The sequence below is a fragment of the Kitasatospora sp. NPDC002543 genome (assembly GCF_053594915.1).
In genome coordinates, this window is the sequence record NZ_JBSFWR010000007.1 from 57672 (window position 1) to 115342 (window position 57671).

The following is a 57671-nucleotide window of genomic DNA, read 5'->3' on the forward strand; positions in this document are numbered from 1 at the left end:
GCACTTCCTCTACCGCTACGGGCTGGTCTTCTCCCCGCACGGCGAGAACGCCATCGTGGTCTTCGACGCGTCCGACGCGCCGGTCCGGCTCGCGGTCAAGGACTTCGTGGACGACGTCAACCTCAGCGCCCAGAGCCTGCCCGAACTGCACGGCCTGCCCGCCGAGGTCGCCGAGGTGCTGCTGCGGGAGAGCCCGCAGGGGCTCTGCCAGTTCATCCACTCCGGGCTGTTCATCGGCGTCTTCCGCTTCCTCGCCCCGCTGCTGGAGGCACAGACCGGACTGCCCGAGACCGAGTTCTGGGCCCTGCTGCGCGCCGAGGTGCTGCGCTACCAGGAGCGCTTCCCCGAGCTGCGCGAGCGCTTCGAGCTGTTCGACCTGTTCCGCCCCCGGATCGACCGGCTCTGCCTCAACCGCAACCGGCTGCTGCTGGACGGCTACCAGGACCGCCCGCACCGCCCGCACGCCGCCCGGTACGGGACGGTGCCCAACGCGCTGGTCACCGTGGACGTGCGAATGCCCGGGCAACGGGACCGGATTGTCACCCCCGCCCCGTAGGGTGGGAGGGTCATGACGAACGACTCCGAATCCCACGACTCCGAATCCCAGCGGGCGGCGGTCCTCGGCGACGAGGCCGAGGACGCCGTCGCCGTCCCGCGCTCGCGGATCCCCGAACTGCTGCACGCCGCGGTGGCGGCCGTCGGCGGTGTGGAGCGCCCCGGTCAGGTCCGGATGGCCGAGGCCGTCGCCGACGCCGTCGACCACGCCGAGCACCTGCTCGTCCAGGCCGGCACCGGCACCGGGAAGTCCCTGGCCTACCTGGTGCCCGCGCTCGCCCACGGCGACCGCGTGGTGGTCGCCACCGCCACCCTGGCGCTGCAACGCCAGCTGGTGGAGCGGGACTTGCCGCGCACCGTCGAGGCGATGCACCCGGTGCTGCGCCGCCGCCCGCTGTTCGCGATGCTCAAGGGCCGCTCCAACTACCTGTGCCTGCACCGGGCCAACGAGGGCACCCCGAGCGACGAGGGCGAGGGCCTGTTCGACCCGGTGGACGCGCTCGGCGGGCCCACCGGGAAGCTCGGGCAGGACGTGCTGCGCCTGCGGGAGTGGGCCGACGAGACCGACACCGGGGACCGCGACGACCTCAGCCCCGGCGTCTCCGACAAGGCCTGGGCCCAGCTGTCGGTCACCTCCAAGGAGTGCCTGGGCGCCACCCGCTGCCCGTACGGGCAGGAGTGCTTCGCGGAGAAGGCGCGGGAGCGGGCCAAGCTGGCCGACGTCGTGGTCACCAACCACGCGATGCTCGCGATCGACGCGATCGAGGGCGCGCCGGTGCTGCCCGAGCACGGGTTGCTGATCGTGGACGAGGCGCACGAGCTGGTCAACCGGGTCACCGGCGCGGCCACCGCCGAGCTGACCGTCGGTGCGGTCAACCGGGCGGTGAAGCGGGCCGCGCGGCTGGCCAACGAGAAGGCGGTCGACGCGCTCCAGGCCGCCGCCGAGAACTACCACGGCCTGATGGAGACCGCCCAGCCCGGCCGGGTCGAGGAGCTGCCCGAGTACCTGGCGTACGCGGTCACCGCGATCCGGGACGCCTCCCGCCAGGTGATCACCTCGCTGGGGGAGACCAGGGACAAGGGCCTCAGCGACGAGGACGCCGTCCGCAAGCAGGCGATGGCCTCGGCCGAGGCGCTGCACGAGACGGCCGAGCGGCTGCTGGAGGACTCCGAGTACGACGTGGTCTGGATCGAGCGCAGCGACCGCTACGGGCTGGGCACCGCCTCGCTGCGGGTCGCCCCGCTGAGCGTCTCCGGGCTGCTGCGCGAGGGCCTGTACAAGGAGCGCTCGGTCGTCCTCACCTCGGCGACGCTCAAGCTCGGCGGGGACTTCAACGGCGTCGCCGCCTCGGTGGGCCTGCCCTCCGAGACGCGGCTGCCGGACGTCCGCACCGCCGGGGACAACCCCGAGCCGGGGTTCGGCGAGGACGCCGTCCCGCACTGGCGCGGGATCGACGTCGGCTCGCCGTTCAAGTACCCCAAGCAGGGCATCCTGTACGTCGCCAAGCACCTGGCCGACCCCGGGCGGGACCCGGAACGCCCGGACATGCTGGACGAGTTGGCCGAGCTGATCGGCGCGGCCGGCGGGCGGACGCTGGGCCTGTTCTCCTCGATGCGCGGCGCCCAGACGGCCGCCGAGGCGATGCGCGAGCGGCTCGACCACCGCGTCCTGCTCCAGGGCGAGGACACCCTGGGCGAGCTGATCCGGGAGTTCGCCTCGGACGCGACCACCTGCCTGTTCGGCACGCTCTCGCTCTGGCAGGGCGTGGACGTGCCCGGCTCGGCCTGCCAGCTGGTCGTGATGGACCGGATCCCGTTCCCCCGGCCGGACGACCCGCTGATGAGCGCCCGGCAGAAGGACGTCGAACAGCGCGGCGGGAACGGCTTCATGGCCGTCGCGGCGACGCACGCGGCGCTGCTGATGGCGCAGGGCGCGGGCCGGCTGGTGCGCGCGGCCGACGACCGGGGGGTGGTCGCGGTGCTGGACCCACGGGTGGAGACCAAGCGGTACGGGAGCTTCTTCCGGTCCTCGATGCCGGAGTTCTGGTACACCACGGACCGCAACCAGGTGCGCCGCTCGCTGGCGGCGATCGACGCCTCGGCGGCGCCGGTGCGGCCGGTGGTGAAGCGGGGCTGAGCGCCCGCCGCGGCCATTCCGCGGCACCACACGCCGGAGGGGCTCCCCGCAGTCGCGGCGGAGCCCCTCTCCGACTGGTGGCGGTGGGCGTGGTCAGAGCCGGCGCAGGACCGCGACGACCTTGCCCAGGATGGTCGCGTTGTCGCCGTTGATCGGCTCGTACGCCGGGTTGTGCGGCATCAGCCAGATCCGGCCGTCCTCGCGCTTGAGCCGCTTGACGGTGGCCTCGCCGTCGATCATCGCGGCCACGATGTCGCCGTTCTCGGCGACCGGCTGGCGGCGCACGGTGACCCAGTCGCCGTCGCAGATGGCCGCCTCGATCATCGAGTCGCCGCGCACGGTGAGTGCGAACAGCTCGCCCTCGCCGACCAGCTGGCGGGGCAGCGGGAAGACGTCCTCGACCGTCTGCTCGGCCAGGATCGGCCCGCCGGCGGCGATCCGGCCGACCAGCGGGACGTAGGAGGTGGAGGGGCGGCCGGCCGTCTCGGCGGTGTTCGGACGGGCCACCTCGACGCCGCGGACCTCGTAGGCGCGCGGGCGGTGCGGATCCCGGCGCAGGAAGCCCTTGCGTTCCAGGGCCATCAGCTGGTGGGCGACCGAGGAGGTGCTGGACAGGCCGACGGCCTGGCCGATCTCGCGCATGGACGGCGGGTAGCCGCGGCGCTGGACGGAGTCCCGGATGACCTCGATCACCCGGCGCTGGCGCTCGGTGAGTCCGGCCTCGTCGGTGCGGATGCCGGGGGGGCGTCCGGGCATCGCGCGCGCGGGGGAGGGGTGGGAGTCGTCCATGGCGGCGGAGTGTTCGATCGGCTGGTCGGGCACGCGAGTGGCCCCGGAAAGGGCCGCGCCGGAGAGGCGGTGGTCTTCGCTACGGTCCATGCTGATGTCCACACCCTGCTGATTCGTGGTGCGCTGCCCCACCTTGAACTGGGAGTGTTCCTGCACCGGGATGGTGTTGCTTTCGATCGTGTTCACGGCGGCCCCTCTCGACGGCTGTCCTCTCCCTTTTCCAGCCCAACGCGCCTCCTATCGAAAGGTTGCGCCAAACACACGTTCGAGTGAATTATTCGGGAGTTGACTGACTCGATCAAGGCTTTGTTGTACATCGAGTAAATGTTCGAGCCGAACTCGACTCCGGCAGTCTAATCCGCGCCGTCGCGGCATCGACACGCCACGGCGCTCACCTCCCCCAGAGTCCCAGATGTAGTGGCTACAGTCCTCTCCGTGCCCAGTACTAGTGGTCGCCCCGCATGATCAGCTTGCCCAGGCCGGGGGCGCATCGCATAGACTCGACAAGTCCGAACGTTCTGCCAGGGAGGGATCCCGAGGTGCACTGCCCCTTCTGCCGGCACTCCGACAGCCGTGTTGTCGACAGCCGGACCACCGAGGACGGCAGCTGCATCCGCCGCCGTCGGCAGTGCCCGGACTGCGGCCGCCGCTTCACCACGGTGGAGACGGCAGCGCTGATGGTCATCAAGCGCAGCGGCGTCACCGAGCCGTTCTCCCGGCAGAAGGTCATCACCGGCGTCCGCAAGGCCTGCCAGGGCCGCCCGGTCACCGAGGACGCGCTGGCCCAGCTCGGCCAGCGGGTCGAGGAGTGCGTGCGCGCCAGCGGCAGCGCCGAGCTGACCACCCACGACGTGGGGCTGGCCATACTCGGCCCGCTCAAGGAACTCGACGTGGTCGCCTACCTGCGCTTCGCCTCGGTGTACCAGGCGTACGACGGACTGGAAGACTTCGAGGCCGCCATCGCGGAACTCCGCGTCGAGCGGCCCCGCACCGCCGAGACGGACGACACCTGCGCGTCCGTCCCCGCCGCCGCGCCCTAGGAGGCGCCGGGCCCCACCGGGCCCTGTTCCGCACCACCACGGCCCCGCGGGGCCCACGCGTGCCCGAAATCAGGGCACGAAACACTACAAACCGTGCGCAAGCAGGCGAGGTCTCCGCCTGCCCGCACACCGGAAGAACGAACCAGCAGTGCCCGGACTTTTCAGGGCGCTTCGGGCGTTTGCCCAGGAGGAGGAGCGAGAAGTGACAGACACCACGAGCGGTTCCGCACGCGGGTCGAAGTCCGAGAAGGCCGCGGCCAAGGGCGCCAAGGCCCCGAAGGGCGGTCTCCGGATGGAGCGCATCCACACCACTCCTGGCGTGCACCCGTACGACGAGGTCCGCTGGGAGCGGCGTGACGTCGTCATGACCAACTGGCGCGACGGCTCGATCAACTTCGAGCAGCGCGGCGTCGAGTTCCCCGACTTCTGGTCGGTCAACGCCGTCAACATCGTCACGTCCAAGTACTTCCGCGGCGCCGTCGGCACCCCGCAGCGCGAGTGGAGCCTCAAGCAGATCATCGACCGCGTGGTGCTCACCTACCGCGCCGCCGGCGAGAAGCACGGCTACTTCGCGTCCAAGGACGACGCCGAGATCTTCGAACACGAGCTGACCCACGCTCTCCTCCACCAGGTGTTCAGCTTCAACTCGCCGGTCTGGTTCAACGTCGGCACCAAGCAGCCCCAGCAGGTCAGCGCCTGCTTCATCCTGTCCGTCGACGACTCCATGGAGTCGATCCTCGACTGGTACAAGGAAGAGGGCATGATCTTCAAGGGCGGCTCCGGCGCCGGCCTCAACCTCTCCCGGATCCGCTCCTCCAAGGAACTGCTCTCCTCCGGCGGCAACGCCTCCGGCCCGGTCTCCTTCATGCGCGGCGCCGACGCCTCCGCCGGCACCATCAAGTCCGGCGGCGCCACCCGCCGCGCGGCCAAGATGGTCGTCCTCGACGTGGACCACCCCGACGTCGAGGCCTTCATCGAGACCAAGGTGAAGGAAGAGGAGAAGATCCGCGCCCTGCGCGACGCGGGCTTCGACATGGACCTCGGCGGGGACGACATCACCTCCGTCCAGTACCAGAACGCCAACAACTCCGTCCGCGTCAACGACGAATTCATGACCGCCGTCGAGAACGGCACCGAATTCGGCCTGCGCGCCCGGATGACCGGCGAGGTCATCGAGACCGTCGACGCGAAGAAGCTCTTCCGCAAGATGGCCGAGGCCGCCTGGGCCTGCGCCGACCCCGGGATCCAGTACGACACCACGATCAACCGCTGGCACACCTGCCCGGAGTCCGGCCGCATCAACGCGTCCAACCCCTGCTCCGAGTACATGCACCTGGACAACTCCAGCTGCAACCTCGCCTCGCTGAACCTGATGAAGTTCCTGCGCGACGACGACACCTTCGACGCCGCGTCCTTCGCCAAGGTCGTCGAGCTGGTCATCACCGCGATGGACATCTCCATCTGCTTCGCGGACTTCCCCACCGAGAAGATCGGCGAGACCACCCGCGCCTTCCGCCAGCTCGGCATCGGCTACGCCAACCTCGGCGCCCTGCTGATGGCCACCGGCCACGCCTACGACAGCGAGGGCGGCCGCGCCCTGGCCGGCGCCATCACCTCGCTGATGACCGGCACCGCCTACCGCCGCGGCGCCGAACTCGCCGGCGTGGTCGGCCCGTACGACGGCTACGCCCGCAACGCGACCGCCCACCAGCAGGTCATGAAGCAGCACGCGGACGCCTCGCTCGACGCCGAGTCGGTCGACGACCTGGACTCCCCGATCTGGCTGGCCGCCAACAAGACCTGGCAGGACGTGCTGCGCCTCGGCGCGCAGAACGGCTTCCGCAACGCCCAGGCCTCGGTGCTCGCCCCGACCGGCACCATCGGCCTGATGATGGACTGCGACACCACCGGCGTCGAGCCCGACCTGGCCCTCGTCAAGTTCAAGAAGCTCGTCGGCGGCGGCTCCATGCAGATCGTCAACGGCACCGTCCCGCGCGCCCTCAAGCGCCTCGGCTACCAGGACGAGCAGACCGAGGCGGTCGTCGCCCACATCGCCGAGCACGGCAACGTGGTGGACGCGCCCGGCCTGAAGCCCGAGCACTACGAGGTGTTCGACTGCGCGATGGGCGAGCGTGTCATCTCGGCCATGGGCCACGTCCGGATGATGGCGGCGATCCAGCCCTGGATCTCCGGCGCCATCTCCAAGACCGTGAACATGCCCGAGAGCGCCACGGTGGAAGAGGTCGAGGAGATCTACTTCGAGGCCTGGAAGCTCGGGGTGAAGGCACTCGCCATCTATCGCGACAACTGCAAGGTCGGGCAGCCGCTCTCGGCGAAGACCAAGTCCTCCGAGGCCGCCGAGACCAAGGCTGCCGAGGCCCCGGTCGCCGCGGTCGAGAAGGTCGTCGAGTACCGCCCGGTCCGCAAGCGCCTGCCCAAGGGCCGCCCGGGCATCACCACCTCCTTCACGGTCGGTGGCGCCGAGGGCTACATGACCGCCAACTCCTACCCGGACGACGGCCTGGGCGAGGTCTTCCTGAAGATGTCCAAGCAGGGCTCGACCCTCGCGGGCATGATGGACGCCTTCTCCATCGCCGTCTCGGTCGGCCTCCAGTACGGCGTGCCGCTGGAGACGTACGTCTCCAAGTTCACCAACATGCGCTTCGAGCCGGCCGGTCTGACCGACGACCCGGACGTGCGGATGGCGCAGTCGATCGTCGACTACATCTTCCGCCGCCTGGCGCTGGACTTCCTGCCGTTCGAGACCCGCTCGGCGCTCGGCATCCACTCCGTCGAGGAGCGCCAGCGCCACCTGGAGACCGGCTCGTACGAGCCGCTGGAGGCCGAGGAGATCGACACCGAGTCGCTCGCCCAGTCCGCCCCGGTGGCCCCCGTCGTCGCCAAGCCGGCCCCGGCCCCGGCCCCGGCCGTCGAGGCGCCCAAGGCGACCCCGAAGCAGGCCCACAACTCCACGGAGCTGATGGAGATCCAGCTCGGCCTCAACGCCGACGCCCCGCTCTGCTTCTCCTGCGGCACCAAGATGCGCCGCGCCGGCAGCTGCTACCTCTGCGAGGGCTGCGGCTCCACCAGCGGCTGCAGCTGATCGCGCCCGACCCCGGTGGTCGCCTCCTGAGGTGACCGCTTGAAGCGGGGCGAGGACCTTCCCGGTCCTCGCCCCGCTTTTTCGTATGCCCGGGCGCGCCGATGTCACGTCCGGGGGTGGTGTCCGGTCCGTAGGGGGTGAACGGGCTCTGCCGAGAAGGAGTGGTGCGGTGACGGGGACGGTGCTGGTGACCGGGGCGACGGGGACGCTCGGGCGGGAGGTGGTGCGGCTGCTGGTGGCGCGCGGGGTGGCGGTGCGGGGTTTGAGCCGGCGGGTGCGGGCCGGGGGCGACGGGGTCGAGTGGGTGGTCGGGGACCTGGTGAGCGGGGCCGGGATGGCGCGGGCGCTGGCCGGGGTCGAGGTCGTGGTGGACTGCGCGACCACGCAGAAGAAGGAGGACCTGGCCGGGGTCCGGACCCTGGTGGCGCAGGCCCGGGAGGCCGGGGTGGGGCACCTGGTGTACGTGTCGATCGTCGGGATCGACCGGGTGCCGCTCGCGTACTACCGGACGAAGCTCGCCTGTGAGCGGGTGGTGCGGGAGTCCGGGCTGGGCTGGACGGTGCTGCGGGCGACGCAGTTCCACGACCTGCTGCTGAGGTTCTTCGACGTCTCCGTGAAGCTGCCGGTCCTCCCGGTGCCGAGCGGTGTGGCGTTCCAGCCGGTGGACGTGCGGGAGGTGGCGGAGGCGGTCGCGGACCTGGTGTGGGAGGGGCCCGCCGGCTTCGCGCCGGAAGTGGGCGGCCCGCAGGTGCTGTCGTACCGGGAGCTGGCCGAGGCCTACCTGAGGGCGGCGGGCAGACGCCGACCACTGCTGCCGCTGCGCCTGCCGGGAGCGTTCGGCCGCGGCCTGCGGGCGGGCGGCAACCTGGCGCCGGAGCGGGCGGTGGGCCGGGGGACCTTCGAGGAGGCCCTGGATCGCCGGTTCGGCGGCCGTTGAGGCCCGTCCGGGTGTCAACCAGGGTTGACACCCGGACGGCTGTCAACCAGAGTTGACGGCATGAGTGAGAGCGGAGAACTCGCGGCTGCGGCGAGCAGCCGTGACCCCGCCGTGGGGCTCCGGGCGGTCCGCGCGTTGCGCGATCTGGCGGATCGTCTGGAGGGCCTGCAGGTGGGCAACGCCCGATCGCAGGGCTGGTCCTGGCAGGACATCGCGCTCTGCCTGGGCGTGACCAGGCAAGCGGTGCACAAGAAGTACGCGAAGCGCGGGCCGGGCAAGGGCGAGGACGGAGGCTGAGCGGTGTTCGAACGGTTCACGGAGGCGGCGAGGCAGGTCGTGGTCGCGGCGCAGCAGGAGGCGCGGGAGCTGCGGCACCGGCACGTCGGGACGGAGCACCTGCTGCTGGCGATCGTCGGCACACCCGGCGATCCGGCGGCCGCCGTTCTGGTCGAGGCGGGGCTGGACCAGGAGGAGGTGCGGCGGGCGGTCCGCCGGGCGCTCGGACCGGAGGAGGACGCGGCTGCTCTCGCCTCGATCGGGGTCGATCTGGGGGCAGTGCGCGAGGCCGTCGAGTCGGTGTTCGGCGAGGGTGCGCTGGACGTGCCCGTCGAGGGGGAGCCGAGGCGGCGCGGCTGGTTCCGGTCCGAGTCGAGGCCGGTGCGGAGCCCGTTCACGGCCGGGGCGAAGGCGGCACTGACGCTGTCGCTGCGAGAGTCCCTGCGGCTCAAGGCGAGGGAGATCGCGGTGGGCCACCTGCTGCTCGGAGTGTTGCGCGAGGGCGAGGGGCTCGGCGCCAGAGTGATCGTGGAGCACGGGCTGGATCCGGAGGCCGTGCGGCGGGCGATCGAGGACAGGCTCGGGTCGGTCCCCGGGGCGTGAGGAGTGGTCCCGGGTGGGTGTGGGCGGTGGTCGCAGAGGGTGTGGGCGGCGATGTGTCAGGGGATTGGTCGTCAACTGGCCGCTTGAGGCCTATGTCTGAATCGATATGATCGGCCGAAAGCGTGAACCGATCAGCCGCCCGGGGACGTTTCGTCGCGTCCCCGGGCGGTCTGGTATGCGCCCGACCAGCTGTCGGCGGCCGCAATCCGTCGCCGACCCGCCGCCCGCGCCGCCGCCCGCCGACGTTGCCGAGGACCGCACCGATGAGAGAAGCCACCAGCCCCGACGGCCGATCGCGCCGACGGCCCGCGCCGCGTACCGTCGCCCTGACCGCGGCGGCCGTCCTGCTGGCGCTGGTCGCCGCGCCGGTCGGGGTCGTCCGGGCGTTCGGCGCGCACCAGCCGCTCACCGCCCTCGCGGTGGCCGCCGTCACGGTGCTCTGGCTGATCGCCGTCGGCCTCGCGGCGACCGGCGTCGAGCGCACCCGCGCGCTGACCGAGGACCTGGCCGCGCAGCACGAGGAGACCCGGGCGGCGCTGGTCGCCGCGGGTACGGCCCGGCAGGCCGAGACGGCCGCCGCGGACCACGCCGCGGCCGCGCTCGCCGAACGGGACGCCGCCCGCGCCGACCGGGCCCGGGCGGAGGCGGACGTCACCGCCGCGCACGCCGAGCTGGCGCGGCTGCGGGCCGAGCTCGACGCCGAGCGGGCCGGGGCGGAGGCGGAGCGGGCCAGGGCCGACGCCGAACGCGCCGAGCTGGCCCGGATCGCCGACGGCGTGCTGCCGGAGGTGGTGACGAAGCTGCGGGCCGGCGCGGCCGTGGACAGCGCGCTGGCCGTCCACCGCAAGCATCCCCAGTACGCGCTGCTGCGCGCCGTGAGCGAGGAGATCGGCCGCGGCGAGCGGCTGCGGGCCGCCGCGCTCGCGGTGTGCGCGACGGCCGCCGGGCGGGTTCAGGCACTGGCCACGAGCATGCACGCCGAGCTGCGCGAGATGCAGCACCGGCACGACGAGGAGGTCCTGGGCGACCTGCTGAGCCTGGACCACTCGACCGCCCAGGCGGGCCGGATGGCCGACAGCATCGCGGTGCTCACCGGTGCCCGCTCGGGCCGCCGCTGGGCGAAGCCGATCGCGGTGGAGTCGGTGCTGCGCGGTGCGCTCGGCCGGATCGGCGCCTACCAGCGGGTGCGGCTGCACAACGCCAGCACCGCCGCGGTCGTCGGGTACGCGGCGGAGGGCGTGATGCACGCGCTGGCCGAACTGCTGGACAACGCCACCAACTTCTCGGCCCCGCCGGCCGAGGTGCACGTCTACGTCGAGGAGGTGCCGGCCGGGCTGGCCGTCACCGTCGAGGACAGCGGGCTGGGCCTGGGCGACAGCTGGCTGCGCCGGGCCGAGCGGGCCGTCTCCGCCGAGCCGCTCGACCTCACCACGCTCTCCGCCGGTACCCGGCTGGGCCTCGCGGTGGTCGGCGTGCTGGCGCGCAAGCACGGGCTGCAGATCTCCTTCCGGCCGTCGGCGCGCGGCGGCACCGGGGTGGTGGTGCTGATCCCGCAGCAGCTGGTCACCCACCCGGCGCCGGTCGCCGGGCCGGTGTCCGGCCAGGCGCCGGTCCGGGCTTCCGTTCCGGCGCAGGCGCCGCCCGGGGAGGCCGCGCGCCCCGCGCTCGCCTCGGCCCGCCCGGCCCCGGCCTCCCTGCCTCCGGCGGCCCCCGCGCAGCGGGTCCCGGTCGGGGCGCCGGCCGCGGGCGGCGCGCGGACCGCCTCCGCGCCGCCCGCCCTGCCGGCGGCGCCCGCCCGGATGACCGACAGCGGCCTGCCGCAGCGCCGCCGCGGGCAGACGCTGGCCACCACCGTCCCCGCGCCGGACCGGACCGCGAAGCCCGTCGCCCCTGACGCGGCGGGGGCGGCCGCCCGGTTCGGCGCGTTCCGTCGGGCCGCGGCCCGTCCCGCGGGGGCCGAGCAGCCCCCTGCCGGGGCGCCGACCGCGGATCCCGACACCATGCCCGACGCTTCCCCCGTCACCGAGAAGGACACCTGATGAGCAGTGCCACCGACCGTGACCTCGACTGGCTGTTGGAGAACCTGCTGGCGGCGACCCCCGGCACCCGGCACGCCCTGGTCCTCTCCGCCGACGGCCTCAAGCTCTGCCACACCGCCGGGCTGAGCACCGACCAGGCCGATCAGCTGGCGGCCATCGCCTCCGGGCTGCAGAGCCTGGCGCACGGCGCCTCGATCGAGTTCGGCGACGGCAGCGGCGGCGTGCGGCAGTCGATGACCGAGTTCCACGGCGGCATCCTGTGCATCGTGGCGGCCGGGGAGGGCGCCCACCTGGCGGTGGTCACGGACGACGACGCGGACGTCGGCGTGGTCGGCCACAACATGCACGGCCTGATCGAGCAGATCGGGGTGCGCCTCAGCGCGCCCGCCCGGCAGACGGAGGGCGAGGCCACCGCGCAAGAGAGCGCCGGCATATGAATGCCGGGCCGGTGCTGCCGGGCCGCGACGACGACCCGGACCGTCTCTACACCATCACCCGGGGCCGCAGCCGGGCTCCGGAGAACGCCTTCGACCTGGTCACCCTGATCGTCGCCGAGCGGCAGCCGGCGCCGGGGATGCAGTCGGAGCACGCCCGGATCCTGCGGATGTGCGAGGCCCCGACGGCCGTGGTGGAGGTGGCGGCGGAGCTGTCGTTGCCCGTCTCGGTGGTGAAGATCCTGCTCGGGGACCTGCTGGAGTCCGGGGCGGTCACCGCCCGCCACCCCAGGTTCGCGCCGAACAAGGCCCGGCTGCCCGACCTCGACACGCTGAAGCAGGTGCTGCATGGCCTCCAACAGCTCTGACGTCGGGCTCGTCGACGAGGCCCGGCCCACCGGTGCGCGCACCCCGCTGCGGGCGACGGCCGACAACGCGTTGAAGATCGTGGTGGTGGGCGGCTTCGGCGTGGGCAAGACCACCCTGGTCGGCTCGGTCAGCGAGATCCGCCCGTTGAACACCGAAGAGGTGATGACCAGGGCGGGCGAGGGCATCGACCCGGCCGGCGCCTGGGGCAAGCGCTCCACCACGGTGGCCTTCGACTTCGGCCGGATCACCCTGTCCGAGCGCCAGGTGCTGTACCTGTTCGGCGCGCCCGGGCAGGAACGTTTCTGGTTCCTCTGGGACCGGCTGTTCAGCGGCGCCCTGGGCGCGGTCGTCCTGGTGGACACCCGGCGGCTGGAGGACTCCTGGTACGCGATCGACCGGCTGGAGCACCACGGCACGCCGTTCATCGTGGCCCGCAACAACTTCGGTGAGGCGAGCCACACCCTGGAGCAGGTCCGCGAGGCGCTGGACCTGCCGGCCGAGGTGCCCCTGGTGGACTGCGACGCCCGCGACCGCGAGTCCGGCAAGCGGGTGCTGATCGCCCTGGTCCACCACCTGGCCGCCCTCGCCGGAGCATCCGACGCGATCTACGAGGAGAGCACCCCGTGACCGAGCCCGCCGCCACCCCGCCCCCGGGCTGCCCGGCGCACGCCGGCGCCACGCCGCTGTACGGGCCGCGTTTCCAGACCGACCCGTCCCAGCTCTACCGGGAGCTGCGGGCCGCGCACGGCCCGGTCGCCCCGGTCGAGCTGGCCGGCGGCGTGCCCGCCTGGCTGGTCATCGGCTACCGCGAGCTCCAGCAGGTGACCGGCCGGCCGCAGCTGTTCGGCCGCGACTCCAGCCGCTGGCACGCCTGGGCGACGCTGCCCGCCGACTGGCCGCTGAAGCCGATGATGGCGCCCGTCCCCTCGATCCTGTACGCCGAGGGCGAGGAGCACGTCCGGCGTTCGCGCGCGGTGACCGACGCGCTGGCCGGGGTCGACCCGTACGAGCTGCGCAAGCACGCCGAGGAGATCGCCGACGGGCTGATCGACGAGTTCGCCGGGCGCGGTGAGGCCGACCTGGTCGCCGAGTACGCGCACCGGATGCCGCTGCTGGTGCTCTGCCGGGTGCTCGGCCTGGACGAGGAGCAGGCGCCGCAGCTGATCGGGGCGCTGCTGTCCATGCTGGACGGCGGCCCGGACGCGCCGGCCGGCGCCCAGCGGCTGCTGGAGCTGATGTCCGCGCTGGTCGAGGAGAAGGCCGAGTACCCGGGGGCCGACGTCGCCTCGCGGATGCTGGCGCACCCGGCCGGGCTGACCCGCGACGAGGTGATGCGCGACCTGCGGGTGCTGCTGATCGCCGGCCACCAGCCGAGCTCGTACTGGATCTCCAACGCGCTGCGGCTGATGCTCACCGACGAGCGGTTCGCGGCCTCGCTGGCCGGCGGCCGGCGCAGCATCAGCCAGGCGCTGAACGAGGCGCTCTGGGAGGACACCCCGACGCAGATCTTCGCGGGCCGCTGGGCGGTCCGCGACACCCAGCTGGGCGGTCAGCGGATCGGCGAGGGGGACATGGTCCTGCTCGGCATCGCGGGGGCCAACGCCGACCCGGCCGTGCGCCAGGCGGACGGCCGCCCGGCGGAGGGGAACCGGGCGCACATGAGCTACTCGTACGGCGAGCACGGCTGCCCGTTCCCGGCGCAGGAGGCGGCCGAGGTGATCGCCACCACCGCGATCGAGGTGCTGCTCGACCGGCTGCCGGACCTCCGGCTGGCGGTGGCCGAGCACGCGCTGGTGTGGCGGCCGTCGGCCTGGGTGCGCGGGCTGGTGGCGCTGCCGGTCTCGTTCACCCCCGGCCACCCGGCCTGATCCACCAACCCCTGGCGCAAGAAAGAGAGTTGCCGATGACCGCTGCCCTGGCCCGAATCGCCCTCGACCCGCTGGCCCGCGACAACGCGGCGGAGGGCGCGCTGCTGCGGGCCGCCGGCCCGGCGGTGCCGGTCGAGCTGCCCGGCGGGGTCCTCGCCTGGGCGGTGACGCGGCACGGCGCCGCGCGCGACCTGCTGACGGACGCCCGGCTGGTGAAGGACGCCGCGCACTGGGCGGCCTACCAGCGCGGCGAGGTCCCGAGGACCTGGCCGCTGATCGGCCTGGCGGTGCCCGGCCCGAGCATGGTGACCACCGACGGCGCCGAGCACCGGCGGCTGCGGGCACTGGTCGCCCAGGCCTTCACCCCGCGCCGGGTGGAGCTGATGCGGCCGCGCGTGGAGGAGGTCACCCACGCGCTGTTGGACGCCCTGGCGGCGGGCGAGCCGGTGGTGGACCTCAAGACGGCCTTCGCCTTCCCGCTGCCGATGACGGTGATCTGCTCGCTGCTGGGCGTGCCGGAGTCGGACCACGGCCTGCTGCGCGACCTGTACGAGCGGTTCTTCGGCATCAAACCGAACCCGGAGGGCATCCAGGCGACCGTCGCCGGGCTGAACGCCTTCGTCAACGACCTCGTGGCGCAGCGCCGTTCGGCCCCGGGCGAGGACCTGGCGAGCGTCCTGCTGGCGGCCGACACCGAGGGCGGGGCGCTGACCGACGCGGAGGCGGCGGCCACCCTGCGGGTGATCATCGCGGCCGGCCACGAGACCACGGTGAACCTGATCGGCAACGCGGTGCGGGCCCTGCTGGCCCACCCGGACCAGTTGGAACTGGTGCGTTCGGGCCGGGTGTCCTGGGACGCGGTGGTCGAGGAATCGCTCCGCTGGACGCCGCCGACCAGCAACTTCCTGTTCCGCTTCGCGGCCGAGCCCATCCCGGTGGGCGACGTGGTGATCCCGGCCGGCGAGCCGGTGCTGGTCTCGTACAACGCGATCGGCCGCGACCCGTTGCAGCACGGGGTGACGGCCGAGGTCTTCGACATCACCCGGGACCCGAGCCGCCACCTGTCCTTCGGCCACGGCCCGCACGTCTGCCCCGGGTCCCCGCTGGCCCGGCTGGAGGCGGGGATCGCGCTGCCCGCGCTGTTCGAGCGCTTCCCGGGGCTGTCGCTCGCCGTGCCGGAGGCCGAGCTGCGGCCGAGCCCCTCGCTGGTGGTGAACAGCCTGCTGGAGCTGCCGATCCGGCTGTTCTGATGGCACGTCATCATCGCCGCCCCCGGCCGGGTTTACGGTCGGGGGCGGTCGTGCACCTTGGCGCGGGCCGACGGCTGCGTTAACGTCTTCGATCAGTCCGGCCGCCCGCCCCTCTGCTCCCTGCAGGCCCATCTCCGGTACAGCGCAATGTCGTTCAGTCCACCGTCGGCAGCATGCTCTGGCGAGGAGAACCGCATTGACCCTCAACCCGACCGCACCGCACGTGAGTCACCGCCGTCGCCTGGCCTCCGTTCCCGTCCTGGTGGCGGCGCTGGCACTGACCGCGGCCTGCTCCAACAGCTCCGGCGGTTCGGGTGGCGGCGGTGGCGGATCGGCCGCGTCGCTGTCCGGTGACTGCGCCAAGTACCAGCCGTACGCCGGACACTCGGGCACCACCGTGACGATGTTCGCCTCCATCCTGAGCCCGGAGTCGGACAACCTGGAGAAGTCCTGGGCCGAGTTCGCCAAGTGCACCGGGATCAGGATCAGCTACGAGGGATCGAACGACTTCGAGTCCCAGTTGCCGGTCCGGGTCTCCGGCGGCAACGCCCCGGACTTCGCGATCGTCCCGCAGCCCGGCCTGCTGGCCCAGATGGTGAAGAGCGGCAAGGTGGTGAAGCCGCCCGCCGAGACCGTCGCCAACCAGGGCAAGTGGAGCCCGATCTGGAAGACCTACGGCTCGGTCAACGGCACCTTCTACGCGGCCCCGATGAGCGCCAACATGAAGTCGCTGGTCTGGTACTCGCCGAAGGCCTTCAAGGCGGCCGGCTACGAGGTGCCCAAGACCTGGACCGACCTGATGGCGCTCAGCGACCGGATCGCCCAGGCGGGCGGCGCCAAGCCGTGGTGCGGCGGCATCGCCTCCGGGACGGCCACCGGCTGGCCGGCCACCGACTGGCTGGAGGAGGTGGTGCTCGGCTCGTACGGCGGCGAGGTGTACGACCAGTGGGTCGGCCACCAGGTGAAGTTCTCCGACCAGAAGATCACCACCGCGATGAAGACGGTCGCCGACTGGATGCAGAACCCGGCCTGGGTCAACGCGGGTTTCGGTGACGTGAAGTCGATCGCCACCACCACCTTCCAGGACGCGGGAACACCGATCCTGAGCGGCAACTGCCAGATGCTCCAGCAGGCGTCCTTCTACGAGGCGCAGTGGCCCAAGGGCACCAAGGTCGGCCCGGACGGGGACGTCTTCGCCTTCCAGCTGCCCGCGGTGAACCCGTCGGTCGCCAATCCGGTGGAGGGCGGCGGCGAGTTCCTGGCGGCCTTCTCCAGCCGGCCCGAGGTGCAGGCGGTGCAGAACTACCTGTCCAGCTCGGACTGGGCGAGCAGCCGGGTGAAGACCGCGAGCGGCTGGGTCTCGGCCAACCAGGGCGTGGACAAGAGCCTCTACACCGACCCGATCGACAAGCTGTCGGCCGCGGCGCTGACCGACCCGTCGGCGACGTTCCGCTTCGACGGCTCCGACCTGATGCCGGCCGCCGTGGGCGCCGGGCAGGAGTGGAAGTCGCTGACCGCCTGGTTCGCCGAGGGCCAGTCGATCCAGAAGACCGCCGCCGACATCGACGCCGCCTGGCCGCAGTAGTTCGGCAGTCGGCAGCCGGCAGTCGGTCGTCGGTCGTCGGCAGCCGGTCGTCGGTAGTCGGTTGCCGGTCGTCGGTTGCCGGTTGTTGTCGGCAGCCGGTGGCCGGAGCCCGGTCGTCAGCGGCCGACGTGCCGGGGCCGCTTCCGGCACACCCGGGACCACCTGTCGAGGGCGGTGCGGGGCCACCCACCCGCACCGCCCGCCCCCTTCCCACCGCACTCGAAGGGACGCGCGGCCATGTCCGTACCCGGATCGTCCGTACCCGGATTCCCGTCACCCGTCGCGGCGCCGGCCGCCGACGGGCTGACCGTCGAGAACCTGGCGGCCGGCGCCTGGAACGACGCGGCGGTCAAGTTCGGCAACACCGTGGGTGCCGTCGCGGGCTTCCTCGGCATCCTGCTGGTGGTCCTCCTGGTCGTCGGCCGGGCCAGGGGCCGGCTGGCCCGGCCGTTGTCGGTCGCGGTGTTCCTCGGCCCGGCGGTGCTGCTGCTGGCCGTCGGCCTGGTCGTGCCGCTGCTCCGCACGGTCTACCTCAGCTTCCAGAACGACGACGGCACCCGGTTCGTCGGCGGTGAGAACTTCGGCTGGGCCTTCACCACCGACTCGGTGCAGAAGGTGCTGGTCAACACGCTGCTCTGGCTGTTGGTCGCCCCGCTGGTGGCGACCGGGCTGGGCCTGGTGCTGGCGCTGCTGGTGGACCGGATGCGCGGCCAGTCGGTGTACAAGTCGCTGATCTTCATGCCGATGGCGATCTCGCTGGTCGGCGCGTCGATCATCTTCAAGTTCGTCTACGAGTCGCGCGGGCCGGGACAGCCGCAGATCGGTCTGCTCAGCCAGCTCGCGGTCGCGGTGGGCTGGGACGACCCACCGAACTGGCTGCTCTCCCAGCCGCTGAACACCTTCCTGCTGATGGCGGTGATGGTCTGGGTGCAGACCGGCTTCGCGATGGTGGTGCTGTCGGCGGCGATCAAGGCGATCCCGGCGGAGGTGGTGGAGGCGGCCAGGCTGGACGGCGCGCGTGGGGTGCGGCTGTTCTGGTACGTCACCGTGCCGATGATCCGCAGCACGGTGATGGTCGTGCTGACCACGGTCATGCTCATCACCCTGAAGGCCTTCGACATCGTCCGCACCATGACCGGCGGCAACTTCGGCACCCAGGTGCTGGCCAACGAGATGTACTCGCAGTCCTTCGTGCAGTTCAACTCCGGTCGGGGCAGCGCCCTCGCGGTGCTCCTCTTCCTCGCGGTGCTGCCGCTGGTGGCCTACAACATCGTGCAGCTGCGGAAGGAGCGTGAGGTCCGGTGACCGGGACGGACGGCCGGGAGGGCGCGGTGGAACCCGTGGAGCCGACGCGGCCGGTACAGGCGGCGAGGGCGGCACGGGCGGTGAAGGCCGTACGACCGGTGGGGTCTGCGCGACCGGTGAAGCCGACGCGGCCGGTGCGGAAGGCCTTCAGCAGCCCGCCGGCCTCGGTGTTCGTGATCGCCATGACGGTGCTCTGGACGATCCCGACGCTGGGTCTGCTGGTGACCTCGCTGCGGCCCAAGCAGGACGTGACCGCCAGCGGCTGGTGGAACGCCTTCCTCCACCCGGACCTCGGCCTCGACAACTACCACTCCGTGCTGTTCGAGGGCGGCTCCGGGGCCTCCACCGGTCTGATGCCCTTCCTGGTCAACTCGCTGGCGATCAGTGTCCCGGCGACGGTCTTCCCGCTGGTGCTGGCGGCGATGGCGGCGTACGCGCTGGCCTGGGTGCGGTTCCGGGGGAGCGACGCGGTCTTCTTCACGGTGTTCGCGCTCCAGGTGGTGCCGCTCCAGATGGCGCTGATCCCGCTGCTGCGGCTGTTCTCCGGCGGCGCGCACCTGGGCTCGCTGACGCTGATCCCGGCGGTGGACCTGAAGGGCAGCTACGCGCCGGTGTGGCTGGCGCACACCATGTTCGCGCTGCCGCTGGCGGTGTTCCTGCTGCACAACTTCATCGCCCAGTTGCCGCGGGACCTGATGGAGGCCGCGGTGGTGGACGGTGCCTCGCACGTCAGGATCTTCCGTTCGATCGTGCTGCCGCTCTGCACCCCGGCGCTGGCCTCGTTCGCGATCTTCCAGTTCCTGTGGGTCTGGAACGACCTGCTGGTGGCGCTGACCTTCGCGGGCGGCACACCGGAGGTGGCGCCGATGACGGTGCGGCTGGCGCAGCTCTCCGGCTCGCTCGGCGGGCGCTGGGAGCTGCTCACGGCCGGGGCGTTCCTGTCGATCATCGTGCCGTTGATCGTCTTCTTCAGTCTCCAGCGGTACTTCGTCCGGGGGCTGTTGGCCGGGTCGGTGAAGGGGTAGCCGGGGAGTCCTCTGAGGGCTGGAGCGTTTTGAACGCGTTCGGAATCGATTTTTGAACCTGTTCAGAATGGTCTACAGTCGGCAGCGGTTGGGGCGCCGAGCGCGCTCCCGGCGGACCGCCCGAAGGGCGGCTTCCGCATGCCCGCCGACCACTGAGGGGGACTCATGTCCGGCCCGTCCACGCCAGCCCCGTCCGACTCGCCCGAACCCTCCGGGCCTGGTGCGCCCGCCGAGCCCGCTGTGCCCGATGAGCCTGCTGTGTCCGTTGGGCCCGCCGTGCCTGCTGAGCCTGCTGTGTCCGTCGGGCCTGGCGCACCCGCCGGTCCGGTCGAGGCGTCCGGTCCGGCCGGTGCGTCAGGTCCGGCCGGGGTGACCGGGGTGGCCGGGGTGGCCGGGGTGGCCGGTCCCACGGTGGCGCCGGGGCCGGCCGCGGTGTCCGGCCCGGCCGCGGCGGGCAGCCCGTTCGACCCGTACGACCCGTACGACCCGTACCGCGCGGCGGTCTCCCACCCGCAGGGCCGACCGGGCCCGGGCCGGGCGCCCGGTTCGCCTGGTGCGTCCGCGTCCGCGTCCGCGTCCGCGTCCGGTGCGTGGCTGCGCCGCAGCGATCCCGAGCGCCGCGCGGCGGCCACACCCAAGGTCCTCCTGGCGGCCCTGCTCACCGGCCTGCTGACGGCCTGGCTGCTCTACGACGGCCTGGGCCCCGACCTGCTGGTACTGGGCGCCGCCGCCACCGTCGGCGCCGGGGTCGCCGCCCGGGCGGCCGGCCGCCGGATCCGCCCCTGGACGGCGGTGTGGAGCCTGCTCGCCCTCGCACTGCTCGCCGTCCCGGCCTGGTGGGACGCCGGGTGGCCCGCGGCGCTGGCCGTCGTCGGTGCGCCCGCGCTGGCCTCGCTGGCCCTGCACGGCGGCCGCCGCTGGCCGGGAGTGCTGTTCCCGCTGCCCGGCATCCTGTGGCAGCTGGTGCCCTCCGCGGGCTGGGTCTGGGACGGCCTGGGCCGGCGGCCGCTGCCCGGTCGCGGCCGGATCGTCCCGGTGCTCAAGGCGCTGGCGGTCGCCGCCGCCCTGCTGACCGTCTTCGGCCTGCTGTTCGCCAGCGCCGACGCCGCCATGGCGGACCTGCTGGGCAGCCTCAGCCCGGACCTCGAACTCGACCAACTCCCGGGGCGCGGCGCACTGTTCGCGCTCGGGACGGTGACCACGCTGGGCTTCGCGCACATGGCCGCCGGCCCGCGCCGCTGGGACCGCACGGAGATCCGGCCCGGCCGGGAGCGGCGGCGGCTGGAGTGGGCGCTGCCACTGGTCGCGCTGAACCTGATGTTCGGTGTCTTCGCGGTGATCCAGGCCGTGGTCGTGCTGGGTGGGGCCGACGCCGTGCTGAGCAGCACCGGGATGAGTCGCTCCGAGTACGCCCGGCAGGGCTTCTGGCAGCTCAGTGTGATCACCGTGCTGACGCTGGTCGTGGTGGCGGTCGCCAAGCGCTGGGCGCCGCGCACCACCGCGACCGACCGCCGGGTGGCACGGATCCTGCTCGGACTGCTCTGCCTGCTGGCGCTGGCCGTGGTCGCCTCGGCACTCGGCCGGATGTGGTTCTACGTGGACGCCTCCGGGCTGACCCGGCTGCGGCTCTGGGTGCTGGTGGTCGAGGTGTGGCTGGGCGCCGTCTTCCTGCTGCTGATCGCCGCCGGGCTGACCCGCCGCACCGGCTGGCTGCCGCGCGTCGTGGTCCTCAGCGGGATGCTCACCGTCGCGGTCTACGGCCTGATGGGCCCGGACGCGATCGTCGCCGAGCAGAACGTCGCCCGGTACGAGCAGGCCCGGCGGGACGACACCCGCGCCGCGACCATCGACCTGCGCAACGTCCGGCGCCTCTCGGCGGACGCGGTGCCCGCCCTGGACCGGCTCCCCGAACCGCACCGGAGCTGCGCGCTGCAGCTGATCGCGCAGGACCTGGGCGGCGGCGCGAAGCCGTGGTACGCGACCAGCCTCGCGGCCGTCCGGGCCCGGGAGATCCTGGCGGACCGGCCGTTGGCGGACCGGTCCGCGAACGGCCCTTCGGCCTGCGACCGGGCGGGGCTCCTGTACGAGGACCTGTAGGCCGACCGGGGAGAGGGAGGGGCCGCGGACAGTCGCAGGGCCGGCCGGGAGCGTCCTGCTCCCGGCCGGCCCTGGTCGTCGTGCCGCCTCGGTTCACTGCTGCTGCGGTGGCGGCGCGTTGCGCGGTGCCGGTCGTGGTGCGGCGCGGTGGTGCCGGTGCGTCGCGATGTGTCGGTGCGTCGCGATGTGCCGGTACGTGCCGGTGGTGTCGGTGCGTGCCGGCGGTGTCAGTGCATCGCGACGGCGGAGGAGTCGCTCGGCAGATCGCCGGCCTTGGCCTTGATCACGAAGACGGAGACCAGCAGGGCGACCGCCGCGAGTGCGGCGCCCACGATGAAGCCGTGCGAAATGCCCTGGGTGAGCACGGTGTTCGCGGCATCCGTGCCCTGGGGGAACTCGTGGTGCTGCTGGAGGTAGGCCAACTGCTCCGGCTTCGCGCTCTCCATGAACTTCGGCAGCTGCACGGCGGCCTCGGCCGTGGCGTAGTGCGCGAAGACCGTGGTCAGGATCGACAGGCCGAGCGAACCGCCGATCTGCTGCATCGAGTTGAGCAGGCCGGAGGCGGCGCCGGTCTCCTCGCCCGGAACGCCCGCGACGGCGAGCAGCATCACCGGGACGAAGATCAGGCCCATGCCGAAGCCGAACACCACCGTGGGGCCGAGGACCCCGTCCAGGTAGCCGCTGTCTTTGCCCATCTGGGTCAGCCAGGTGAGGCCGACGGTGACCAGGAGGGCGCCGCCCGCCATGAAGGGCTTCGGGCCGTACTTGGCCTGGAGGTTGGAGGCGATCTGCGCGGCGATGATGATCGCGACACTGATCGGGAGGAAGGAGACGCCGGCCTTCAACGGGCTGTAGCCGAGCGGACCCTGCACGAACAGCACGACGTAGAAGAAGATGCCGAACATGGCCGCGGCCAGGCAGAGCATCATCACCAGGCCGCCGGTGCGGTTGCGGTCGGCGAACAGGTGCATCGGGGTGATCGGCTGGTCGGTGCGGCTCTCGACCACGAGGAAGGCGGCGAGCAGGATCGCGCCGGCCGCGAAGGAGCCGAGCGTGATGCCGTCCGACCAGCCGTCCGAGGCTGCCCGGATGAACCCGTAGACCAGGCCGACCAGTCCGAGCGTCGAGGTGAGCGCGCCGGGCAGGTCGAAGCGGCCGGGGTGGCGCTCGGACTCGGCGATGTGGCGCGGAGCGGCGATCGCGATCAGCACCGCGATCGGCACGTTGACGAAGAACACCCAGCGCCAGTTGAGGTACTCGGTGAGCAGACCGCCGGCCAGCAGACCGATCGCGGCACCCGAACCGGCCACCGCCGAGAACACGCCGAAGGCGCGGTTGCGTTCCGGCCCCTCGTCGAAGTTGGTGGCGATCAGGGCGAAGGCGGTCGGGGAACAGATCGCGCCGCCGATGCCCTGGAGCGCGCGGGCGGCCAGCAGCAGGCTGCTGTCCTGTGCGAAGCCACCGAGCAGCGAGGCCAGGCCGAACAGCAGGGTGCCGAAGATGAACACCCGGCGGCGGCCGAGGATGTCACCCGCGCGACCTCCGAGCAGCAGCAGTCCGCCGAAGGTCAGGGTGTAGGCGTTGATGACCCACGACAGGTCGGTGGTCGAGAAGCCCAGGGCGTCCCTGATGTGCGGCAGAGCGATGTTCACGATGGTCGCGTCGAGGACCACCATGAGCTGGGTCGCCGCGATGACGGTCAGGGTGATGCCCTTGCCCCGCCCCTGGGTCGTCCGCGGTGGTGAGGTTTTGCTGAGCGTGTCGGAGATAGCCACGAATGTGCCCCCTGCTGGCCATGTGCTCGGTGGTGCGGGTCCGGCGGAGTCGCCGGTCCTTGCATGGCGCCGCGCCCCTTGCGCGGGCCGGGAAGGAACGGGATCGTTCACTAAGCCGGACGATAGCTTGGTCATGATTGTGAACGCAAGCGTTCCTTAAGGGTGGTGGCGATGGAGCGGTTGGTGCGGCGCCTGGTGGCGGACCGGTTCGGTCCGCTGCGGGGTGCTCCGGCGGAGCCGACGATCGGGGCGGCCGTTCCGCCCGGGGGCGTTCGGGGCGAGGTCGTCCGGAGTGAGGTCGTCCGGAGTGAGGTTGCCCGGGGCGGGGGCATCCGGGGTGGGGGCGTCCGGGGCGGTGCGGTTCGACCTGCGGCTGTCCGGGCCGGGGAAGCGGGCGTCGGAGGGGCGGGCGTCGGAGGGGCGGGCGCCGGAGAGGTGGTCGGGGGAGCGAGAGACGGGAGCGGGGTGGAGAGGAGCGGAGCGGGGCCCGAGAGGGGCGGGGCGAGGTCGGTGCCGGGGGCGGACGCCGAACCGGCCTTCTGCCCGGTCCGGGTCGCCCATCAGGCGCTGACGAGGCCGTCGCGGCGCCGGGGGAGGGAGCTGGAGAAGGCGATCTTCGAGGCCACGCTCGACCAGCTCACCTCCGGCGGATACGCGCGACTGACCATGGAGCGGGTCGCCAGTGCGGCGCGGACCGGGAAGGCCGCGCTCTACCGGCGTTGGGCGTCCAAGGACGAGCTCGTCATCGACGCCCTGGACGCCACTCTCCCGCGCCCCTACGACACCCCCGACCTCGGGTCCGCCCGCGACGAACTCCACCGGATCGTCGAGGAGTTCGCGCAGGCGATGACCTCCCCGGTCGGCTCCGCGCTCAACGCGCTGATGGGGGAGATCGACCACGAGCGGGCCGAGGTCTTCAAGGCCTTCATCACCACCCGGGTCATCGAGCCGACCGCCCGGACCATCCTGGAGATCCTGCGCCGGGGTGCCGAGCGCGGCGACGTCCGGCCGGGCGCGGCCACCCCGCTGGTGGCGGACGTCATCCCGGCGGTGCTCCTCTACCAGGTCAAGATCCGAGGGCTGGAGGGCATGGGGCCGGGCTTCGCGGGCCGGCTGGTGGACGAGGTGCTGGAACCGATGATCCGGGCCTGAGGCGGCCGGCCGTCGGCGGGTCGGGAGGACTGGGGCGGGGAGAGGCCCGGCCGACCGAGGGGCTTGGTCGGGGGGTGCCGGGCCCGTGTCGCCGGGTCCGTGTCGCCGGGGCCGGGGCGCCGGGTCCAGGGCGGGAAGGGCCGCCGGCGGGGAAGGCGGATCCGGCGACCGTGGAGCGGGCTTAGGCTGGAGGCTGCCCCCGCTGAACGGAATACGCCATGCCCATCGTCCCCCCGACGCACTCCGTCGAACGCTCGCTCCGCCGGGCCGGCGCCAAGATCGTCGTCGGTCTCGACGAGGTCGGGCGCGGCGCCTGGGCCGGGCCGGTCACCGTGGGTGCGGCCGTCACCGGCCTGCGCAAGGCGCCGGAGGGGCTGACCGACTCCAAGCTGCTCACCGAGCTGCGCCGACGCGCGCTCGCACCCGTCCTCGCCGACTGGGTCACCGCGTACGCGCTCGGACAGGCCTCCCCGCAGGAGTGCGACGAGCTCGGCATGACCGCGGCGCTGCGGCTGGCCGCCGTCCGCGCGCTGGAGGCGCTGCCGGTCGAGCCCGACGCGGTGATCCTCGACGGCAAGCACGACTACCTCGGCGGCCCGTGGCGGGTGCGCACGGTGATCAAGGGTGACCAGTCCTGCATCTGCGTCTCCGCGGCCTCGGTGCTCGCCAAGGTCCACCGCGACGGCCTGATGGCCGAACTGGGCGAGGGGTGCCCGGAGTACGGCTTCGCCGACAACGCCGGCTACCCGTCCCCGGTGCACCGCGCCGCGCTGGAGGAGCTCGGCCCCACCGATCACCACCGGCTCTCCTGGGCGTACCTGGACGCGCTGCCGAAGTGGCGCCACCTCAAGCGCGTCCGGGAGGACGTGGCGGGTGCCCAGGGGCCTGCCGACGAACAGTTGACGCTCGGTTTCTGACGGTCCGTCTGGAATTGCCCCGGGAGGGGGTGGCGGGGGTTCGGTGCCCAAGGGGTGGGGCGCCCGTGCGCGTCCGACCGGCATTTGATAGATATCCGGGTATGCCTGTCTTCCCCGAGGAGCCGGAGATTCACGAGAGCCTCCCGGGCCCCGGCGTTCCCTTCCCCCGCGAGTCGGACGCACAAGCCCCTGCCATCGCATCCACCACCGTCGCCGCACCGGCTCCGGTGCCCGGCCCCCGTCCGGCGCCTCCGCGCCCGGTCCCGCCGCGCGCCGCCCGTCCGGGCCCGCCGCGACTGATCCCCAAGCCCGGGCCGGCACCGCGCCGCCCGGCCCCCGCCGCGCCGCAGGTGGAGGTCCAGCGGATCGCCGCCACCCCGGCGCAGGCGCTGGAGCGCGCCGATGACGCGGTCGACCGGTTGCTGGAGTCCGGCCGCGACCCGGGCACCATCCTGGTGCTGACGGTCGGTGAAGCGCACCCCTGGCAGCAGCACGAGCTCTCCTTCGGCGAGGAGCGCTACTGGGCGCAGCTCGCCGAGGGCGGGGACGTGTTCTACGCGGACGCCGCGCTGACCCGTCCGGTCCGCCGCGAGGTGGTCGTCCTGGTGGTCAACGGCGGACCGTCCGCCCGGACCGCCGAGGCGTACGCCAAGGCACTGGACACCGCGACCGCGCTGCTGGTGGTCTGCGGCGACGCCGGTCCGGCTGCGGCGGGCCGGGGCGGAGCCGCGCCGGGCCGCCCGGTCAAGGCCTGACCACAGCCGTCCACTTCGGGCCCGGTGCCGCCGCACGGTGCCGGGCCCGACCTCGGTCCCGAGGCCCTCGGAGGGCGACGGCCGCCGGTCGGCGACCTCCTGGTGGCAGCTGGCGGTTCGACTGGCCCGACGGGCTCGACGGTCGTCTCGGGTTCAGCGCGTGCCGGTGCGGCGGGTCGGTTCGGCCGCTGCGACCCGCGCCGGTGTCCAGGAGGCGTCGGACTGCGGGGAGCGCGCCGTGTCCTCGCCGTGCTTGGCCTGGTCGGCCGCCAGTTGACGGGTGCGCTGGCCGCGCGGGGTGTCCAGCGCCGAGCGCGGCGGCAGCTCCGTGACGGTGTGCACCGGCCCGTCGGCCCAGGAGCCCGCGTGCGGCTTGCGGCCGCCCCGCCCGTCCCCGAGGACCTGCCAGCCCGCCGGGGTGAGCCCGATGTACGCGCCGCAGCGCAGCCCGTGCAGTGCGGACGCGTCCCGCAGCGCCCACATCCAGGCGCCGTCCTGCTCCGTCCAGCCGGGTGCGCCGTCGCGGCAGCGCAGCAGCACGGCGGTGCGGCTCGGCTCGGGCAGCCGCAGGTCGTGCGGGAGGATCCGGCGCAGGTGGGCCAGTAACGCGTTGCGGTGCTGCCAGCCGTCGGTGTCGTGCGGCCAGGGGGTGAAGGAGGCCGAGGCGACGAGGCGGTGGAGCGCGTCCAGGACGGTGACCACGACGGTGCCGGGCTGGGGCAGGTGACGCTGGTGCAGTTCCAGGACGAACTCTCGGGGCTCGCGCAGCAACGGGATCCCCGAGGCCGTCCAGGTCTCCAGGTCCAGCACCCGTCTGGGTTCCGGGCTCCCGGAGAAGGGATTCTGACCTCGGTCGATACCGTTGATCACGATCCTCCTTCCTGGCCCGTGGGCAGGCGGGTGCCTGGGTACGCCGAAGGGCGGATCCAGCGGACCGGGTTTCGGGTACCTCCCAATTCTCGGGGCATCGGGGCCAGAGCGGCAACGATGAAATGATGAACGCCATCCGATAGTCCATGGTCTGCCGGATATGTTCCACGGCGGCCCGAACGTCGCGGAGGTGCCTCCCGGCCTTGATCCACAACGCCCGGAGGCCAGGGTGAACCGTCGTCGACATGGTGGACACTCCTTTTCCGGGTCGTTCGGCCGGTGTGATCGAAATCGCTTCGCCTGATCCTTTCTGTTAGGCCATTCGAGTGAACGGGAAGCCGCCTTCGACGGCTTCCCGTCGTCCTGTCACCCCTGCACGGCGAGCACCAGCGGCAGGACCGCGCTCGCCCCCGCCCGCCGCAGCAGCCGGGCGGCGACGGTGACCGTCCAGCCCGAGTCGACGAGGTCGTCCACCAGCAGCACCGGCCCGCCCGCGGCGGCCACCGCCTGCTCCACCTCCGGCGGCAGGACCAGTGCGCCGGCCAGCGAGTGCAGCCGCTGGGCGCTGTTGCTGCGGGCGCCGTGCGGGGGCAGCCCGCCGGCGTACTCGATCCGGCCGAGCAACGGCATCCGCCCGATCTCGGCGATCCGCGCGCCGAGGCTGCCGACCAGCCGGGGCCTGGTCGAGGAGGCCATCGTCACCACGCCGACCGGCCGCTCCAGCCGGGTGCCCTCCGTCGTCGCTGGCCCGGCCCAGCCGCCCGGACCGCGGGCCCAGTCGGCGAGCACCGCCACCAGGGCGTCCACCGCCTCGCCGGGCACCGGCACGTCCGGCGCCTGCTCGGCGAGCAGGGTGCGCAGCCGGTTGCCCCAGCCGATGTCGGACAGCCGGCCGAGCGCCCGGCCGGTCTCCGCCTGCTCGCCCGCCGGGATCCGGCCCTTGAGCGGCACTCCGAGCGAGTCCATCCCGGTCGGCCAGAGCCGACGGGGTTCGAAGGTCACGCCGGGGCGGCCGAGGGCGGCCCGGGCGGCCGCCAGCGTCTCGTCGGTGACGTCCGGAGTGTGCCGCGGCCCCGCGCAGTTGTCGCACCGGCCGCACGGCACGGCCTGCTCGTCGTCGAGCTGGCGGCGCAGGAACTCCATCCGGCAGTCGGTGCCGGCCGCATAGTCGCGCATCGCCCGCTGCTCCGCCTCCCGGGAGGCGGCGACCTTGGCGTAGCGGGCGGTGTCGTACTCCCAGCTCTGGCCGGTGGCCGTCCAGCCGCCCTTCACCCGGCGGACGGCGCCGTCCACGTCGAGAACCTTGAGCATCGTCTCCAGCCGGGCCCGGCGCAGGTCCACCCGGGGCTCCAGGGCGGCGGTGGAGAGCGGCCGGCCGGCCTCGGCCAGCGCGTCGATGGTGCGGCGCACCTGCTCCTCCGGGGGGAAGGCCAGGGAGGCGAAGTAGCGCCAGATCGCCTCGTCCTCGCGGCCGGGCAGCAGCAGCACCTCGGCCCGGTCCACTCCGCGCCCGGCGCGGCCGACCTGCTGGTAGTAGGCGATCGGCGAGCTGGGCGAGCCGAGGTGCACCACGAAGCCGAGGTCCGGCTTGTCGAAGCCCATGCCGAGCGCGGAGGTGGCGACCAGCGCCTTGACCCGGTTGGCCAGCAGGTCGGCCTCGGCGGTGCGCCGCTCGGCGTCCTCGGTGCGACCGGAGTAGGAGGCCACCGTGAAGCCGCGCTCGCGCAGGAAGGCCGTCACCTCCTCGGTGGCGGCCACCGTCAGGGTGTAGACGATGCCCGAGCCGGGGAGCCGGTCGAGGTGGTCGGCCAGCCAGGCGAGGCGGTGCGCCGGGTCCGGCAGGGAGAGCACGCCCAGGGTGAGGCTCTCCCGGTCGAGCGGTCCGCGCAGCACCAGGGCGTGCTCGTCGGTGGCGCCGGTGCCGAGCTGCTCGGCGACGTCCGCGGTGACCCGCGCGTTGGCGGTGGCGGTGGTGGCCAGCACCGGGACGCCGGCCGGTAGGTCCGCGAGCATGGTGCGCAGCCGGCGGTAGTCGGGCCGGAAGTCGTGCCCCCAGTCCGAGATGCAGTGGGCCTCGTCGACCACCAGCAGGCCGGTGGAGGCGGCGAGCTCGGGCAGCACCTGGTCGCGGAAGTCCGGGTTGTTCAGCCGCTCGGGGCTGACCAGCAGGATGTCGACCTTCCCGGTGGCGACCTCCTCCTGGACCGCGGCCCACTCGTCGGTGTTGGCCGAGTTGATGGTGCGGGCGTGGATGCCGGCCCGGCCGGCCGATTCGACCTGGTTGCGCATCAGGGCGAGCAGCGGCGAGACGATCACCGTCGGGCCGGCGCCGCGGGCCCGGAGCAGGGCGGTCGCGATGAAGTAGACCGCGGACTTCCCCCAGCCGGTGCGCTGGACGACCAGCGCGCGGCGGCGGTCGACCACGAGGGCCTCGATGGCCGTCCACTGGTCCTCGCGCAGGGTGGCTCCGGGGCCCGCGAGCTCGCGCAGGACGGCCTCGGCCCGCGCTCGGACCTCGGCGCGGTCGGCGGTGGCGGTGGTGTGGATGTCGGGCTGCTGCATGGCGTCCATGTAACCCCGTACCGCCGACAAGCGACGAATGCGGGGCAGGGGAGGCGAGGGAAGATGAGGTGTATCTCATCTGCTCATCCGCTGAACGGCAGTCAAAACTTACCCGCAGGAGGGCGTGTCGCCTGCTCCGAATGAGTGAAGGGAAATTCGGGGGCGGAGTTATCCACAGAAAAAATTCGTTTCCGGTGCCGCCCGCGGATTGCGTCCACTCTTGCGGCCATGAACGCGATGAACAACGAACACGTCATTCTGTCCCTCGGCCCGGCCTCCGACCACCGGCAGGTCGTCATGCGCGGTCCGGCCGACATGGCCGAGCTGCTTCCGTACTTCCTGGGCTTCTACCCGGACGACAGCATCGTCGCGGTGGGGCTCCACGGCCCCGGCCTGCACCAGGGCGGGGTGATCCGGGCGGACCTGCCGCGGTCGTCCTCGCAGTGGCCGGTCGCGGCGGAGGAGACGGCCGCCCTGCTGATCGCCCTCTCCGAGCGGCACGGGGCTCGGCCGCTCCAGGTGCTCCTCTACCTCTGCCAGGATCCCGCCGCGGCCCACGCCCCGCCGGTGGTGGACGGGCTGCGGCCGCTGGCGGAGGCCCTCCGGGCGGCCTTCGGGCGTCGGGGCGTGGCCGTCAAGGAGTCGCTGTGCGTCTCGGGCGGCCGCTGGTGGTCGTTCCTCTGCCGCGGCGACGGGTGCTGCGAAGCGACGGGCAATCCGGTGCGGCGCAGCCCCGAACCCGGTCCGGCGGCGGCCGCCGCGACGGTGGCAGGCCTGGTGCCGCGCGGCAGCCGGAAGGCGATCATCGGCGGGTTGGCCCCGGTCGGTCCGCCGGAGGACGCCGTCCAGCGCGAGGCGCTCGCCCGGGCCGAGGCCGTGGACGCGCTCGCCAGGGAGCAGCGCATCGCGCTGCTCGACCAGGCCGTCGCCGAGTTCCGGGCGGGAGCCAGGGAGCTCGATCCGGACCGGACGGCCCAGCTGCTGCTCGCCCTGCGGGACCGTCTGGTGCGGGACCGCGGCGTCGAGTACGCCCGGCCTGCCGAGCTGGCCCCGGCCGAGCGCCTCTGGCGCTTCCTCGCCCGGCGGGCCGTGCCTCCGTACGACGGCTGTGCGGTGGCCCCGCTCACCCTGCTGGCCTGGACGTCCTGGGTCGCCGGGGACACCGCGACGGCCCGGGTGGTGCTCGGCCACGTCCTGCGGCTCGCCCCCGGCTACCTGCTGGCCGATCTGCTCTACGAGTCGCTCAACGACGGCATGACGCCCCAGGGCCTGTTGGCCGCCGTCGAGGCCCAACGGCGGCGGCGCGAGGAGCCCGGCGCAGCGGCGGCCCCGGCCGGCGGACCGCGGTCTCCGGCGGGTGGAGCGCCGAGCACCGAGGTGCCGCCGCCCGTCGAAGGGGCGTCCCCTCGTGTCGAAGCGGATCCCGGGCCCGATCGCCCGGGGGCGGCCCCGGGCGATCGGCCCGGACGGTCGCCCGGCGGCCGACGGCGCCGGCGGGGCGGTCGTCAGAAGGCCTCCTCCGCGGCGTCGGCGCCCGCCGATCCGGGTCCCGGTGACGCCTCCGGCTCCGGAGGCCCGGAGCCGGAGGGCGGCGGGGCCGGGGCGGTGGCCCTGCTGCCGGCGCCGGGAAGGGCCGCTGCACCCGGGCACACCCGGGCGGCCGGGGAGTGGCCCGTCCGGGGCCTGCGGCTCGGCCGGGCCACGGCGGGTGCGCACGCTGCCCGCACCGGCCTCCACCGCTGCCGGGGCGTCCGGCGGGCGGAGAGAGGAGGGCATCGTGCGCACTGAGCGGCTTCGCGCCCCGGCACCGGCCGGCGGGCCGCTACGCCTCGCCGTGCGCCATCCTGATCAGGCGGTCCAGCACCGCGCGGCCGCTCACCCGGAGGCCGTCGTGCTCCCACTCGTTGGTGATCCAGGTCCGCAGGCCGCGCACCGCGCGGGCGGTCTCCAGCGAGTCCGCGGTGTCCACGTACATGTCGTCGTGGTAGACCGCCGCCACGACCGGCACGGTGTTGGCGGCCAGCCGCGTCCGGTCGTACAGGTCGGGCCAGTCGGCGCGGGCGGCGAGCAGGTCCGCCGTCTCCTTCAGCGGGCGCAGCGCCGGGTCGGTGTCGAACATCCAGGGGTAGATCATCTCCCCGGTGAACAGCACCGGCGCGTCGGACTCCAGCGCGGCCCGGGCGTCGAACTGCGGGAACTCCTTGCGGACCCGCTCGGCCGCCCAGGCGGTGCCGCCCTGGTCCACCGACCGCTGGCCGTAGATCGACTCGTGCAGCACCGCGTACAGCGGGCCGCCCGCGAAGGAGAGCTGGGCCTGGGCGCCGGCCAGGAAGGTGTCGGAGAGCTCCGGCCCGGCCGCGCCCTCCACCCAGGCCTCCTCCAGCAGGTAGTGCAGCGTGCCGGAGCCGGCGCCGGCTCCGAGCAGCATGCCGAGGGCCTGGAACGCCTCGACGGTGAGCAGCCCGCCGTCCGGCAGGGGCGCGGGGGAGTCGGCGAGGTGTGCCGCGATCCGGCGCACCGCTTGGACGTCCTGCGGGAACCGGGCGTAGTGGCCCTCGTTCTTGCGGACCACCCGCGGGTAGGCGGCGCGGTAGACGTCGTCGGCCGAGCTGCCGAGTCCGGCCAGGCCACCGGTGATGAAGGCCTCGGTCAGGCCCTCGGGGGCGATGGAGAGGTAGGTGAGGGTGCAGAAGCCGCCGAAGCTCTGGCCGAGCACGCTCCAGCGCCGGTCTGCGCCGAGCAGCCGCTCGCGGATCAGCTCGGCGTCCCGGACGATCGAGTCCGCGCGGAAGTGGGCCAGGTAGTCCGCCTGCTCCTGCGGACCGCCGCGGCGGGCGAGGGTCTGCCGGGTCGCGGGGGTGGACCGCCCGGTGCCGCGCTGGTCGAGCAGGAGCACCCGGTAGTCGTCCAGGGCGCGATCCAGCCAGGAGTCCCGGCCGAGCGGTCGGGCGGCCTTGCCGCCCGGCCCGCCCTGGAGGAAGACCAGCCAGGGCAGGTCGTCCCGCTCGCGGCCTGCGGCCACCACTTCGCGGGCGTACACCTCGATCTGCTCGCCCTGCGGGGCGGCGTGGTCGAGCGGCAGCTGGAACACGTGGTCGGTCGTGACAATCCCGGGCAGCCGGCTGATGGCGGACATGCAACTCCTCGGTCTCTGCTGGTCACAGCGATGGCGTCGCGGTTCACGGGTCCACCGGGTGCGGGGGCCGCGACCCCCGCACCGTATCCTGGCGGCGGTCGAGCGCCGGTTCGAGCGTCCCACCCGCCAGACCTGACGCCCGACCTCGGCCGACGCCCGGCCCGAGCCGGTCCACCGCGGCGGTCCGTGGGCGGGTACGGACCCGGGGCGGACGGTGACGCCCGCGGCGAGGCCCCGGTGACGCTCCGACGGAAGCAGGCCGACGGAAGCGGTCCGGCCGCCCGGCAGCGCGGCTCCGACCAGCGGCGCAGCGGTGGTGCGTGACCTGGCGGCGGTGCGAGGCGTTCACCCCGGGGGCCTGCGCCCGGTCCGGGCGGGTCGATCGCCGGGCGGCACGGACCCGGCCGCCCGGGTCCGGCAGCGGCCGGCGGTCGTGCGCGGCACCACGGCCGGTCGCCGTCACGGGGCCGGGTGATCCGGCAGGCGGGGGCCGAGGGGGCAGGGCGTCACCGGTATGACGGGGCGCCGGACCTGACGGCGTGCCGGGCCCGGTGACGGGCCCCGGAACGAAGGCGCGGCGCGCCGGTACCGGCCCGGTACCGAGCACCGCATGGCACGGCCCGCCACCGGGTACGGCCAGACACGGCACACCCGCCGACGGGACAGGCCCGTCGGTCCGGCACCATCAGCACGCGATCGAGCACGCTCGCGGCCCACCGGCCTGACCCGGCCACCGGACCGCCGAGGGGAGGAGAGTCCGGTGACCGCCATGAGGCCACCACAGGCCATGCCGGCCGAGAGCGTGGTCGGCGCGCCGCCCAGGCCCGTGGGCCGTCCCGACCAGGTCCCGCCGGCGGGGCCCGCGGGCGCACCGCTCGGCCCCGGTCGAGCCGCGGCCCCGCCACGCCCGCAGCCGCCCGCCGTCCACCACGCGGTGATCTGCGTCAACGCCCCGGCGATGGCCGCGTCCGGCCCCGACGGCCAGCTGCGAGGCCACGGACTGCACGGCTTCTACCGCAACGGCGTCCGAGTGCTAGCCCGGATGGAGCTGCGGTTGGGCGGCATGGAGCCGCTGCCGCTCCAGGGCACCTTGACCAGCACCGCCCAGGCACGCTTCCTCGGCGCCGTCCGCCTCCCCGGCGACCTCGACCCGGACCCGGCGCTCACCGTCGAGCGGCTGCGGCACGCCGACGGCGTGGAGACGGTGCTCGTGCGCAACACCGGTCCGCGGCCCGCACGGCTGCCACTGGAGATAGCCCTCGGCACCGACCTCGGCCCGGTCGCCGAGATCGCCGCCGGGCACCGCCAGCCCGACCTGCCGGGCCAGGTGCAGTCCGCCGGACTGCGTTGGACGGGGCCGGTGCACAGCGCCATGGTCAGCGCCCAGCCCTCCCCGCACGCCGTCCTAGCCGGTGCCGGAGTGCTCCGCTGGGACCTGGAGGTCCAGCCCGGCGCCCGCTGGTCGGTCGAGCTGCACACCGCGTTGGAGAGCGCCACCGGTGGCCCGCGCCCGCCGGGCGGCCGCGGCGCCGGCGTCCCGCTGCCCTGGTCCGAGCCGGAGGTCCGCAGCGACGACACCCGGGCGGCTCCGCTGGTCTCCCGCTCGCTGGACGCCCTCGGCGGGCTGCTGTTCGCCGACCCGGACCGCCCGACCGACCTCTACCCGGCCTCCGGAGCGCCCTGGCGCTTCGGCCTGGCCCCGGCCGACGCGCTCTGGGCCGCCCGGCTGACCCTGCCGCTCGGCACCCGGCTGGCGGCCGGCACCCTCCGGGCGCTGGCCCGCCGCCAACAGCTCGCCGCCCCCGGTCGCACCGAGGGCCTGCTGCCCGGCGCCCTGCGCCACGGCGGCCCGGAGCTGCCGCCCACCTGCACCGCCACCGAGGCCACCCTGCTGTTCGTCACGGTGCTGGCCGAGGCCTGGCGCTGGGGCCTGCCCCCGGCGGAGGTCGCCGAGCTGCTCCCGGCCGTCGAGCGGGCCCTGGCGGCCCTGCGAGAGGGTTTGGTCGACGGCTTCGTCACCGACCTGAGCCGCCCGGCCGAGGAACGCTCAGCCCACCCGGTCGCCGCCCGCGCCGAGGTCCAGGCACAGGCCCACCGCGCCGCCCTGCACGGGGCCGAGCTGCTGGAGGCCTTCGGGCGACCGGGCGCGGCGGAGTGGACGGGCTGGGCCGCCGCGCTGCGCGGGCGCTTCCGCGAGCGGTTCTGGGTCGACGACCTGTCCGGTGGTCGACCCGCGGCCGGGCTGGCGCCGGGAGGCCAACCGCTGCCCGCCGTCGCCTCCTCCCTGGTGCACCTGCTGGACACCGGGCTCGCCGTCGACGGCGGCCGGCACGAGAGCCTGCTGGACCGCGAGCAGACCCGGCTGCTCGCCCAGCGCCTGGTCGCGCCCGAGCTGGACAGCGGTTGGGGCCTGCGCACACTGAGCGCGAAGTCCCCCCGCTTCAATCCGCTGGGTCACCGCGGCGGAGCGGTGCGGGTCCACGAGACGGCCCTGGCGGTCGCCGGACTGGCCGAGGCCGGACACGAGAACGAGGCCGGCACCCTGATGGAGGGCCTGCTCGCGGCGAGTGCCCACTTCGAGGGGCGGCTGCCGGAGATGTACGCGGGGGAGCAGCGCACCTCCGGCTGCCCACCGGTGCCGCACCCCGCGGCCTGCCGCCCGGCGGCGGTCTCCGCGGCCGGCGCCGTGCACGCGGTGTTCGCCCTGGCCGGAGTCCGGCCCGATGTCCCGGGCGGTCGGGTGCTGGTCCGCCCGGCCAGCACCGCGCCACTCGGCGAGCTGGAACTGACCGGTCTGCGGGTGGCGGGCGAGCCCTTCTCCGTCCGGGTGAGCCGGATCGGCGTGGCGATGGTGGAGGAGGCGTCCACGGACCTGCAACTCGTCGCCCGCTGAGCCCGCCCGCCGCCCGTCCGTACCCCGGGGCCGGTGACACCGGGTCACCGGCCCCGCGCCTGCCCGGTCCCGGGCCCGGGCGGCCCCGCGCGCACCACACCGGGCCCGGAGAGGGCCGTCGGCACTGCACCGTCCACGTACGGGCCTGTGCTTATCGTCAGAGAGACGACTATGATCGTCATCATGTCGCGTTACGATCCGTCGGCCTTCCCCCCGTTCGCTGTCACGGTTGACCTGGTGGTGCTGACGGTGCGCGACCACTCGCTCTGCGCCCTGCTGGTCAGACGAGGCGAACCTCCGTTCCAGGGGTACTGGGCGCTGCCCGGCGGCTTCGTCCGCCCGGACGAGGGACTGGCCGAGGCCGCCTCCCGCGAGCTGGCCGAGGAGACCGGCCTGCGCGCCCACACCGCCCCCGGCCACGACGCGGTGGGCCCCGGCGCGGCCGGCGCCCACCTGGAGCAGCTCGCCACCTACGGCCACCCGCAGCGCGACCCCCGGATGCGCGTGGTCAGTGTCGCCTACCTGGTGCTGGCCCCCGACCTGCCGACGCCCCGGGCCGGCGGCGACGCCAGCAGTGCCCGCTGGGCCCCGGTCGGCGAACTCCTCGGCGAGAACCCGGCCGACGGCGTCCCGCTCGCCTTCGACCACGGCCTGATCCTCGCCGACGGTGTGGAACGCGCCCGCTCCAAGATCGAGTACTCCTCCCTCGCCACCGCCTTCTGCCCGACCGAGTTCACCGTCGGCGAGCTGCGTCGGGTCTACGAGGCGGTCTGGGGCGTGGTGCTGGACCCGCGGAACTTCCACCGCAAGGTCACCGGCACCCCCGGCTTCCTGCTTCCCTCGGGCGGTACGACGACCCGTCAGGGCGGTCGTCCGGCCCAGCTTTTCACCGCCGGCGGCGCGACCGACCTCAACCCGCCCATGCTGCGCCCGGAGTCCTGAGCCCCGTCGGAGCTCCGTAGCGGTGCCCGTACCCGCGCCCGCGCCCGTGTCCGTGCCGGACCCGTGGCGCCCGCGTCCGGGTGCGGTCCCGGGCAGCCGAATGGCCCGGCCTGGCTGCGTCCCCGGGGGCGGCGGCGCAGAGTGTCGGTGGACGCTCCGGCCGCCGGGCCGGAGGACTTCCGGCCCTGGGAGCCCCGCGATGGCCATCGAGGACTGTGCCGAGCAGCGAACCCGCATCGAGGCGCTGGCAGCCGACTACCGGAGCCTGGACGAGACCACCACCGCCACGGAGAAGGAGCTGGCCGCCCTGCAGGCCGCCCGGGCGGCACCCGAGGCGATCGCCGCCGTGGAGGAACGGCTGGCCGCGGAACGGGAGAGGCTGGGCGAGATCACGGTCGAGGGCCGGGCCGCCGTCGACGGGTTCCGCGCGGTGTGCGGCGGCGAGCGGCTCCCGCCGTCGCCTTGGCCTTCTCGGTGACGGCCGCACCCCTCCACCTCCACCGAACACGGCGCTCCGTCCGGCCGGAGCCGCCGGGACTGCCGAGACCCCCGAAGCCCGCGGGCACCATCAGTACATCGGCCCCACCGGCACCACCAGCCTCATCAGCCCCACCGGCACCACCGGCCCCACCGGTGCGACCGGTGCGTCAGAGCCCCGGAGCGGGCCGGTCGGCCGTGAATCGCAGGATCGGATTGTCCCCTGATCGGGTGAGGTGGGCAGCCGGCGGGCCCGCGCCGTTCCCGTAATGCCCGGAATAGCAGTCGCCGCCCCCTAATGTGCTGGCGCGGAGCCGAGCGGGTGCATGCCCGTCCGTCAGGGGTGCTCCGCGTGGAGCAGGTCGGCCGAGGGCATGGGAGCAGCCAGCGATGATCCAGATCACCGGACTGACCAAGGTCTATCGCAAGGGCGCTCCGCCCGCGGTGCTCGACCTGACCTTCGATGCCCGGCCCGGCACGGTGACCGCGCTGCTCGGCGCCGAGGGGGCGGGCAAGTCGACGGCACTGCGGTTGATGCTGGAACTCGAACGCGGCCAGGGCGTCACGCTCTTCGGCGGACGCCCGTACCGTCGGCTGCGCCACCCCGAGCGCGAGGTCGGGGTGCTGCTGACCGGCGCCGGGGGTGCATCCGTGGCCGGACATCCGGGCCGCAAGGCGCGCAGCCACCTGCGGATGCTCGCCGCGGCCGTCGGCGTCCCGGCCCGGCGGGCCGACGAACTGCTGGAGCAGACCCGGCTGGCCGCCGTCGCCGGGCAGCGGCTGCGCACCTTCTCGCCGGGCATGCACCGTCGCCTCGCCCTGGCCGCCGCCCTGCTCGCGGACCCCGGCGCACTGCTGCTGGACGGTCCCGCCGACGGGCTGTCGCCGCGCAACGTCGAGTGGTTCCACTCCTTCCTGCGCTCCTTCGGAGCCGCCGGCGGAACGGTCCTCGTGACCACCCGCACTCCGCAGGAGGCCTCCCAACTCGCCGACCGGGTGGTCACCCTGGACCGCGGGCGGTTGGTGGCCGACCAGCCGGTCGCCGAGTTCCGGCGGACCAGGCTCAGCCCCGAAGTCGCCGTCCGGGGGCCGCAGATGGCGCGGTTGGCGGACCTGCTGGTCAGCCAGGGCGCGGACGTCCGGCGGGACGGCAGCGTCGGTCTCGCGGTGGCTGGCATCGACCGCACCGAGATCGGCGAACTCGCCTACCGCCACGGGATCCTGCTGCACGAACTGGCCGACCGGGTGGTCGAGCAGCCGGCACCGCGAGTCGTCCTGCCGACCGGCTCGGGCCGCTCCGGCCGCCTCCGCCTCCACGCGGACGCCGAGTCGGGGCCGAGCCCGCAGTCGGCCGAGGAGCCCGCCGAGGTGCCGGCCGACGAGCCGATCCGGAGGTCGAGCCCGCCACCGGCCACCGATCGCACCCCCGAACCGATCACCGGCCCCGCCCCGGTCGAAGCCGCGAAGGCCCCGGTCGAGTTCACGGTGCCCCCGCCCCCGGCCGAACCCGCCACCACCGCCACCGCCTCCGCCGTCACCGCGCCCGCCACCACCGCCACCGCGACCGCCTCCGCCGTCACCGCGACCGCCTCCAGCCCCGAACCCGCCGTCTCCGCCCCCGGGGCCACCACCACCCCGAGGCGCGGCGCTCCCCGTCGCCGGGAGGACGGTTCCCTGCCCACCCGCGCCCTGCCCGCCGTGGCCGTCGCCGCCGCCCTTCCCGCCGCCGCACTGCCCGTCCTCAGCGCACCCGGTCGCCGCCCCGAGCCCGGCCGTCGCCCCGAGCCCGGCCGTCGCCCCGAGCCCGGTCGCCGCCCCGGACCCGCGGGCCGCCGCTCGGAGCCGACCGCGGGGACCGGGCCCGACGAGAGCGCCGAAGCCGTCCCCACCGTGTCCGTCGAGCGGCTCTTCCGGGACGAACCGGTCCCGGCGCCTCCGCTGACACCCGTCCGGGTCCGGCCGCTGGGCCGCAGGGGGAGCGCCGACGACCTGCGCACCGACGACACCGTCCGGCTCCGCCGTTCCGCCTCGGGTGCCACCGCCGTCCGGGCCGTGGCCGCCCAGGCCCCTGCCGCCCCGGCGCCGGCCGCCGCCCTCCCCGCAGCCCTGGCCATCCCTGCCACCCCCGACGACCACCGGAGCGAGTGAACCGTGCGTGTCCTGGCCTACGAGCTGCGCCGCCTGCGCGGCCTGCGATCCACCTGGCTGCTGCTCGCCGCCGTGCTGCTCGGCGACGCCGTCGTGGCCGCCGTGCTGGCGAGCCAGGCCCCGGACGGTCTGCTGTCCGCCCCGGCCGGGGTGCGGCTGCTGACCGCCGCCGTCCCGCTGAGCCCGCTGCCCTTCGCCGCGCTCGGCGCCGGGGTGCTGGGCGCGCTCTCTTACGGGCACGAGGTGCGCCACCCGGGGCTGCCGGCCTCGCAGGTGTCGTACCTGCGTCGGCTGCGGCTGCTGCTGGCCAAGCTGTTGGTGGTCGGGCCGGTGGCGGCGCTGCTGGCGTCGGCCACGCTGTTGCTCGACGCGGTGGTCGTGCACCTGGCGTTGCCGGACGGCGTCACCGTGGCGGCCTGGTCGGATCCGGCCGCGCTGTCGGACCGGGTGTCCGAGCTGGTGACCGGTGCCGGGATGTCGGGGCTGTCCGACCTGCCGGGGGTGTTCGCCCCGCTCGGGCTGTCGGCCGGCCACGGGGTGCCCGCCGCGCTGCTGGCCTTCGTCCTGCTCACCGTGGTGGCCGGCTGGACCGGGGTGCTGACCGCCTCGCTGACCCGCAGTGCCGCGGCCGGGGTGCTGCTGCTGTGCGCGCTGCCGCCGCTGCTGGAGTCCGGCGTCGCCCTGCTGCTGCGCCACACCGGCAGGCCGTGGCCGACCCGGGCGGCCGAGCTCCTGCCCTTCCAGTCCGGGATCGAGTGGGCCTACGGCTGGGTGTACGGCGGCGGTGCGCACGAAGCGGCGGCCGGGAGCGCGGCGTTCAGCGATCCGGCGCTGCTCGCGGCGGTCGCGGCCCCCGCGGCGCTCCTGCTGCTCGCCGCCTTGCTGGTCCAGGCCCGCCGCCGCGCGCTGTAGCCGTGCCCTGTGGCGGCGTCATGGGGCGGGCCCGGTAGGCGCGCCCCCCAGGGGCCCGCCCGTGCAGAGCTCGCGGCTCTCCGGGCGGGGCGTGTCCGGGACTTCCAAGATCGACCAGCAGTGACCGTATTGCACTTTTCGCCCTGATAAGAAGTCAATTATCCAGTCACCGTCGATCACCCTTTCGTGTGCTTTTCACGAGAATTCTCAAGCCACGCCCGCCTATCGCCGACAAAGGAGGCGTGAGTACCCTTGCGCACCCCACCATGACCCCCGCCCGTTCCACCGAAGGGCCCATCCACGGTCCCGGCGACCTGGACCGCTTCTCGTACGCCGACCGGCCGACCCCGCCGGCGCCCCGCTGGGAGGGCGCCGAGTCCGACATCGCCAGGGTCGGCCGCAAGACCACCAGCAGCCGAGGCCGCGGTCTGCACGGCCAGCTGGTCCAGCAGCTCGGCCAGATGATCGTCTCCGGCGACCTCGGCGCCGACCGTCCGCTGGTGCCGGAGGAGATCGGCCAGCGGTTCGAGGTCTCCCGCACCGTCGTCCGCGAGTCGCTGCGCGTGCTGGAAGCCAAGGGCCTGGTCAGCGCCCGGCCGAACGTCGGCACCCGGGTCCGCCCGGTCGGCGACTGGAACCTGCTGGACCCGGACATCATCGAGTGGCGCGCCTTCGGCCCGCAGCGGGACGAGCAGCGCCGGGAACTCTTCGAGCTCCGCTGGGCGATCGAGCCGCTGGCGGCCCGGCTCGCCGCCGGCCACGGCCGGGAGGACGTCCAGCAGCGGCTGGTCGAGCTGGTCGAGATCATGGGCCACGCCGCCTCCCAGGCCGACCTCTCGACGTACACCCGGGCCGATGCCGAGCTGCACGGTCTGATCCTCCAGATGGCCGGCAACCGGATGCTGGAGCACCTGTCCGGGATCGTCGCCTGCGCGCTGCAGGTCTCGGGCGGTCCGGCCATCTCCTGCGAGCGGCCCGCCGAGTCCTCGGTGGGCCTGCACGCCCGGCTGGTGGACGCGCTGGGCGCCGGCGACGGCACCGCGGGCGAGGCCGCGATGCGGGCCCTGCTCACCGTCCATCCCGAGATCGAGCCGTCCGTCCCCGCGCCCAGGGAGCACTGAACGGGCTGTTCTCACGAGCGGAGGCGCCGGATGGCGGCGGTCCGCTCCGCCATGGCCCTCCGGCCGCACCGCGCGGCGCAGCCGGAGGGCCTCCGCATGCCGTCGCCCGGCGGCAGGCCCGCGAAGGGGTTCGTGAGGGGGTTCGCCCTCGATGGGGCGGCCAGTGAAGGCACCGGCGGGAGTCGACCTCATCATTCGCTCTGCTCATGACAACGATTCGCCCTGGGAGTGCGCGATGATGGAAGCGGCCCCGGGTCGCGGGCGCCGGTGGTGTGACCCGCGACACGAAGGCCATGCGTAACACTTGACGAGTAGCAGCGATGTGTCCTGAGCGGAAGCAGCTCCGGAATACTCCAACATGTCAGAATGCTGTGTTGGTCCGCGGCGCTGCTGCCGTCCTGCAAACCCAGTCCTCAAGCCCGAGTCGGTCGGAATCGACACCGCGCGCCCGACGCGCGATCTCCTTCCCCGCCCGCTTGGGCGGCCGGTACGGGTTCGAGTCCACTCATCGTCCGAGAGGTTGTTCGTGTCGGCCAGCACATCCCGTTCACTTCCCCCCGAGATCGCCGAGTCCGCGGCTCTGCTGGCGCTCATCGAGCGGGGCAAGGCCCAGGGGCAGATCGCCGGTGACGACGTGCGCCAGGCGTTCGAGGCGGACCAGATCCCGGTCACCAAGTGGAAGAACGTCATGCGCAGCCTCAACCAGGTGCTGATTGAGGAGGGGGTGGACCTCATGGTCAGCGCGGCCGAACCGGCCGGCGCCAAGCGCAAGAGCGTTGCTGCCAAGAGCCCCACCAAGCGCACCGCCACCAAGGCTGTCACCACCCGGACCCCGGCCGCCTCGTCGGCCCCGACCAAGCCGCCCGTGCGGATCGCCCCCGGCGCTCCCGTCGCGGCTCCGGCCGTCGCCGCCGCCGCGGCCCCGGCCCCCACCGTCTCCGCCGAGATCACCGGCGTCGCCGGCACCGAGGTGAAGGCGGTTCCCGCCAAGAAGGCCGCTCCGGCCAAGAAGGCCGCCGCCAAGAAGACCGCGGCGCCTGCCAAGAAGACCGCCGCCAAGAAGACCGCCGCCGGCAAGAACGCCAAGGGCGACGAGGAGCTGCTCGGCGAGGAGGAGCTGCTCGAGGACGCCGCTCTGCCCGGTGAGAAGACCGAGGTCGAGGGCACCGGTCCGGAGGAGGAGTCGGAGGGCTTCGTCCTCTCCGACGACGACGAGGACGACGCGCCGGCCCAGCAGGTCGCCGTCGCCGGCGCCACCGCCGACCCGGTCAAGGACTACCTGAAGCAGATCGGCAAGGTCCCGCTGCTCAACGCCGAGCAGGAGGTCGAGCTCGCCAAGCGCATCGAGGCCGGCCTGTTCGCCGAGGACAAGCTCTCGGCCGCCGACAAGCTCGCCCCGAAGCTCAAGCGCGAGCTGGAGATCATCGCCGAGGACGGCCGCCGGGCCAAGAACCACCTGCTGGAGGCCAACCTCCGCCTGGTGGTCTCGCTGGCCAAGCGCTACACCGGTCGCGGCATGCTCTTCCTGGACCTCATCCAGGAGGGCAACCTCGGTCTGATCCGTGCGGTCGAGAAGTTCGACTACACCAAGGGCTACAAGTTCTCGACCTACGCCACCTGGTGGATCCGCCAGGCGATCACCCGCGCCATGGCCGACCAGGCCCGCACCATCCGCATCCCGGTGCACATGGTCGAGGTCATCAACAAGCTGGCCCGCGTCCAGCGCCAGATGCTCCAGGACCTGGGCCGCGAGCCCACCCCGGAGGAGCTGGCCAAGGAACTCGACATGACCCCCGAGAAGGTCATCGAGGTCCAGAAGTACGGCCGCGAGCCGATCTCGCTGCACACCCCGCTGGGCGAGGACGGCGACAGCGAGTTCGGTGACCTGATCGAGGACTCCGAGGCGGTCGTCCCGGCCGACGCGGTCTCCTTCACCCTGCTCCAGGAGCAGCTGCACTCGGTGCTGGACACCCTGTCCGAGCGCGAGGCGGGCGTGGTCTCGATGCGCTTCGGCCTGACCGACGGCCAGCCGAAGACGCTGGACGAGATCGGCAAGGTGTACGGGGTCACCCGTGAGCGCATCCGCCAGATCGAGTCGAAGACCATGTCGAAGCTGCGCCACCCGTCGCGTTCCCAGGTGCTGCGCGACTACCTGGACTGATCGACCGGCTGTACCGATCGACGCACGTCGTTCCACGCGAAGGCCCGGAGCCGCACGGCTCCGGGCCTTCGTGGCTGTCCGGGCCCGGGCGGCGGCCCGCCCGCGACCTGGGACCGGCCCGCCCGCGGCCCGGTCCCGTCAGCGTCCGGGTGGCGGATGTCCCTCGTCCGGGTGGCGGCGCGGCGGGAAGGGGTCGCACCGTGTAGTCGTTCACCTACGCTGTGCCGGTTGCCTGCTTCCGAGCCTCCTGGAGTCACGGTGCCGACCGAGCCGGACCGCACAGACCTGCCGACGCCCACCCAGTTCCCGGTCGGCCCCGCCGGCCCCGCAGACCCCGCCGGTCCGGCCTGCTCGGCGGATCCGGCCGCCGGTCGGTCCGGCCGCCGGGGCAGGGCCGCCGTGCTGGCGCTGCTCGCCGCCGTGCCGGTCCCGCTGGTCGCCCTCGGTACCGCGGCGCCGGCCGAGGCGCAGCGCCGGGTGGTCGGCGGCGCGGCGGCCAGCACCAAGGACCACCCGTGGATCGTGGCGCTGTCCAGTCGCCAGCAGTTCGGCAGCGGCCGTTCCGGCCAGTTCTGCGGGGGCGCGCTGGTCACCCCGACCAAGGTGGTGACGGCCGCGCACTGCTTCTACGACGAGGCCAAGGGCCGGGTGGACCGACCGGGCCTCAAGGTGGTCGTCGGCCGGGACGACATGCGCGGCACGGCCGGCCGCGAGGTCGGGGTGCGGTCGGTCTGGATCCACCCCGACTACTCCTTCACCGCCAACATGAACGACGTCGCGGTGATCACCCTCGCCGAGTCCCAGGGTGCCCGGCCGGTGGTCGAGCTGGTCGGGCAGGGCGAGACGGCGCCGTACGCGGCCGGGACGACGACGCAGGTGTACGGCTGGGGCGACACCACCGGGCGGGGCGACTACTCGCCCGTGCTGCGCGGGGTCTCCGTGCCGATCGTGCCGGACCGGACCTGCGCGCAGGCCTATCCCGGCGGGCAGGACGGGAAGTTCGACGCCCGGGGCATGGTCTGCGCGGGCGAGGAGCGGGGCGGCAAGGACGCCTGCCAGGGCGACAGCGGCGGCCCGATGGTCGTCGACGGCCGGCTGGTGGGCCTGGTGTCCTGGGGCACGGGCTGCGCCGAGGCGGCCCACCCGGGCGTCTACACCAGGGTCTCGTCGGTCGCGGACGCGGTGCGCTCGGAGCTGTGAACGCCTCCGCGCGCGGTGCGGGCCCCGGGCCGCGGTGCGTTCGGCGCCGCGGCGACCGCGGCGGGTGAGCGCCCGGTCACGTACTGGGGCCGGGTCCTGACGCAGCGTCGGCCGGGACGGCCGTGGCGGACGGGTCTTCGCCGGGCCCGGGAGAGCATGCCGGGGTACGTGCCGGGGTACAGCAGAGCCGGGCGATCGGCCCCCGAGGGGGTCGTTCGCCCGGCCCACCGGTCGCGCGCGGTGCGCGACCGGACACAGCTCGACGCCGTCTGCTGGTCTTGGTGCCCGGGATCAGCGCTCGTCGTCGGAGGCCGTCGCGGTGGTCGTGGTGAGACGGCCGCTCTCGTCCTGTATCTCCACGGCGATCTTCTTGAGCTCGGGCTCGAACTTCCGGCCGTGGTGGGCACAGAAGAGCAGCTCTCCGCCGCTGGCGAGTACGACGCGCAGGTAGGCCTGGGCGCCGCAGCGGTCGCAGCGGTCAGCCGCGGTGAGCGGGCTCGCAGGGGTCAGAACAGTAGTCACGTCGCCTCTTCTCTAGCTCGACGAGCTGTCGTACCAGGGTCAACATCCAACCAGGCCGAAAACGTTCCCGCTCGTGGCTTTTCTTCTCTGAGGATTCTGCTGTGTTGATGAGGACGTGCCCCGGGCGCCGGTGGTTCATGCCTGCCGGAAACCGGGATCCGCCCGTCGCTCGAACGCCCGATCGGGATCGGGTGCGAGGTCCGCGTAGCATAATCCTCTGCCGGGTTGGAGCATAAGCCCCGTCCCGGGCCCCGGTAGCCTGCATAACGGCAGTTCCGGAGCCTGCGCCCGGCCCCACGATCCGCCAGGACCGGTGGTACCGGGAGGAGATGGCGCCCCCGGGGCTCGTACCCGGGTGCGGTGCTTGTTCGCGCAGCGCGTACAAGCTGCGCGGGACCGGCCCGTCGTGCTGCGCACCCACCGCAGGGGTTCGGGCACGCAGGGCGACGAATGTCGGTGCGGCGTGCTGCACTGGCGTTTGGTCCGGATGCGTCCGGATGTGACCGATGAGACAGATCTTCACCGAGGAGTGTGCCGCGTGAGTGCCGAAACGACCGTGCCGTCCGCGCTGCTGGCCGGCGACGACGGTTCCAACTACACCGCGCGGCACCTGCTCGTCCTGGAGGGCCTGGAGGCGGTCCGCAAGCGCCCCGGCATGTACATCGGCTCGACCGACAGCCGCGGTCTGATGCACTGCCTCTGGGAGATCATCGACAACTCCGTCGACGAGGCGCTCGGCGGCTACTGCGACCGCATCGACGTGGTGCTGCACCCCGACTCCTCCGTCGAGGTCAGGGACAACGGGCGCGGCATCCCGGTCGACGTCGAGCCCAAGACCGGGCTGTCCGGCGTCGAGGTCGTGATGACCAAGCTGCACGCCGGCGGCAAGTTCGGCGGCGGCTCGTACGCGGCCTCCGGCGGTCTGCACGGCGTCGGCGCCTCGGTCGTCAACGCGCTCTCCGCCCGCCTCGACGTCGAGGTCGACCGCAGTGGGCACACCCACGCGATCAGCTTCCGCCGCGGCACCCCCGGCATCTTCACCGAGACCAGCCCGGACGCGCCCTTCGAGCCCGGCAACGGCCTGACCAGGACGCGCAAGGTGCCGAAGGCCCGCACCGGCACCCGGATCCGCTACTGGGCCGACCGGCAGATCTTCCTCAAGGACGCCAGGCTCTCCCTGGAGACGCTGCACAGCCGCGCCCGGCAGACCGCCTTCCTGGTCCCCGGCCTGACCATCGTGGTGCGTGACGAGCGGCTCACCGAGAGCGAGAAGATCGAGGAGTCGGTCTTCCGCTACGACGGGGGCATCGCCGAGTTCTGCGAGTTCCTGGCCCCGGACAAGCCGGTCTGCGACGTGCTGCGGCTGCGCGGCGAGGGCACCTTCAAGGAGACCGTGCCGGTCCTGGACGACCTCGGCCACATGACCCCCACCGAGGTGACGCGCCACCTCGGGGTGGACATCGCGCTGCGCTGGGGCGCCGGCTACGACACCACCCTGCGCTCCTTCGTCAACATCATCGCCACCCCCAAGGGCGGCACCCACGTCACCGGCTTCGAGCGCTCGCTGGCCAAGACCGTCAACGAGGCGCTGCGGGCGGGCAAGCTGCTGCGCGTCGCCGAGGACGACATCACCAAGGACGACGCCACCGAGGGCCTCACCGCGGTGGTCACCGTCCGGCTCGCCGAGCCGCAGTTCGAGGGCCAGACCAAGGAGGTGCTCGGCACCTCGGCGGCCAACCGGATCGTCGCGGCCGTCGTCGCCAAGGAGCTCAAGGCCTTCCTCACCTCGACCAAGAAGGACCAGAAGCTCCAGGCCCGGGCCGTGCTGGACAAGGTCGTCGCGGCCGCCCGCACCCGGGTCGCCGCCCGCCAGCACAAGGAGGCCCAGCGCCGCAAGACCGCGCTGGAGACCAGCTCGCTGCCCGCCAAGCTGGCCGACTGCCGCAGCGACGACGTCGACCGCAGCGAACTCTTCATCGTCGAGGGCGACTCCGCGCTCGGCACCGCCAAACTCGCCCGCAACTCCGAGTTCCAGGCGCTGCTGCCGATCCGCGGCAAGATCCTCAACGTGCAGAAGGCCTCGGTGAGCGACATGCTCAAGAACGCCGAGTGCGCCGCGATCATCCAGGTGATAGGGGCCGGCTCCGGCCGCACCTTCGACATCGACCAGGCCCGCTACGGCCGCGTCATCTTCATGGCCGACGCCGATGTCGACGGCTCGCACATCCGCACCCTGCTGCTCACCCTCTTCCACCGCTACATGCGCCCGATGGTCGAGCAGGGCCGGGTCTTCGCCGCCGTGCCCCCGCTGCACCGGATCGAGCTCACCAACCCCAAGCGCGGCCAGGAGAAGTACCACTACACCTACTCCGACGCCGAACTGCGCTCCACGCTCCTGGAGTTCCAGCGCAAGAACATGCGCTGGAAGGACCCGGTGCAGCGCTACAAGGGTCTGGGCGAGATGGACGCCGACCAGCTGGCCGAGACCACCATGGACCCGCGCCACCGCACGCTGCGCCGGATCAACCTGGGCGACCTGGAGCAGGCCGAGAAGATCTTCGACCTGCTGATGGGCAACGACGTCGCCCCGCGCAAGGAGTTCATCGTGGACTCGGCGGCCACCCTGGACCGCTCCCGCATCGACGCCTGACGCGGGCGCCCCGTACAGGCCGGGGCGCCCGGCCCGCGCGGGCCCTCCACCCACGGGTGGAGGGCCCGCGCGTTCGCGTTCCACCCGGGGTCCACCCCGGCTCCGATCAGCGGGAACCGGCGGATCCGTAGCGTCGGAGAGGTCGGCAACACCCCTCTCCTCGGAACGGAGCCCTCCGATGACCACCTTCGTCAACCTGCTCGTCGTCGCCGCGGCGCTGGTCCTGGTCGCCCGGCGCCAGATGCGGGCGCAGCGCCTGGACTCCGAGCGCCGCTTCTGGCTGCTGCCGCTGATCCTGGGCGTGCTCGCGCTGCGGGACCCGCAGATCATCGACCACCAGCACACCGCGCTGTCGGTGGCCCTGCTGGCCGCCGGGCTGGTCGCGGTGCTCGGGATGGGTTCGGTCTGGGGCTGGACGGTGCGCCTCTGGCGGGCCGCCGACGGCTCGGTCATGACCAAGGGCACCAAGGCCACGGTGGCCGCCTGGATCGGGATGATCGCCATCCGGATCGGCCTGTTCGGGATCGGCGCGGCACTGCACGTCCACCAGTCCGGCAGCTCCCTGATGCTCGGCATGGCGGTCCTGCTGCTGGTCCGCTCGCTCGTGGTGAACTGGAGGGCCCGGGCGCTGGAGCCCTCGGGGCCCACGGCCGTCCTGCACTGAACCGCCGCCGCACCGTCCTGATCGACCGCCGTGAGCACCGAGGAGGCACCCGTGGCCGGGTGGTACTGGACCCGCTGGCCGTCCCGCGAGGGGATGGAGCGCGAGGCCGAGAGCCGGCCGAGACGGGCCCTCACGGTGCTCGGCCGGATCGTCCTGGTGGCCACCGTCACCTGGGGGACCCTGGCCGACGGCCGGTTCGCCGGCTGGGCGGAGGCGGCCGCAGTGGCCGGACTGGTCGCCGCCTTCGGGTTCTGCGCGGCCTGGCTGCACGCCACCCGGGCGCAGCGCCCGCTGCCCGCGTACCTGCTGACCGGCGCGGTGCTCGGCGCCGCCTGGCTGGCCAACGCCGGGCGGGCGACCCTGCTCGCCGACGTGCTCTGGTACGGCCTGGCGGTGATGGCCCTGGTCCGGATGCCGCCCGCGCCCGCGCTGATCACGGCGGCGGTCTCACTGGCCTCGTACACGGCGGTGACCACGTCGAGCTGGCTCAGCGTCGCGGCCACCGTCGGCGGGATCTCCCTCCTCGGCTACCTGCTGCGGCTGGACATCGAGGCGCGCGGCACCTCCCGCCGGCTGCTCGCCCAGGAGCGGGCCGCCCGGGCCGCCGAGGCGGAGAGCGCGGCGCTCGCCGAACGGGCCAGGATCGCCCGGGAGATCCACGACGTGCTCGCCCACAGCCTCTCCGCGCAGCTCGTCCACCTGGAGGCGGCCCGGCTGATGCTGGACGCCGGGACGGACCGCGGGCAGATCCGCGAACGGGTCGTCGCCGCCCGGCGGATGGCGCAGGACGGGCTGGCCGAGACCCGGCAGGCGCTGTCCGCGCTGCGCGGGGAGCTCACCCCGGTCGGGGACTTCCTGGTCGAGCTGACCGGGCGGGAGCGGGCCGCGCTCACCGTCACCGGGACGCCCCGGCCGCTCGCCGCCGAGGCCGCCCTCGCGGTGCGGCGCACCGCGCAGGAGGCGGTGACCAACGTCCGCAAGCACGCGCCCGGCGCCCGCTGCGCCGTCGAACTGCGCTACCTGGACGGGGCGGTGGAGCTGGAGGTGCGCAACACCCGCCCGCCGCGCGGCCCGTCCGCGGGCGGGTCGTCACCGGAGGAGTTGGCCGCCAGCGGCAGCGGGTACGGTCTGCTGGGAATGCGCGAACGCGCGGAACTGCTCGGCGGCACGCTGGTGGCGGGCCCGGAGGACGGAGGGTGGCGCGTGCTGCTGCGGGTGCCGGAATGACGGGTTCCGGAGTGACGGGCGCCGGAACGGCGGGTGCCGGAACGGCGGGCCCGGGGGTGACCAGGGTGCTGGTCGCGGACGACCAGACGGTGGTGCGCGAGGGGATCGTGATGCTGTTGGGGCTGCTGCCCGGCATCGAGGTGGTCGGTGCCGCGGGGGACGGGGAGGAGGCCGTCGACCTGGTGGAGCGTCATCACCCGGACGTGGTGCTGATGGATCTGCGGATGCCGCGCTGTGACGGCGTCGAGGCGACGAGGCGGATCCGCGCGGCGCACCCGGAGACCGAGGTCGTGGTGCTCACCACCTTCGCGGACGACGATTCGCTGTTCCCGGCGCTCCAGGCCGGGGCGCGCGGCTACCTCACCAAGGACGCGGGCGCCGAGGAGATCGCCAGGGCCATCGCGGACGTCCGGTCGGGCGCCGCGGGGCTCTCCCCGCAGGTCCAACTTCGGTTGCTGAAAAGGCTTTCGGAGCAGCCGGGAGGCTCCGGTCCGGCGGCCGGCCGGCCCGTCGCCCCGCCGGGGGAGCTGCCGGACGGGCTGACCGTGCGGGAGGCCGAGGTGCTGGCGCTGATCGCCGAGGGGCTGTCCAACGCCGAGATCGCGCAACGGCTGTTCGTCAGCCAGGCCACAGTGAAGACCCACATCAACAATCTGTTCGCCAAGACCGCGGTGCGGGACCGGGCCCAGGCGGTCGCCTACGCCTTCCGACACGGAATCACCAGGACGCAGCAGTAGTCCGATGAGTGTCTGTCGGATGATCGATCACCTCATCGAGTGAACGTATCTGCGATGGTCAGGGGGGCTGTCCTAGGGCCGCCATCATGGTTCGGGTCAGAACATCCGGCCGTCCAGGAGCAGCAGTGCCACAGCAGCAGACGAGCAGTCCCGGACCGGGACAGCAATTCGACTGGTGGGCCGCTGCGGCCGCCGGTACCCCCGTTGAGTCCGCCGAGCCATCGGCTGCGCACCGCCGGTCGGCGGTACCGGCGCAGTCGGGCCCCGACCGCACGGACCACGTCCGTACGGCCCAGTCGACAGAGCCCGTCGCCGGGTCAGTGGCCGTCGGCGCACCGGTCCACGGGGCCGCCGTCGAGCCGTTCGCCCAGAGCACCCCCGCCGACGCCGCGGCCCCGGCCGCACCGCCCGCGCCACTCGACGAGGAACCGGTCGCCGACCGCACCGAGGTCTACCGGGCGGTCCAGGTCAGCGAGACGTTCCGGCAGATCCGCCGCAGCTACCGGACCTTCGTCTTCCCGATCACCGGCGCCTTCCTCGCCTGGTACCTGCTGTACGTCGCCGCCCAGGCCGGAGCCCCCGACCTGATGCGCAGGACGGTGGCCGGCCCGCTCAACGTGGCCTGGCTGCTCGGGCTGCTGCAGTTCGCCTCGACCTTCCTGCTCACCTGGCTCTACGCCCGCAACTCCAGGACCAAGCGCGACCGCGCCGCCCTGGGTCTGCGCTGGGACACCCAGGACCAACTGCGATGACGACCCTGATGCTCACCGTGCCCACCGACGCGGCCCGGGCCGCCGTGCGGACCGTGGTGTCGACCGCCACCCCGCCGCCGGTCGCCCCCACCGGCGACCACCACTCGCTCGCCATCGCGCTGTTCGCCGTCGTCGTCCTGGTCACCCTCGGGGTCACCCTCTGGGTCGGCCGCCAGGGCAACGCCGCCGAGGACTTCTTCGCCGGCGGCCGCGACTTCACCCCGCTGCAGAACGGCTTCGCGCTCTCCGGGGACTACCTCTCCGCAGCCTCCTTCCTGGGCGTCGCCGGGCTGATCGCGCTCTACGGGTACGACGGCGTGCTCTACAGCATCGGCTTCCTGGTCGCCTGGCTGGTCGTGCTGATGCTGGTCGCCGAACTCGTCCGCAACGCCGGGCGGTACACCCTCGCCGACGTGCTCGCGCTGCGGCTGCGCCGCCGCAAGGTGCGCGCCGCGGCCGGCGGCGCCAGCGTCGTGGTCACCCTGCTCTACCTGGTGGCCCAGATGGTCGGCGCCGGATCGCTGGTCGCCCTGCTGCTCGGCACCGGCAGCCCGCACGCCCGCACCTGGACGATCATCGCGGTCGGCGCCCTGATGATCGTCTACGTCACCATCGGCGGGATGCGGGCCACCACCTGGATCCAGATCATCAAGGCGTTCCTGCTGACCGGCGGTTCGGTCCTGCTGACGGTGCTGCTGGTGGTCCGCTTCCACGGGGACCTCGCCGAGCTGATGCGCCAGGCCGCCGACCACAGCGGCGCCGGGCACCGCTACCTGGAGCCCGGGCTCAAGTACGGCGGCAGCCTCACCAGCCGACTGGACTTCGTCAGCCTCGGCCTGGCCCTGGTGCTCGGCACCGCGGGCCTGCCGCACATCCTGTCCCGCTTCTACACCGTGCCCACCGCGCGGGCCGCCCGCCGCTCCACGATGTGGGCGATCGGCCTGGTCGGCAGCTTCTACCTGATGGCCATCGTGCTCGGCCTCGGCGCCACCGCGCTGATCGGCTCGGCCGAGGTGCACCGTGCCAACTCGGCCGGGAACACCGCGGTTCCGCTGCTCGCCCTGGTGCTCGGCGGCGGAAACGGCAGCACCGGCGGGGTGGTGCTGTTCGCCCTGATCTCGGCGATCGCCTTCGCCACCATCCTCGCCGTGGTCGCCGGACTGACGCTGGCCTCCTCGGCGGCCTTCGCCCACGACGTCTGGGCCGGCGCCTGGCGTGCCCGGCCCGGGCGCGAGTCGGCGAAGGACGCCCGGGGGCGTCGCCGCCGGGGCGAGGGCGTCCCGGCCTCCCGCGCGGCCGAGGAGCCGGTGTCCGAGGTCAGCGAGCAGCAGGAGGTGGTGGTCGCCCGGATCGCCGCCGCCGGGATCGGTGCGACGGCGATCGTGATCAGCCTCTTCGCCCAGCAGCTGAACGTCGCCTTCCTGGTCGGCCTGGCCTTCGCCGTCGCCGCCTCCTCCAACCTGCCGGTGCTGCTGTACAGCCTGTTCTGGTCGCGGTTCACCGCCCGCGGCGCGGTCTGGGCGGTGTACGGCGGGCTGATCCCGGCGATCGTGCTGGTGTTCTTCTCGCCGGTGGTGTCCGGTTCCGCCGAGGCGCTCTTCCCCGGCCTCGACTTCCACTGGTTCCCGCTGGAGAACCCGGGCATCGTCTCCATCCCGCTCGGCTTCCTGGCGGGCTGGATCGGGACGGTCACGTCGTCCGAGCCCGCCGACCCGGACCGATTCGCCGAGCTGGAGGTACGTGCCCTGACCGGTGCGGGCGCGGCCTGAGCCGTCGCGCCCGGGGAACCCCGGCGGGCCTGGGGCCGCCGGGGTTCCCCCTGTCCGGGGCCGGGCCGAAGCCGGGGACTCGGGCCCGACGGTCCCCGGGCGGCCGCTCAGGCGTTCAGGCGTTCAGGCGTCCTGGCGTCCTGGCGTTCAGGCCCGGGCCGCCAGCCCGTAGCGGTGCTCCGGGCGGCCGGTGTCGCCGTACCGCAGGGTCAGCCGCAGCCGGCTGTCCCGCTCCAGCTGCTTGAGGTAGCGCTGGGCGGTGGAGCGGCTCAGCCCGGTGGCGTCGGCGACCTCCTGGGCGGACAGCGGTCGGCCGGCCCGGCGCAGCACCCCCATCACCAGGTCGGTGGTGGGCGCCGAGTGGCCCTTGGGGAGCGCCCCGGCCGGGGCGGTGGCGCTGCGCAGGGTCGCGAACAGCCGGTCCACCTCCTCCTGGCCGGCCTCCCTGGCCGGGGCGGCGAGCGCGTGCCGCAGCTGCGCGTACGCGACCAGCTTGTCCCGCAGCCCGGCGAAGGTGAACGGCTTGACCAGGTACTGGAGCGCGCCGTGCTGCATCGCGGCATGCACCGTCGACACGTCCCGGGCGGCGGTCACCATCATCACGTCGCAGGCCACCTGGCGGTCCCGCAGCCGGCGCACCAGGGCCAGGCCGGTCTCGTCCGGCAGGTGGTGGTCGAGCAGCAGCAGGTCCACCGGTCGGCGCTCCAGGGCGGCCAGCGCCTCCCCGGCCGAGTGCGCGGTGCCGGTCACCCGGAACCCCGGGACCTTGGCCACGTACGCGGCGTGCACGTCCGCGACCCGGAAGTCGTCGTCCACCACGAGTACGTCGATCATCACGCCTCCGCGAGCTGAGTGGTGAGCAGGGCCTCGGGCAGTTCGACGGTGAACCGGGCGCCGCCGAGCGGCCCGGCGTCGAGCACGATCCGGCCACCGGTCCGCTCGACCAGCCGCCGCACCATCGCCAGCCCCAGCCCGCGCGGACGGTGCGCGGGTGCGTCCTTGCTGGTCCACCCCTCTTCGAAGACCTGCTCGCGCAGCTCCTCCGGCACGCCCGGGCCGCTGTCCGCGACCTGCAGCAGCAGGGTCGCACCGGCCGCCGCCAGGCTCACCTCCACCCGGCCCCCGCCGCCGGCCGCCAGTGCGTCCACCGCGTTGTCGATCAGGTTGCCGAGCACCGTCACCAGGGCCCGGGTGTCCACCACCGCGTCCGGCAGGTGGGCCGCCGGGGCCAGCGCCAGCCGCACCCCGCGCTCGCCGGCCACCGCGCTCTTGCCCGCCAGCAGCGCCGCCACGTGCGGGTCCTGGACCTGCTCGGCGATCCGCGCGGCGACCACGGCGTGCGAGCCGGACTGCTCCGAGATGAACGCCACCGCCTGCTCGTGACGGCCCAGCTCCAGCAGGCCCAGCAGGGTGTGCATCCGGTTGGCGTGCTCGTGGTCCTGGGCCCGCAGCGCCTCGGTCAGGCTGCGGGTGGTGTCCAGCTCGCGGACCAGCGACTCCAGTTCGGTGCGGTCCCGAAGGGTCACCACCGCTCCGCCCTCGGGCGTGGCCGTCCGGTTCACCACCAGCACCCGGTCGTCCCGGACGGCCGGCAGGTCGGAGCCGGCGATCCGCCCGGCGAGCACGTCCGCCAGCCGGCCCGGGGGCAGCACCGCGCCGATCGGGCGGCCGGTGCAGTCCTCGGGCAGGCCGAGCAGCCGCAGCGCCTCGTCGTTCGCCAGCCGGATCCGGCCGTGTTCGTCCAGCGCCACCATTCCCTCGCGGATGCCGTGCAGCATCGCCTCCCGCTCCACCAACAGCGCCGAGATGTCGGCCAGCGCGATGTTGTGGGTGCGGCGTTTGAGCCGGCGGGCCAGGAGGAGGGTGGCGAGCGTCCCGGCGGCCAGGCCGGCGCCCGCGCACAGCAGGATGCCGGTGAGCATCTTCAGGAGCCGGCGGCGGATCGAGTCGTCGCTGATGCCGACCGAGACCTCGCCGACGATCCGGCCGTCCGCCGTCCGCAGCGGCACCTTGCCGCGGGCGGTGCGGCCCAGGGTGCCCTGCTGGATGGCGGTGACGCTGCGGCCGTTGAGGGCGGGCTCCGGGTCGGTGCTGACCCGCTGGCCGATCCGGCCCGGGTCGGTGTGCGAGAGCCGGATGCCGTCCAGGTCGGTGACCACCACGAAGCTGGCGCCGGTGGCCAGCCGGATCTGCTCGGCGTTGCGCTGGGCGGCCACCACGTCCCGGCCGGCGGCGGCCCGGGCGATGCTCTCGTCGGTGGCGGTGGCCTGGGCGATCGACAGCGCCCGCTGCATCGCGTCGTGGTCCAGCTCGCTGCTGACCGGGGCGAGGAACAGCCCGGCCGTCACGGCGGTGACACCGACGGTGACGACGGTCTGGCTCAGCAACAGCTGGGCGAAGACCCGGCGGGGCCGGCGGGAGCGCTTCATCCGGGCCTCCTCTCGGCGGCTGCGGGGTGGTTCGGCGGGGCGGGAAAGGCGGGGGCGGGAATAGTCGGGGGCGGGAAGGGAGGAAGGGCGGGAAAGGCGGGGGGACGGGAAACTCTATGTTTCCGCCGGGTTTCCGTCAGCCGCGTCCCCGCAGTTGTAGCGGAAGCAAAACGAGCAGAACACCCCTCTATGCGGAGAAGTCGCACTACGCGGAGAAGGCTCCCGCCGGGGCCGGGCCCGCTCCTACCTTTCCGGGGCAGGCACAGACCCGGGAGGATCGGTATGAGTACTACCCCGGCGATCGAGCTGACCGGCGCGACGAAACGGTTCCGCACCCCTTCGGGGGCGCTGCACACCGCCGTCCGCGACCTCGATCTGACCGTCGCCCAAGGCGAGTTCGTCGCCGTCGTCGGACCCACCGGCTGCGGCAAGTCCACCACGCTGACGCTGGTCAGCGGCCTGGAGGAGCCCACCGAGGGCGAGGTCCTGGTGTACGGCGAGCCCGTGCGCGGGATCGACCCCAAGGTCGGGTTCGTCTTCCAGCAGGACGCCGTCTTCCCGTGGCGCACCGTGCTGTCCAACGTGATGGCCGGTCCGCGTTTCCGGGGCGTTCCCGCGGCGGAGGCCAGGGAGCGGGCCCGGGACTGGCTCGGCCGGGTCGGCCTGGCCGCCTTCGAGGACCGCTACCCGCACCAGCTGTCCGGCGGCATGCGCAAGCGCGTCGCGCTCGCCCAGACCTTCGTCAACGACCCGGCGATCCTGCTGATGGACGAGCCGTTCTCGGCGCTGGACGTGCAGACCCGGGCCCTGATGTCGGACCAGCTGCTGGAGCTGTGGGCCGGCACCGGCTCCTCCGTCGTCTTCGTCACCCACGACCTGGACGAGGCCATCGCGCTCGCCGACCGGGTCGTCGTCATGACGGCCGGCCCGGCCACCGTCAAGGAGGTCTTCACCGTGGACCTGCCGCGCCCGCGCACCGTGGAGGCCGTCCGGCTGGAACCGAGGTTCGTCGAGCTGTACCGCGAGATCTGGGCCTCGCTCGGCGAAGAGGTGCGCATCACCCGGGAGAGAGGAGCGGGTCGTGCCGCTTGAGACCACGTCCGAGTCCGAGTCCGAGTCCGGAGCCGGTTCCGTGCCCGGCGCCGCGCCGGCGTCAGCACGGGACGGCGCCGGGAAGCCGGGGGCCGTCCCGACGAGGACCGAGGCCCGCGAACGGGCCGCCCGCAACCGGAGGCTGGGCGTCCACGGCGCCCGGGTCGCGGTGCTGGTCGCCTTCCTCGGGCTCTGGGAGGTCTGTGCCCGTACGGATGTCATCGACCCGTTCAACTTCTCCCAGCCGTCGAGGATCTGGGACCAGATCTGGCAGTGGATCACCCACGGCACCGCGCAGGGCTCGCTCGGCGAGCAGATCGGCTACACCCTCTACGAGGCCCTCACCGGCTGGGTGATCGGCGTCGTCGGCGGTGTGCTGCTGGGCATCGCGCTCGGCCGGATCCGCTTCCTGGCCGACGTGTTCGGGCCGTACATCAAGGTGCTCAACGCCATTCCGCGGATCGTGCTCGCGCCGATCTTCCTGATCTGGTTCGGCCTGGGCCCGGCCTCCAAGGTCGCCTCCGCGGTGGTGCTGGTGTTCTTCCCGGTGTTCTTCAACGCCTTCCAGGGCGCCCGCGAGGTGGACCGCAACCTCGTCGCCAACGCCCGCATCCTGGGCGCCGACAACCGCAAGGTCACCCTCCAGGTGGTCATCCCCGCCGCCACCACCTGGATCTTCACCAGCCTGCACGTCAGCTTCGGCTTCGCGTTGATCGGCGCCATCGTCGGCGAGTACATCGGCGCCACCAAGGGCCTCGGCCTGCTCGTCGCGGCAGCCCAGGGCACGTTCAACGCGGCCGGCGTGTACGCGGCCATGACCATCCTCGCCGTCGTCGCGCTGCTCACCGAGGGGCTGCTGACCTTCGCCGAGAAGAAGCTGTTCCGCTGGAAGCCCGCCGACGCGGGCGACGGCCGCTGAACTCCCCCCGCCAGTACCGAGAAGAGAGGCCCCCACCCATGCGCAGAACAGCCGCGGCCGCCCTCGCCGCCGTCCTGCTCCTCCCGCTCTCCGCTTGTGCCAACGACGCCGCCACCGCCGGCCACGGCGCGGTGGCCGCCCCCGCCGGGCAGCAGGTCGACGGGCCCAAGGTCAAGATCATGGTCGGCGGTCTGGACAAGGTCATCTACCTGCCCGCGATGCTCACCCAGCGGCTCGGCTACTTCGCCGAGTCCGGCGTCAACGTCGAGCTGATGACCGAGCCGGCCGGCGTCAACGCCACCACCGCGCTGCTCGCCGGCGACGTCCAGGGCGCCGTCGGCTTCTACGACCACACCATCGACCTCCAGGCCAAGGGCAAGAAGGTCGAATCCGTGGTGCAGTTCGCCCAGGCGCCCGGCGAGGTCGAGGTGGTCTCCACCAAGCAGGCCGACGCGATCGCGTCCGGCGCCGACTTCA

The 57671-nt window shown here is 73.6% G+C and carries 46 protein-coding genes (2 of these 46 cut by a window edge); 38 read left to right on the forward strand and 8 right to left on the reverse strand.

From position 1 onward, the window contains the following. Both ACWD4P_RS05295 and ACWD4P_RS05300 read left to right on the forward strand, forming a co-directional pair. On the forward strand, window positions 1–556 hold the 3' portion of the coding sequence (locus ACWD4P_RS05295) for an IucA/IucC family protein (protein WP_359826526.1). It extends 1268 nt beyond the left edge of the window; 556 of the gene's 1824 nt are visible here — the last part of the coding sequence; the start codon falls outside the window, past its left edge; the stop codon is at window positions 554–556. 12 nt (window positions 557–568) lie between these two features. Continuing rightward, entirely contained in the window at window positions 569–2692 is a 2124-nt protein-coding gene (locus ACWD4P_RS05300; protein WP_359826523.1) for an ATP-dependent DNA helicase, read from the forward strand. Between the two features lie 93 nt (window positions 2693–2785). Here ACWD4P_RS05300 and lexA read toward each other — a convergent pair whose 3' ends face one another. Continuing rightward, window positions 2786–3481, reverse strand: a complete 696-nt coding sequence (lexA, locus tag ACWD4P_RS05305; RefSeq protein WP_189922451.1) for a transcriptional repressor LexA — start codon at window positions 3479–3481, stop codon at window positions 2786–2788. A gap of 539 nt (window positions 3482–4020) precedes the next feature. Here lexA and nrdR point away from each other — a divergent pair. The 15 genes from nrdR to ACWD4P_RS05380 all read left to right on the forward strand — a co-directional run bounded on the left by nrdR (window position 4021) and on the right by ACWD4P_RS05380 (window position 21412). After that, a complete protein-coding gene (gene nrdR, locus ACWD4P_RS05310; protein ID WP_359826519.1) occupies window positions 4021–4521 on the forward strand; it encodes a transcriptional regulator NrdR in 501 nt (166 codons plus the stop codon). 202 nt (window positions 4522–4723) lie between these two features. Then, a complete protein-coding gene (locus ACWD4P_RS05315; RefSeq protein WP_449778613.1) occupies window positions 4724–7624 on the forward strand; it encodes a vitamin B12-dependent ribonucleotide reductase in 2901 nt (966 codons plus the stop codon). Between the two features lie 169 nt (window positions 7625–7793). Continuing rightward, complete coding sequence (locus ACWD4P_RS05320) at window positions 7794–8561, forward strand: SDR family oxidoreductase (RefSeq protein ID WP_449778614.1); 768 nt, start codon at window positions 7794–7796, stop codon at window positions 8559–8561. A gap of 60 nt (window positions 8562–8621) precedes the next feature. Beyond that, window positions 8622–8858: an RNA polymerase subunit sigma-70 gene (locus ACWD4P_RS05325; RefSeq protein ID WP_359826516.1), complete on the forward strand. Its 237-nt coding sequence runs from the start codon at window positions 8622–8624 to the stop codon at window positions 8856–8858. 3 nt (window positions 8859–8861) lie between these two features. Then, entirely contained in the window at window positions 8862–9440 is a 579-nt protein-coding gene (locus ACWD4P_RS05330; protein ID WP_449778615.1) for a Clp protease N-terminal domain-containing protein, read from the forward strand. Between the two features lie 263 nt (window positions 9441–9703). Further along, on the forward strand, window positions 9704–11479 hold the full coding sequence (locus tag ACWD4P_RS05335; protein WP_449778616.1) for a sensor histidine kinase: 1776 nt from the start codon (window positions 9704–9706) through the stop codon (window positions 11477–11479). After that, the gene (locus tag ACWD4P_RS05340; protein WP_449778617.1) at window positions 11479–11916 is read left to right on the forward strand and encodes a roadblock/LC7 domain-containing protein; all 438 of its coding nucleotides are present in this window, start codon (window positions 11479–11481) and stop codon (window positions 11914–11916) included. Before ACWD4P_RS05335 ends, ACWD4P_RS05340 begins: the two co-directional genes overlap by 1 nt. Continuing rightward, the gene (locus ACWD4P_RS05345) at window positions 11913–12281 is read left to right on the forward strand and encodes a DUF742 domain-containing protein (protein WP_359828665.1); all 369 of its coding nucleotides are present in this window, start codon (window positions 11913–11915) and stop codon (window positions 12279–12281) included. Before ACWD4P_RS05340 ends, ACWD4P_RS05345 begins: the two co-directional genes overlap by 4 nt. Then, entirely contained in the window at window positions 12262–12909 is a 648-nt protein-coding gene (locus ACWD4P_RS05350; protein ID WP_359828667.1) for a GTP-binding protein, read from the forward strand. Before ACWD4P_RS05345 ends, ACWD4P_RS05350 begins: the two co-directional genes overlap by 20 nt. Continuing rightward, complete coding sequence (locus ACWD4P_RS05355; protein ID WP_359828669.1) at window positions 12906–14150, forward strand: cytochrome P450; 1245 nt, start codon at window positions 12906–12908, stop codon at window positions 14148–14150. The genes ACWD4P_RS05350 and ACWD4P_RS05355 overlap by 4 nt, the downstream gene beginning before the upstream one ends. 35 nt (window positions 14151–14185) lie before the next feature. Continuing rightward, window positions 14186–15400, forward strand: a complete 1215-nt coding sequence (locus ACWD4P_RS05360) for a cytochrome P450 family protein (protein WP_449778618.1) — start codon at window positions 14186–14188, stop codon at window positions 15398–15400. Window positions 15401–15596: 196 nt separating this feature from the next. After that, the gene (locus ACWD4P_RS05365) at window positions 15597–16985 is read left to right on the forward strand and encodes an ABC transporter substrate-binding protein (RefSeq protein ID WP_449778619.1); all 1389 of its coding nucleotides are present in this window, start codon (window positions 15597–15599) and stop codon (window positions 16983–16985) included. A gap of 237 nt (window positions 16986–17222) precedes the next feature. Beyond that, entirely contained in the window at window positions 17223–18290 is a 1068-nt protein-coding gene (locus ACWD4P_RS05370) for a carbohydrate ABC transporter permease (RefSeq protein ID WP_359828673.1), read from the forward strand. 116 nt (window positions 18291–18406) lie between these two features. Then, window positions 18407–19315: a carbohydrate ABC transporter permease gene (locus ACWD4P_RS05375; protein ID WP_449778620.1), complete on the forward strand. Its 909-nt coding sequence runs from the start codon at window positions 18407–18409 to the stop codon at window positions 19313–19315. A 396-nt stretch (window positions 19316–19711) separates the two neighbouring features. After that, the gene (locus tag ACWD4P_RS05380; protein WP_449778621.1) at window positions 19712–21412 is read left to right on the forward strand and encodes a DUF4153 domain-containing protein; all 1701 of its coding nucleotides are present in this window, start codon (window positions 19712–19714) and stop codon (window positions 21410–21412) included. A gap of 227 nt (window positions 21413–21639) precedes the next feature. Here the strand turns inward: ACWD4P_RS05380 and ACWD4P_RS05385 are convergent, their stop codons facing one another. Beyond that, window positions 21640–23187, reverse strand: coding sequence for an MFS transporter (locus ACWD4P_RS05385; RefSeq protein WP_449778622.1), 1548 nt, complete (start codon window positions 23185–23187; stop codon window positions 21640–21642). A 510-nt stretch (window positions 23188–23697) separates the two neighbouring features. On the opposite strand from ACWD4P_RS05385, the gene ACWD4P_RS05390 reads away from it, so the two are divergent. The 3 genes from ACWD4P_RS05390 (at window position 23698) to ACWD4P_RS05400 (ending at window position 26011) form a co-directional block, all read left to right on the forward strand. Next, complete coding sequence (locus ACWD4P_RS05390; RefSeq protein ID WP_449778623.1) at window positions 23698–24339, forward strand: TetR/AcrR family transcriptional regulator; 642 nt, start codon at window positions 23698–23700, stop codon at window positions 24337–24339. Window positions 24340–24557: 218 nt separating this feature from the next. Continuing rightward, window positions 24558–25256 carry a ribonuclease HII gene (locus ACWD4P_RS05395; protein WP_359831666.1) on the forward strand — a complete coding sequence of 233 codons (699 nt, stop codon included), beginning with the start codon at window positions 24558–24560 and terminating at the stop codon, window positions 25254–25256. 350 nt (window positions 25257–25606) lie between these two features. Continuing rightward, window positions 25607–26011 (forward strand): hypothetical protein, encoded by a 405-nt coding sequence (locus ACWD4P_RS05400; RefSeq protein ID WP_449778624.1) that lies wholly within the window; start codon window positions 25607–25609, stop codon window positions 26009–26011. Window positions 26012–26164: 153 nt separating this feature from the next. Here ACWD4P_RS05400 and ACWD4P_RS05405 read toward each other — a convergent pair whose 3' ends face one another. Continuing rightward, the gene (locus tag ACWD4P_RS05405; protein WP_449778657.1) at window positions 26165–26821 is read right to left on the reverse strand and encodes a hypothetical protein; all 657 of its coding nucleotides are present in this window, start codon (window positions 26819–26821) and stop codon (window positions 26165–26167) included. 426 nt (window positions 26822–27247) lie between these two features. Continuing rightward, window positions 27248–29443: a RecQ family ATP-dependent DNA helicase gene (locus ACWD4P_RS05410; protein WP_359817441.1), complete on the reverse strand. Its 2196-nt coding sequence runs from the start codon at window positions 29441–29443 to the stop codon at window positions 27248–27250. Between the two features lie 228 nt (window positions 29444–29671). Between ACWD4P_RS05410 and ACWD4P_RS05415 the strand changes: the two genes are divergently transcribed. Then, the gene (locus tag ACWD4P_RS05415) at window positions 29672–31231 is read left to right on the forward strand and encodes a DUF4192 domain-containing protein (RefSeq protein WP_449778625.1); all 1560 of its coding nucleotides are present in this window, start codon (window positions 29672–29674) and stop codon (window positions 31229–31231) included. Window positions 31232–31265: 34 nt separating this feature from the next. Here the strand turns inward: ACWD4P_RS05415 and ACWD4P_RS05420 are convergent, their stop codons facing one another. Beyond that, window positions 31266–32579 (reverse strand): alpha/beta fold hydrolase, encoded by a 1314-nt coding sequence (locus ACWD4P_RS05420; RefSeq protein ID WP_449778626.1) that lies wholly within the window; start codon window positions 32577–32579, stop codon window positions 31266–31268. Between the two features lie 769 nt (window positions 32580–33348). Here ACWD4P_RS05420 and ACWD4P_RS05425 point away from each other — a divergent pair. The 8 genes from ACWD4P_RS05425 (at window position 33349) to ACWD4P_RS05460 (ending at window position 44433) form a co-directional block, all read left to right on the forward strand. Beyond that, a complete protein-coding gene (locus ACWD4P_RS05425; protein WP_449778658.1) occupies window positions 33349–35472 on the forward strand; it encodes an amylo-alpha-1,6-glucosidase in 2124 nt (707 codons plus the stop codon). Window positions 35473–35655: 183 nt separating this feature from the next. Next, window positions 35656–36414, forward strand: coding sequence for an NUDIX hydrolase (locus tag ACWD4P_RS05430; RefSeq protein ID WP_449778627.1), 759 nt, complete (start codon window positions 35656–35658; stop codon window positions 36412–36414). 199 nt (window positions 36415–36613) lie between these two features. Then, complete coding sequence (locus ACWD4P_RS05435; RefSeq protein ID WP_449778628.1) at window positions 36614–36892, forward strand: hypothetical protein; 279 nt, start codon at window positions 36614–36616, stop codon at window positions 36890–36892. A gap of 389 nt (window positions 36893–37281) precedes the next feature. Then, window positions 37282–39039 carry an ATP-binding cassette domain-containing protein gene (locus ACWD4P_RS05440; RefSeq protein ID WP_449778629.1) on the forward strand — a complete coding sequence of 586 codons (1758 nt, stop codon included), beginning with the start codon at window positions 37282–37284 and terminating at the stop codon, window positions 39037–39039. Window positions 39040–39042: 3 nt separating this feature from the next. Further along, window positions 39043–39951: a hypothetical protein gene (locus ACWD4P_RS05445; protein WP_449778630.1), complete on the forward strand. Its 909-nt coding sequence runs from the start codon at window positions 39043–39045 to the stop codon at window positions 39949–39951. A 188-nt stretch (window positions 39952–40139) separates the two neighbouring features. Then, the gene (locus ACWD4P_RS05450) at window positions 40140–41072 is read left to right on the forward strand and encodes a FadR/GntR family transcriptional regulator (RefSeq protein ID WP_359817455.1); all 933 of its coding nucleotides are present in this window, start codon (window positions 40140–40142) and stop codon (window positions 41070–41072) included. A gap of 520 nt (window positions 41073–41592) precedes the next feature. Continuing rightward, window positions 41593–43233: an RNA polymerase sigma factor gene (locus ACWD4P_RS05455; RefSeq protein ID WP_449778631.1), complete on the forward strand. Its 1641-nt coding sequence runs from the start codon at window positions 41593–41595 to the stop codon at window positions 43231–43233. Between the two features lie 399 nt (window positions 43234–43632). Further along, entirely contained in the window at window positions 43633–44433 is an 801-nt protein-coding gene (locus ACWD4P_RS05460) for a S1 family peptidase (RefSeq protein WP_449778659.1), read from the forward strand. A gap of 291 nt (window positions 44434–44724) precedes the next feature. Here the strand turns inward: ACWD4P_RS05460 and ACWD4P_RS05465 are convergent, their stop codons facing one another. Next, window positions 44725–44955, reverse strand: coding sequence for a DUF7455 domain-containing protein (locus ACWD4P_RS05465; protein ID WP_355269382.1), 231 nt, complete (start codon window positions 44953–44955; stop codon window positions 44725–44727). A gap of 538 nt (window positions 44956–45493) precedes the next feature. Between ACWD4P_RS05465 and ACWD4P_RS05470 the strand changes: the two genes are divergently transcribed. From ACWD4P_RS05470 to ACWD4P_RS05495, 6 genes are all read left to right on the forward strand, one after another. Further along, entirely contained in the window at window positions 45494–47605 is a 2112-nt protein-coding gene (locus ACWD4P_RS05470) for a DNA gyrase/topoisomerase IV subunit B (RefSeq protein ID WP_359817461.1), read from the forward strand. Between the two features lie 178 nt (window positions 47606–47783). Further along, a complete protein-coding gene (locus ACWD4P_RS05475) occupies window positions 47784–48269 on the forward strand; it encodes a DUF1453 domain-containing protein (RefSeq protein ID WP_449778632.1) in 486 nt (161 codons plus the stop codon). A 93-nt stretch (window positions 48270–48362) separates the two neighbouring features. Continuing rightward, on the forward strand, window positions 48363–49496 hold the full coding sequence (locus ACWD4P_RS05480; RefSeq protein WP_449778660.1) for a sensor histidine kinase: 1134 nt from the start codon (window positions 48363–48365) through the stop codon (window positions 49494–49496). Beyond that, window positions 49493–50233 carry a response regulator gene (locus ACWD4P_RS05485; RefSeq protein ID WP_449778633.1) on the forward strand — a complete coding sequence of 247 codons (741 nt, stop codon included), beginning with the start codon at window positions 49493–49495 and terminating at the stop codon, window positions 50231–50233. Before ACWD4P_RS05480 ends, ACWD4P_RS05485 begins: the two co-directional genes overlap by 4 nt. 320 nt (window positions 50234–50553) lie before the next feature. Further along, window positions 50554–50985: a DUF485 domain-containing protein gene (locus ACWD4P_RS05490; RefSeq protein WP_359817467.1), complete on the forward strand. Its 432-nt coding sequence runs from the start codon at window positions 50554–50556 to the stop codon at window positions 50983–50985. After that, window positions 50982–52754: a solute symporter family protein gene (locus ACWD4P_RS05495; protein ID WP_359817468.1), complete on the forward strand. Its 1773-nt coding sequence runs from the start codon at window positions 50982–50984 to the stop codon at window positions 52752–52754. Before ACWD4P_RS05490 ends, ACWD4P_RS05495 begins: the two co-directional genes overlap by 4 nt. Before the next feature lie 147 nt (window positions 52755–52901). On the opposite strand, the gene ACWD4P_RS05500 is transcribed toward ACWD4P_RS05495, so the two are convergent. Continuing rightward, window positions 52902–53588, reverse strand: a complete 687-nt coding sequence (locus ACWD4P_RS05500; protein ID WP_359817470.1) for a response regulator — start codon at window positions 53586–53588, stop codon at window positions 52902–52904. Next, window positions 53588–55183, reverse strand: a complete 1596-nt coding sequence (locus ACWD4P_RS05505) for a sensor histidine kinase (RefSeq protein WP_449778634.1) — start codon at window positions 55181–55183, stop codon at window positions 53588–53590. The genes ACWD4P_RS05500 and ACWD4P_RS05505 overlap by 1 nt, the downstream gene beginning before the upstream one ends. Before the next feature lie 282 nt (window positions 55184–55465). Between ACWD4P_RS05505 and ACWD4P_RS05510 the strand changes: the two genes are divergently transcribed. The 3 genes in view from ACWD4P_RS05510 to ACWD4P_RS05520 are tightly spaced (at most 40 nt apart) and all read left to right on the forward strand, a layout consistent with a single transcriptional unit that may run on beyond the window. Continuing rightward, a complete protein-coding gene (locus tag ACWD4P_RS05510; RefSeq protein WP_359817474.1) occupies window positions 55466–56275 on the forward strand; it encodes an ABC transporter ATP-binding protein in 810 nt (269 codons plus the stop codon). 40 nt (window positions 56276–56315) lie between these two features. Beyond that, a complete protein-coding gene (locus ACWD4P_RS05515; RefSeq protein ID WP_359817515.1) occupies window positions 56316–57194 on the forward strand; it encodes an ABC transporter permease in 879 nt (292 codons plus the stop codon). Between the two features lie 38 nt (window positions 57195–57232). Then, window positions 57233–57671, forward strand: partial view of an ABC transporter substrate-binding protein gene (locus ACWD4P_RS05520; RefSeq protein ID WP_449778635.1) — the start only. 623 nt of this gene lie beyond the right edge of the window; 439 of the gene's 1062 nt are visible here — the first part of the coding sequence; its start codon is at window positions 57233–57235; its stop codon lies beyond the right edge, outside the window.

What these genes read in the sequence shown, in the direction of transcription:
- ACWD4P_RS05495 (WP_359817468.1), top strand. Translation starts at nt 50,982, where the DNA reads ATGACGACCCTGATGCTCACCGTGCCCACCGACGCGGCCCGGGCCGCC.
- ACWD4P_RS05340 (WP_449778617.1), top strand. Translation starts at nt 11,479, where the DNA reads ATGAGCAGTGCCACCGACCGTGACCTCGACTGGCTGTTGGAGAACCTG.
- ACWD4P_RS05505 (WP_449778634.1), bottom strand. Translation starts at nt 55,183, where the DNA reads ATGAAGCGCTCCCGCCGGCCCCGCCGGGTCTTCGCCCAGCTGTTGCTG.
- ACWD4P_RS05480 (WP_449778660.1), top strand. Translation starts at nt 48,363, where the DNA reads ATGGAGCGCGAGGCCGAGAGCCGGCCGAGACGGGCCCTCACGGTGCTC.
- ACWD4P_RS05415 (WP_449778625.1), top strand. Translation starts at nt 29,672, where the DNA reads ATGAACGCGATGAACAACGAACACGTCATTCTGTCCCTCGGCCCGGCC.
- ACWD4P_RS05500 (WP_359817470.1), bottom strand. Translation starts at nt 53,588, where the DNA reads ATGATCGACGTACTCGTGGTGGACGACGACTTCCGGGTCGCGGACGTG.
- ACWD4P_RS05360 (WP_449778618.1), top strand. Translation starts at nt 14,186, where the DNA reads ATGACCGCTGCCCTGGCCCGAATCGCCCTCGACCCGCTGGCCCGCGAC.
- ACWD4P_RS05510 (WP_359817474.1), top strand. Translation starts at nt 55,466, where the DNA reads ATGAGTACTACCCCGGCGATCGAGCTGACCGGCGCGACGAAACGGTTC.
- ACWD4P_RS05350 (WP_359828667.1), top strand. Translation starts at nt 12,262, where the DNA reads ATGGCCTCCAACAGCTCTGACGTCGGGCTCGTCGACGAGGCCCGGCCC.
- ACWD4P_RS05300 (WP_359826523.1), top strand. Translation starts at nt 569, where the DNA reads ATGACGAACGACTCCGAATCCCACGACTCCGAATCCCAGCGGGCGGCG.
- ACWD4P_RS05430 (WP_449778627.1), top strand. Translation starts at nt 35,656, where the DNA reads ATGTCGCGTTACGATCCGTCGGCCTTCCCCCCGTTCGCTGTCACGGTT.
- lexA (WP_189922451.1), bottom strand. Translation starts at nt 3,481, where the DNA reads ATGGACGACTCCCACCCCTCCCCCGCGCGCGCGATGCCCGGACGCCCC.
- ACWD4P_RS05325 (WP_359826516.1), top strand. Translation starts at nt 8,622, where the DNA reads ATGAGTGAGAGCGGAGAACTCGCGGCTGCGGCGAGCAGCCGTGACCCC.
- ACWD4P_RS05440 (WP_449778629.1), top strand. Translation starts at nt 37,282, where the DNA reads ATGATCCAGATCACCGGACTGACCAAGGTCTATCGCAAGGGCGCTCCG.
- ACWD4P_RS05485 (WP_449778633.1), top strand. Translation starts at nt 49,493, where the DNA reads ATGACGGGTTCCGGAGTGACGGGCGCCGGAACGGCGGGTGCCGGAACG.
- ACWD4P_RS05410 (WP_359817441.1), bottom strand. Translation starts at nt 29,443, where the DNA reads ATGCAGCAGCCCGACATCCACACCACCGCCACCGCCGACCGCGCCGAG.
- ACWD4P_RS05435 (WP_449778628.1), top strand. Translation starts at nt 36,614, where the DNA reads ATGGCCATCGAGGACTGTGCCGAGCAGCGAACCCGCATCGAGGCGCTG.
- ACWD4P_RS05345 (WP_359828665.1), top strand. Translation starts at nt 11,913, where the DNA reads ATGAATGCCGGGCCGGTGCTGCCGGGCCGCGACGACGACCCGGACCGT.
- ACWD4P_RS05370 (WP_359828673.1), top strand. Translation starts at nt 17,223, where the DNA reads ATGTCCGTACCCGGATCGTCCGTACCCGGATTCCCGTCACCCGTCGCG.
- ACWD4P_RS05425 (WP_449778658.1), top strand. Translation starts at nt 33,349, where the DNA reads ATGAGGCCACCACAGGCCATGCCGGCCGAGAGCGTGGTCGGCGCGCCG.
- ACWD4P_RS05335 (WP_449778616.1), top strand. Translation starts at nt 9,704, where the DNA reads ATGAGAGAAGCCACCAGCCCCGACGGCCGATCGCGCCGACGGCCCGCG.
- ACWD4P_RS05475 (WP_449778632.1), top strand. Translation starts at nt 47,784, where the DNA reads ATGACCACCTTCGTCAACCTGCTCGTCGTCGCCGCGGCGCTGGTCCTG.
- ACWD4P_RS05395 (WP_359831666.1), top strand. Translation starts at nt 24,558, where the DNA reads ATGCCCATCGTCCCCCCGACGCACTCCGTCGAACGCTCGCTCCGCCGG.
- ACWD4P_RS05420 (WP_449778626.1), bottom strand. Translation starts at nt 32,579, where the DNA reads ATGTCCGCCATCAGCCGGCTGCCCGGGATTGTCACGACCGACCACGTG.